Source organism: Kitasatospora sp. NPDC059160 (assembly GCF_042755465.1).
Taxonomy (GTDB): Bacteria; Actinomycetota; Actinomycetes; order Streptomycetales; family Streptomycetaceae; genus Kitasatospora.
Window position 1 is genome coordinate 1 of record NZ_JBHZCN010000054.1, and the last position, 55,227, is coordinate 55,227.

54 protein-coding genes and 1 pseudogene (1 of these 55 only partly in view) are annotated in these 55,227 nt (G+C 73.2%); 30 read left to right on the forward strand and 25 right to left on the reverse strand.

Annotation, left to right across the window (positions count from 1 at the left end; translation table 11 throughout):
- Nucleotides 1-527 precede the first annotated feature (527 nt).
- A complete protein-coding gene (locus tag ACFXOZ_RS23010; protein ID WP_380592354.1) occupies nt 528-2,720 on the forward strand; it encodes a BTAD domain-containing putative transcriptional regulator in 2,193 nt (730 codons plus the stop codon).
- A gap of 20 nt (nt 2,721-2,740) precedes the next feature.
- On the opposite strand, the gene ACFXOZ_RS23015 is transcribed toward ACFXOZ_RS23010, so the two are convergent.
- Together ACFXOZ_RS23015 and ACFXOZ_RS23020 are read right to left on the reverse strand one after the other, a co-directional pair.
- Nucleotides 2,741-3,193, reverse strand: a complete 453-nt coding sequence (locus ACFXOZ_RS23015; RefSeq protein ID WP_375884102.1) for a nuclear transport factor 2 family protein — start codon at nt 3,191-3,193, stop codon at nt 2,741-2,743.
- A 156-nt stretch (nt 3,194-3,349) separates the two neighbouring features.
- On the reverse strand, nt 3,350-3,832 hold the full coding sequence (locus ACFXOZ_RS23020) for a DUF6882 domain-containing protein (RefSeq protein WP_380592356.1): 483 nt from the start codon (nt 3,830-3,832) through the stop codon (nt 3,350-3,352).
- An 88-nt stretch (nt 3,833-3,920) separates the two neighbouring features.
- Here ACFXOZ_RS23020 and ACFXOZ_RS23025 point away from each other — a divergent pair, with 88 nt between their 5' ends.
- Complete coding sequence (locus ACFXOZ_RS23025; RefSeq protein WP_380592357.1) at nt 3,921-4,895, forward strand: hypothetical protein; 975 nt, start codon at nt 3,921-3,923, stop codon at nt 4,893-4,895.
- 36 nt (nt 4,896-4,931) lie between these two features.
- Here ACFXOZ_RS23025 and ACFXOZ_RS23030 read toward each other — a convergent pair whose 3' ends face one another.
- Nucleotides 4,932-5,924 carry an alpha/beta fold hydrolase gene (locus tag ACFXOZ_RS23030; RefSeq protein ID WP_380592359.1) on the reverse strand — a complete coding sequence of 331 codons (993 nt, stop codon included), beginning with the start codon at nt 5,922-5,924 and terminating at the stop codon, nt 4,932-4,934.
- Between the two features lie 142 nt (nt 5,925-6,066).
- Between ACFXOZ_RS23030 and ACFXOZ_RS23035 the strand changes: the two genes are divergently transcribed.
- The 3 genes from ACFXOZ_RS23035 to ACFXOZ_RS23045 all read left to right on the forward strand — a co-directional run bounded on the left by ACFXOZ_RS23035 (nt 6,067) and on the right by ACFXOZ_RS23045 (nt 8,229).
- Nucleotides 6,067-6,693 (forward strand): helix-turn-helix domain-containing protein, encoded by a 627-nt coding sequence (locus tag ACFXOZ_RS23035; RefSeq protein ID WP_380592361.1) that lies wholly within the window; start codon nt 6,067-6,069, stop codon nt 6,691-6,693.
- Nucleotides 6,694-6,847: 154 nt separating this feature from the next.
- Nucleotides 6,848-7,573, forward strand: coding sequence for a DUF2625 family protein (locus ACFXOZ_RS23040; protein ID WP_380592363.1), 726 nt, complete (start codon nt 6,848-6,850; stop codon nt 7,571-7,573).
- 86 nt (nt 7,574-7,659) lie between these two features.
- The gene (locus ACFXOZ_RS23045) at nt 7,660-8,229 is read left to right on the forward strand and encodes a maleylpyruvate isomerase N-terminal domain-containing protein (RefSeq protein WP_380592365.1); all 570 of its coding nucleotides are present in this window, start codon (nt 7,660-7,662) and stop codon (nt 8,227-8,229) included.
- Nucleotides 8,230-8,324: 95 nt separating this feature from the next.
- On the opposite strand, the gene ACFXOZ_RS23050 is transcribed toward ACFXOZ_RS23045, so the two are convergent.
- A complete protein-coding gene (locus ACFXOZ_RS23050; RefSeq protein ID WP_380592367.1) occupies nt 8,325-8,777 on the reverse strand; it encodes a MarR family winged helix-turn-helix transcriptional regulator in 453 nt (150 codons plus the stop codon).
- A 155-nt stretch (nt 8,778-8,932) separates the two neighbouring features.
- Between ACFXOZ_RS23050 and ACFXOZ_RS23055 the strand changes: the two genes are divergently transcribed.
- The 3 genes from ACFXOZ_RS23055 to ACFXOZ_RS23065 all read left to right on the forward strand — a co-directional run bounded on the left by ACFXOZ_RS23055 (nt 8,933) and on the right by ACFXOZ_RS23065 (nt 12,790).
- Nucleotides 8,933-9,271, forward strand: a complete 339-nt coding sequence (locus ACFXOZ_RS23055) for a YrdB family protein (protein ID WP_380592369.1) — start codon at nt 8,933-8,935, stop codon at nt 9,269-9,271.
- Between the two features lie 168 nt (nt 9,272-9,439).
- On the forward strand, nt 9,440-11,347 hold the full coding sequence (locus ACFXOZ_RS23060; protein ID WP_380592371.1) for a hypothetical protein: 1,908 nt from the start codon (nt 9,440-9,442) through the stop codon (nt 11,345-11,347).
- Between the two features lie 345 nt (nt 11,348-11,692).
- Nucleotides 11,693-12,790 (forward strand): peptidoglycan-binding protein, encoded by a 1,098-nt coding sequence (locus ACFXOZ_RS23065; RefSeq protein WP_380592373.1) that lies wholly within the window; start codon nt 11,693-11,695, stop codon nt 12,788-12,790.
- A 73-nt stretch (nt 12,791-12,863) separates the two neighbouring features.
- On the opposite strand, the gene ACFXOZ_RS23070 is transcribed toward ACFXOZ_RS23065, so the two are convergent.
- Together ACFXOZ_RS23070 and ACFXOZ_RS23075 are read right to left on the reverse strand one after the other, a co-directional pair.
- Nucleotides 12,864-13,952, reverse strand: coding sequence for a hypothetical protein (locus tag ACFXOZ_RS23070; RefSeq protein WP_380592375.1), 1,089 nt, complete (start codon nt 13,950-13,952; stop codon nt 12,864-12,866).
- Nucleotides 13,949-14,245 (reverse strand): hypothetical protein, encoded by a 297-nt coding sequence (locus ACFXOZ_RS23075; protein ID WP_380592377.1) that lies wholly within the window; start codon nt 14,243-14,245, stop codon nt 13,949-13,951. The genes ACFXOZ_RS23070 and ACFXOZ_RS23075 overlap by 4 nt, the downstream gene beginning before the upstream one ends.
- Before the next feature lie 206 nt (nt 14,246-14,451).
- Between ACFXOZ_RS23075 and ACFXOZ_RS23080 the strand changes: the two genes are divergently transcribed.
- Nucleotides 14,452-15,027 (forward strand): hypothetical protein, encoded by a 576-nt coding sequence (locus ACFXOZ_RS23080; RefSeq protein ID WP_380592378.1) that lies wholly within the window; start codon nt 14,452-14,454, stop codon nt 15,025-15,027.
- 11 nt (nt 15,028-15,038) lie between these two features.
- On the opposite strand, the gene ACFXOZ_RS23085 is transcribed toward ACFXOZ_RS23080, so the two are convergent.
- Entirely contained in the window at nt 15,039-17,792 is a 2,754-nt protein-coding gene (locus ACFXOZ_RS23085) for a BTAD domain-containing putative transcriptional regulator (RefSeq protein WP_380592380.1), read from the reverse strand.
- A 247-nt stretch (nt 17,793-18,039) separates the two neighbouring features.
- The gene (locus tag ACFXOZ_RS23090; protein ID WP_380592382.1) at nt 18,040-18,795 is read right to left on the reverse strand and encodes a DUF998 domain-containing protein; all 756 of its coding nucleotides are present in this window, start codon (nt 18,793-18,795) and stop codon (nt 18,040-18,042) included.
- Between the two features lie 245 nt (nt 18,796-19,040).
- Here ACFXOZ_RS23090 and ACFXOZ_RS23095 point away from each other — a divergent pair, with 245 nt between their 5' ends.
- Nucleotides 19,041-20,498 carry a carboxylesterase/lipase family protein gene (locus ACFXOZ_RS23095; RefSeq protein ID WP_380592384.1) on the forward strand — a complete coding sequence of 486 codons (1,458 nt, stop codon included), beginning with the start codon at nt 19,041-19,043 and terminating at the stop codon, nt 20,496-20,498.
- Nucleotides 20,499-20,678: 180 nt separating this feature from the next.
- Nucleotides 20,679-21,036: pseudogene (locus tag ACFXOZ_RS23100) on the forward strand (GNAT family N-acetyltransferase); the annotation flags it as partial.
- Nucleotides 21,037-21,379: 343 nt separating this feature from the next.
- Here ACFXOZ_RS23100 and ACFXOZ_RS23105 read toward each other — a convergent pair.
- The 3 genes from ACFXOZ_RS23105 to ACFXOZ_RS23115 form a co-directional block, all read right to left on the reverse strand.
- Complete coding sequence (locus ACFXOZ_RS23105) at nt 21,380-21,595, reverse strand: acetyltransferase (RefSeq protein ID WP_380521696.1); 216 nt, start codon at nt 21,593-21,595, stop codon at nt 21,380-21,382.
- 148 nt (nt 21,596-21,743) lie between these two features.
- Nucleotides 21,744-22,232, reverse strand: a complete 489-nt coding sequence (locus ACFXOZ_RS23110) for a TrmO family methyltransferase (RefSeq protein ID WP_380521699.1) — start codon at nt 22,230-22,232, stop codon at nt 21,744-21,746.
- Between the two features lie 42 nt (nt 22,233-22,274).
- Nucleotides 22,275-23,639: a tetratricopeptide repeat protein gene (locus ACFXOZ_RS23115; RefSeq protein ID WP_380521701.1), complete on the reverse strand. Its 1,365-nt coding sequence runs from the start codon at nt 23,637-23,639 to the stop codon at nt 22,275-22,277.
- 287 nt (nt 23,640-23,926) lie between these two features.
- On the opposite strand from ACFXOZ_RS23115, the gene ACFXOZ_RS23120 reads away from it, so the two are divergent.
- The 10 genes from ACFXOZ_RS23120 (at nt 23,927) to ACFXOZ_RS23165 (ending at nt 33,881) form a co-directional block, all read left to right on the forward strand.
- The gene (locus tag ACFXOZ_RS23120) at nt 23,927-24,472 is read left to right on the forward strand and encodes an ATP-binding protein (protein ID WP_380592386.1); all 546 of its coding nucleotides are present in this window, start codon (nt 23,927-23,929) and stop codon (nt 24,470-24,472) included.
- A 42-nt stretch (nt 24,473-24,514) separates the two neighbouring features.
- Entirely contained in the window at nt 24,515-25,462 is a 948-nt protein-coding gene (locus ACFXOZ_RS23125) for a hypothetical protein (RefSeq protein WP_380521705.1), read from the forward strand.
- 71 nt (nt 25,463-25,533) lie between these two features.
- Nucleotides 25,534-26,805: a hypothetical protein gene (locus ACFXOZ_RS23130; protein ID WP_380592388.1), complete on the forward strand. Its 1,272-nt coding sequence runs from the start codon at nt 25,534-25,536 to the stop codon at nt 26,803-26,805.
- Nucleotides 26,806-26,886: 81 nt separating this feature from the next.
- Nucleotides 26,887-27,744: a hypothetical protein gene (locus ACFXOZ_RS23135; protein WP_380592390.1), complete on the forward strand. Its 858-nt coding sequence runs from the start codon at nt 26,887-26,889 to the stop codon at nt 27,742-27,744.
- Entirely contained in the window at nt 27,698-29,206 is a 1,509-nt protein-coding gene (locus tag ACFXOZ_RS23140; protein WP_380521712.1) for a B12-binding domain-containing radical SAM protein, read from the forward strand. Before ACFXOZ_RS23135 ends, ACFXOZ_RS23140 begins: the two co-directional genes overlap by 47 nt.
- Complete coding sequence (locus ACFXOZ_RS23145; protein WP_380521714.1) at nt 29,203-29,829, forward strand: dTMP kinase; 627 nt, start codon at nt 29,203-29,205, stop codon at nt 29,827-29,829. The genes ACFXOZ_RS23140 and ACFXOZ_RS23145 overlap by 4 nt, the downstream gene beginning before the upstream one ends.
- A gap of 7 nt (nt 29,830-29,836) precedes the next feature.
- Complete coding sequence (locus ACFXOZ_RS23150; RefSeq protein WP_380521718.1) at nt 29,837-30,295, forward strand: NUDIX domain-containing protein; 459 nt, start codon at nt 29,837-29,839, stop codon at nt 30,293-30,295.
- A 203-nt stretch (nt 30,296-30,498) separates the two neighbouring features.
- Nucleotides 30,499-31,623 carry a hypothetical protein gene (locus ACFXOZ_RS23155; protein WP_380521720.1) on the forward strand — a complete coding sequence of 375 codons (1,125 nt, stop codon included), beginning with the start codon at nt 30,499-30,501 and terminating at the stop codon, nt 31,621-31,623.
- 153 nt (nt 31,624-31,776) lie between these two features.
- Nucleotides 31,777-32,166 (forward strand): hypothetical protein, encoded by a 390-nt coding sequence (locus ACFXOZ_RS23160; RefSeq protein ID WP_380521722.1) that lies wholly within the window; start codon nt 31,777-31,779, stop codon nt 32,164-32,166.
- Nucleotides 32,166-33,881 (forward strand): hypothetical protein, encoded by a 1,716-nt coding sequence (locus ACFXOZ_RS23165; protein ID WP_380592392.1) that lies wholly within the window; start codon nt 32,166-32,168, stop codon nt 33,879-33,881. Before ACFXOZ_RS23160 ends, ACFXOZ_RS23165 begins: the two co-directional genes overlap by 1 nt.
- Here the strand turns inward: ACFXOZ_RS23165 and ACFXOZ_RS23170 are convergent.
- From ACFXOZ_RS23170 to ACFXOZ_RS23205, 8 genes are all read right to left on the reverse strand, one after another.
- Nucleotides 33,819-34,370 (reverse strand): DUF4913 domain-containing protein, encoded by a 552-nt coding sequence (locus tag ACFXOZ_RS23170; RefSeq protein ID WP_380592394.1) that lies wholly within the window; start codon nt 34,368-34,370, stop codon nt 33,819-33,821. The genes ACFXOZ_RS23165 and ACFXOZ_RS23170 overlap by 63 nt on opposite strands.
- Nucleotides 34,371-34,410: 40 nt before the next feature.
- Nucleotides 34,411-36,147: a type IV secretory system conjugative DNA transfer family protein gene (locus ACFXOZ_RS23175; RefSeq protein WP_380592396.1), complete on the reverse strand. Its 1,737-nt coding sequence runs from the start codon at nt 36,145-36,147 to the stop codon at nt 34,411-34,413.
- Complete coding sequence (locus tag ACFXOZ_RS23180; RefSeq protein WP_380592398.1) at nt 36,144-37,517, reverse strand: ATP-binding protein; 1,374 nt, start codon at nt 37,515-37,517, stop codon at nt 36,144-36,146. Before ACFXOZ_RS23180 ends, ACFXOZ_RS23175 begins: the two co-directional genes overlap by 4 nt.
- Nucleotides 37,518-37,669: 152 nt before the next feature.
- Entirely contained in the window at nt 37,670-39,118 is a 1,449-nt protein-coding gene (locus ACFXOZ_RS23185) for an SCO6880 family protein (RefSeq protein WP_380592400.1), read from the reverse strand.
- Nucleotides 39,115-40,560 carry a hypothetical protein gene (locus ACFXOZ_RS23190; RefSeq protein WP_380521734.1) on the reverse strand — a complete coding sequence of 482 codons (1,446 nt, stop codon included), beginning with the start codon at nt 40,558-40,560 and terminating at the stop codon, nt 39,115-39,117. Before ACFXOZ_RS23190 ends, ACFXOZ_RS23185 begins: the two co-directional genes overlap by 4 nt.
- Nucleotides 40,557-41,168: a hypothetical protein gene (locus ACFXOZ_RS23195; protein ID WP_380521736.1), complete on the reverse strand. Its 612-nt coding sequence runs from the start codon at nt 41,166-41,168 to the stop codon at nt 40,557-40,559. The genes ACFXOZ_RS23190 and ACFXOZ_RS23195 overlap by 4 nt, the downstream gene beginning before the upstream one ends.
- Before the next feature lie 183 nt (nt 41,169-41,351).
- Entirely contained in the window at nt 41,352-41,621 is a 270-nt protein-coding gene (locus ACFXOZ_RS23200; protein ID WP_380521738.1) for a hypothetical protein, read from the reverse strand.
- Between the two features lie 3 nt (nt 41,622-41,624).
- Nucleotides 41,625-42,104: a hypothetical protein gene (locus ACFXOZ_RS23205; protein WP_380521740.1), complete on the reverse strand. Its 480-nt coding sequence runs from the start codon at nt 42,102-42,104 to the stop codon at nt 41,625-41,627.
- 160 nt (nt 42,105-42,264) lie between these two features.
- On the opposite strand from ACFXOZ_RS23205, the gene ACFXOZ_RS23210 reads away from it, so the two are divergent.
- Nucleotides 42,265-43,290 carry an NlpC/P60 family protein gene (locus tag ACFXOZ_RS23210; protein WP_380592402.1) on the forward strand — a complete coding sequence of 342 codons (1,026 nt, stop codon included), beginning with the start codon at nt 42,265-42,267 and terminating at the stop codon, nt 43,288-43,290.
- Between the two features lie 136 nt (nt 43,291-43,426).
- Here ACFXOZ_RS23210 and ACFXOZ_RS23215 read toward each other — a convergent pair whose 3' ends face one another.
- Nucleotides 43,427-44,398 (reverse strand): GlxA family transcriptional regulator, encoded by a 972-nt coding sequence (locus ACFXOZ_RS23215; protein ID WP_380521745.1) that lies wholly within the window; start codon nt 44,396-44,398, stop codon nt 43,427-43,429.
- A gap of 172 nt (nt 44,399-44,570) precedes the next feature.
- Between ACFXOZ_RS23215 and ACFXOZ_RS23220 the strand changes: the two genes are divergently transcribed.
- On the forward strand, nt 44,571-45,956 hold the full coding sequence (locus ACFXOZ_RS23220; RefSeq protein WP_380521746.1) for a heme-binding protein: 1,386 nt from the start codon (nt 44,571-44,573) through the stop codon (nt 45,954-45,956).
- 109 nt (nt 45,957-46,065) lie between these two features.
- Here ACFXOZ_RS23220 and ACFXOZ_RS23225 read toward each other — a convergent pair whose 3' ends face one another.
- From ACFXOZ_RS23225 to ACFXOZ_RS23235, 3 genes are all read right to left on the reverse strand, one after another.
- Nucleotides 46,066-47,202: a hypothetical protein gene (locus ACFXOZ_RS23225; protein WP_380592404.1), complete on the reverse strand. Its 1,137-nt coding sequence runs from the start codon at nt 47,200-47,202 to the stop codon at nt 46,066-46,068.
- A 16-nt stretch (nt 47,203-47,218) separates the two neighbouring features.
- Nucleotides 47,219-48,847, reverse strand: coding sequence for a relaxase/mobilization nuclease domain-containing protein (locus tag ACFXOZ_RS23230; RefSeq protein WP_380592406.1), 1,629 nt, complete (start codon nt 48,845-48,847; stop codon nt 47,219-47,221).
- 92 nt (nt 48,848-48,939) lie between these two features.
- Nucleotides 48,940-49,320, reverse strand: coding sequence for a hypothetical protein (locus tag ACFXOZ_RS23235; protein ID WP_380521750.1), 381 nt, complete (start codon nt 49,318-49,320; stop codon nt 48,940-48,942).
- A 208-nt stretch (nt 49,321-49,528) separates the two neighbouring features.
- Between ACFXOZ_RS23235 and ACFXOZ_RS23240 the strand changes: the two genes are divergently transcribed.
- The 5 genes from ACFXOZ_RS23240 to ACFXOZ_RS23260 all read left to right on the forward strand — a co-directional run bounded on the left by ACFXOZ_RS23240 (nt 49,529) and on the right by ACFXOZ_RS23260 (nt 52,984).
- Nucleotides 49,529-49,858, forward strand: coding sequence for a hypothetical protein (locus ACFXOZ_RS23240; RefSeq protein ID WP_380521752.1), 330 nt, complete (start codon nt 49,529-49,531; stop codon nt 49,856-49,858).
- Nucleotides 49,859-50,025: 167 nt separating this feature from the next.
- On the forward strand, nt 50,026-50,400 hold the full coding sequence (locus ACFXOZ_RS23245; RefSeq protein WP_380521754.1) for a hypothetical protein: 375 nt from the start codon (nt 50,026-50,028) through the stop codon (nt 50,398-50,400).
- A 262-nt stretch (nt 50,401-50,662) separates the two neighbouring features.
- Nucleotides 50,663-51,316, forward strand: coding sequence for an SDR family oxidoreductase (locus ACFXOZ_RS23250; protein ID WP_380521756.1), 654 nt, complete (start codon nt 50,663-50,665; stop codon nt 51,314-51,316).
- 271 nt (nt 51,317-51,587) lie between these two features.
- Nucleotides 51,588-52,748, forward strand: coding sequence for an anion permease (locus ACFXOZ_RS23255; RefSeq protein WP_380521758.1), 1,161 nt, complete (start codon nt 51,588-51,590; stop codon nt 52,746-52,748).
- Nucleotides 52,745-52,984 (forward strand): hypothetical protein, encoded by a 240-nt coding sequence (locus ACFXOZ_RS23260; protein WP_380521760.1) that lies wholly within the window; start codon nt 52,745-52,747, stop codon nt 52,982-52,984. Before ACFXOZ_RS23255 ends, ACFXOZ_RS23260 begins: the two co-directional genes overlap by 4 nt.
- Before the next feature lie 92 nt (nt 52,985-53,076).
- On the opposite strand, the gene ACFXOZ_RS23265 is transcribed toward ACFXOZ_RS23260, so the two are convergent.
- Together ACFXOZ_RS23265 and ACFXOZ_RS23270 are read right to left on the reverse strand one after the other, a co-directional pair.
- On the reverse strand, nt 53,077-53,403 hold the full coding sequence (locus ACFXOZ_RS23265; RefSeq protein ID WP_380521762.1) for a hypothetical protein: 327 nt from the start codon (nt 53,401-53,403) through the stop codon (nt 53,077-53,079).
- Between the two features lie 281 nt (nt 53,404-53,684).
- Nucleotides 53,685-53,843 (reverse strand): hypothetical protein, encoded by a 159-nt coding sequence (locus ACFXOZ_RS23270; RefSeq protein ID WP_380521764.1) that lies wholly within the window; start codon nt 53,841-53,843, stop codon nt 53,685-53,687.
- Between the two features lie 29 nt (nt 53,844-53,872).
- On the opposite strand from ACFXOZ_RS23270, the gene ACFXOZ_RS23275 reads away from it, so the two are divergent.
- Both ACFXOZ_RS23275 and istB read left to right on the forward strand, forming a co-directional pair.
- Complete coding sequence (locus ACFXOZ_RS23275; protein ID WP_380521766.1) at nt 53,873-54,463, forward strand: hypothetical protein; 591 nt, start codon at nt 53,873-53,875, stop codon at nt 54,461-54,463.
- A gap of 169 nt (nt 54,464-54,632) precedes the next feature.
- Nucleotides 54,633-55,227 carry the 5' portion of an IS21-like element helper ATPase IstB gene (istB, locus tag ACFXOZ_RS23280; protein WP_380592408.1) on the forward strand. 170 nt of this gene lie beyond the right edge of the window, so the window shows 595 of its 765 coding nt (coding positions 1-595); it begins with the start codon at nt 54,633-54,635; its stop codon lies beyond the right edge, outside the window.

Below are 55,227 nucleotides of genomic sequence, written 5' to 3' on the forward strand. Positions count from 1 at the left end.
GAACGAGCGCAGCCACGCCAGGAGTAGGGCGTATCCCTCGGCGTTGGCTTCGAACTGCTCGGATCCCAGCGGGCGTCCGGCCGAGTCGATGGCGGCGGCGGTGTGGGTGTCCTTGTGGGTGTCGACGCCGCCGGTGATCTCGCGGTCCTGGTGTGCGATGGTGGACATCGCCGTCCTCTCCATTGATCCGGGTGGGGCGGCAGCCGCCGGTCCGGCGGGCGGACAGGACAGTGAAGGGGCCTCTGGCCAGGCTCTTATGAAGTCACGCAAGCCGGGCCGGCGGATGCTCACGAGCGGCTCCCGGACGAGGCCGACAGATCCGGTTGAGGACCCGAGGTCAGTCAGAGGTTGAGTCAGACCTGCCCGGGAACCGCTCATGAACATCCTCACTGTCAGATGTGCTCGATTCCCAAAGCCCCCTTGGTAGTTGTGTTGCTTTACCAATCGGTTCGGGGGCTTGGACGAAGATCGCCCCGGTTCGTATCCTCAGCCCGTTCCGTCATGTCCTCGGCACTCAGGGAGTGGGTGTGCGCGTCCGGCTGTTGGGCCGAGTCGAGCTCCGTTGCGAGCAGGGGCGCCCCGTCGCCCTGGCGGGTGCGCGCCGCAGGGAGGTGCTCGCCCTGCTCGCGAGCGAACTCAACGACCACGTCACCGTCGAGCGGCTGCTCGACACGGTGTGGGAGGGCGCGCCGCCGCCCACCGCCCGCGCCGCCCTGCACGGGCACGTCTCCGCCGTCCGGCGCAGCCTCGGCGAGGGCCTCACCCTGCTCACCCGCGCCCAGGGCTACGTCCTCGTCGGGGACCCCGAACTGGTCGACGCCGAGCACTTCCAACGGCTGACGGCCGCCGCCGAGGAGACCGCCGACGCCGTACGGGCCGCCGCCCTCCTGCGTGAGGCCCTCGACCTCTGGGACGGTCCCGCCCTCACCGACTCCGGCTCGCTCACCCTGACCGCCACCACCGGCCGACGGCTCGACACCGCCCGTACCCACGCGGTCGAGCGGCTCGCCGATCGGCTGCTGAGCCTCGGCCGGGGCGCCGAGGCCCTCGACGACCTCCGGGCCGTCGTCACCGCCGACCCCCGGCGCGAGCCCGCCGCCGCCCTGCTGGCCCGCTGCCTCCGGCAGGCCGGGGACGGCCGTCCCGCCGCTCCCGTTTCCATTCCCGCCCCCGTGCCTGCCCCCGTGCCCGCCTCCGGCCCCGCCGCCGGCCCCGGCGACGCCCTGCCCAGGCCCGGCACCGCCCTGGTCGGGCGCGCCGACGACCTGCGCCGCCTGGACGACGCCGCCTGCCGCGCCGACGGCCGGCCCGTGCTCGTCACCGGAGTCGCCGGGGCCGGGAAGAGCAGCCTCGTCCTGCACTGGGCCCATGCCAGTGCCGACCGCTTCCCCGACGGCCGGATCCACCTCGACCTGCGCGGCTTCGGCGAGGAGGAACCCCTCACCCCGGCCGCCGCCCTCGCCCTCCTGCTCACCCGCCTCGGCGTCCCGCCCGCCGAGGTACCCGAGGACCGGGCCCGGGCGGGCGCCCTGCTCCGGCGGCTGACCGAGGGTCGGCTGCTGCTGATCGTCCTCGACGGCGCCCGCTCCGCCGAACAGGTCGAACCGCTGCTGCCCGGCGCCCCCGAACCCGTCGTCGTGGTCACCAGCCGCTCCCGGCTCACCGACCTCGTCGTCCGCGAAGCCGCCATCCCGCTGCCCGTCGGCGGCCTGCCCGAGGACGAGGCCGTCGACCTGTTCAGCCGGATCGCCGGCCCCGAGCGGGTCGCCGCCGACCCGGCCGCCGCCCGCCGGCTCGCCGCGCTCTGCGACGGGCTGCCCCTCGCCCTGCGGGTGGCCGGCGCCCGGCTCGCCTCCCGGCCCGCCTGGTCCCTCGACGACCTCGTCCACGAGATGTCCGACCGGACCACCGGACTCGCCGCCCTCGCCACCGGCGGCACCCTCGGCATCGCGGCCGCCCTCGGCCGGACCGTCCGCGCCTTGCCCGCCGAGGCCCGTCGGCTGTTCACCCTGTCCGGACTCCACCCCGGCGGGACCCTCGACAGCGCCGCCGCAGCCGCCCTCGCCGGTGTCCCCCGGGCCCGCGCGCGCGAACTCCTCGCCGAACTGGACGCGGCCCACCTCGTCCAGGAGGCCTCGCCCGGCCGCTTCCGCGGCGACCGCCTGGCGGGCCTCTACGCTGCCGAACTCGCCGCCGAACTCCCCGCCCACGACCGGGCCGAGGCGACCCGCCGCCTCCTCGACCACGCCGTGGACGCGGCCGCCGCGGCCCTCGAACGCCTCACCACCGCCGTCCCCACCCAGTGCCTCTCCGCGCGCGCCTTCGAAACCGCCGACCAGGCCCTGGAATTGGCCCGCGGCCTGGTCACCGGCCTGGCCCGGCAGCTGACCGAACGTCCGGGCCCGGACCGGGTGGCGGACGGCGGGCCGGAGCGCATCCTCGACCGGCTGAGCCGCACCCTCGCCGAAGCCTGCCGCGGACCGGCCACCGGGCCCGCCCCGACGGAGCCGCCCCACGGCCACACCCACACCGCCCCCGAGGGCGCTGAGGGCGCCGACCCCGGGGAGTGCGCCCTGATGGACCGCCTCCTCGCCGACCTCCTCCGCACCACCCCGGTGGTCCGACGCACCGAGCCCCCCGGTGCGGGCCCGGCCCCGGCCCCGGCCGTCCCGGCGGACGCGCGGGCACCGGGGCCGAGGCCGGGTCCGAGGCCGGGCTGAACCTCGGGTACGACGGCTCGCTACGGCCGTCCGCCCCGAGGCCACCCCTGGGCGTCGAAGACGGCGACCGGGTCGAGGTAGTCGCGCCAGTGCTTCACCTTGCGGTCCTCGACGGTCAGCACGGAGACGAAGTGGTTGTCGTAGGGCCGCCCCGTCGGAACCGACCTGCCGTGGACCGCGTACTCCAGCACCACCACCGAGGTCTCGCGGTCCCGGTGCACCCGGAGGCCGTCCGCGCCGTGCAGCTCCACGTAGTCGCCGTAGTCGCGGTACAGGTCGACGATCCCCTGGCGCCCCTCGACCCGCCGCGGGTACCCCGGGACGGTGATCACGAACTCGAAGACCACGTCCTCGGCCAGCAGGTCGTAGAAGTCCTCGCCGTCGACCAGGCCGTCCAGTCCCTCCTTGACGATCCGGAAGAACGGGCTGTTCGCCCCCACCAGGGGGGTGTCGTCACCGACGGTCCTGCTCATTTCGCCTCCGGGGGCCGGGTACGGGCGTGGTTCACGGCTCCATGCTCGCGGCTCGGGGGAGGTCTTCCCGGCGCGAATCGCCCGGTTTCCGGCGGGCGGCTCGCGCGGGCCCGCCGCGATCAGCGGCCTGGCCCGGCGCCCGCACGCCCGTGGCCGTCAACCGGTGGCGGGCGCCAGGTCGTGCACCAGGAAGTGGAGCTGCCCGTCGTCCGTGGACTCCGCCCACAGCCCGTCGGCGTCCAGCACGGACGCCGCGACCATCCGGGCCTCGGCGACCAGCTCGGGACGGTGGTCGAAGCCCGGCCACGGCAGGACGGGGAAGTCGTTCTCCTCGCCGTACCGCCGGACCCGCTCGATGTCGCCGAGGACCGCGCGCGGCAGCGAGTCGTTCGCCCAGGACCACAGCCAGGACTGCTGGGCGAGGCTGACGCTGCCGATCATCGTGAGACGGCCGGCGAGGAACACCTTCCCGGCGCGCGACCAGGTGATCCGCGCATCGTCCAACGACCAGTGGTACTGCACGTCACCCGACGGCCCGAAGCGGTCGACCATGAGGGCCTGCCGGGCGCGGGCACGTTCGCGGGCCGCGAGTACGACCTCCTCCCAGTCGGAGTGGTCATGCTTCGAGCGGTCGTTCACGGTGTCTCCTCGTACAGAACTTTCGGCGAGATCCTCTCATCCGGCGGGCGGGGGAGGAGGTGTCAGTGGTCTGCGGTTGACTGGTGCGATGGACGAACTCGCCGACCACCTCCACCGCGTCGACGCCCTGCTGGCCCGTCCGGCACCGGGCCTCGCCCGCCTGCCGGTGGCGACCGGTGGCGACCTGGACGCCGCCCTGCGCCGCCTGGTCGAGGCGCTGCGCCCCCGCTGGGGGTCCTCGCGCACCCTGGCCACCGGCGGCTTCGTCGACCCCACCCTCGACGAGGGCCGCGGGCTGCCGTTGGTGTCAGCGTTCCCCGGGGGCGTGGTCGACCTGTGCGGGTGGGCGGTGGGCGGGCGCTGGGTCGGCTGCGGGATCGTCCGGCCGGACGGCGGGAGCGGCGAACCGCAGCTCCTCGTGCTGACGGCTCCCCGGGCGGACCCGGCGGAACTCGCCCTTCCCGCCGACTACTTCGAGGAGGACGACCGGGCCGAAGGGTCGGGTGCCCGCTGGGTGCGACGGCTCGCCGCGGTGACCGGCCGGCCCCGGTCGCGGCAGTGGTCCGTCGACTGGCCGTCGGCCGAGGCCGGGCTCGGCACCGCCCTGCCAGCCGACTACCGGCACTTGGTGGAGCACTTCGGCCCCGGCACGTTCGCGGGTTTCCTCGACATCTTCCTGCCCGGTCCCCAGCCCGGCTCCGACGATCCCTCCTGCCTGGTGAGGAACGCCCGAACCCTCGCCGAACTCGCCGCCGCCCACCCCGACATCGCCGCGGTCTACCACCCCTACCGGCTCCACCCCGCCCCCGGCGGGCTCCTGCAGTGGGCCGGCTCCGTCCAGGCCGACCAGTTCTACTGGCTGACGGAGGGCCCGGACCCGGACCGGTGGCCGGTCCTCGCCCGCAACGAGGACGGCGACCACGAGGCCCGCTTCGACGGCTCCACCGCCGAGTTCGTCCACCGCCTCCTCGCCGACCACCGGCACCCCTTCTCCATCGCGGAACTCCTCGACCACCGCGACTTCGAGCCGTACGAACCCCACTCCTCCTGCGAGGACGAGTGACGGACGCAGGCCCGCCGCCCCGGCCCGGGCGTGCCGTCAGGCCGGGAGGGCGTCGAGCCATTCGGTCAGCAGGCGGTTGACCTCCGCGGGCCGCTCCTGCTGGATCCAGTGCCCGCAGCCGTCGAGGAGGTGGGCGGCCGCCAGGCCGGGCAGGGTGGTGGGGAAGGCGGCGATCGCGTCGGCCAGCCAGGTCGTGGAGGCGTCCAGCGTCCCGCCGATGAACAGGGACGGCTGCTCGATCGGCGCGCCGCGGTACGGGGCGAGGTCCGCCCAGTCGCGGTCCATGGCGCGGTAGCGGTTGAGCGCCCCGGTCATGCCGGTGCGCTCGAACTCGCCCGCGTACACGTCGAGGTCCTCCTCGGTCAGCCAGCCGGGGAGCGCGCCCCGGGGGAAGCGGTCGCGCAGGCGGCCGCCGGCGCGGGCCAGGAAGTGCGGGTCCGGCTCGTCCCGGCCCGGCATGGTGTCGGCGGACAGGGCCGCGTAGAAGCCCGCGAGCCAGCCCCGGAGGTCGGACTCCATCTCCGCCTCGGCCCGGCCGGGCTCCTGGAAGTACGAGACGTAGAACTCCTCCTCCTCGCCGCCCAGTTGGGCGAGTACCTCGCCGGGGCGGGGGCCGCCGGGCGGCGCGTAGGGGACGCTCAGCAGGGCGACGGCGCGGAAGGCCTCGGGGTGCAGCAGGGCGGAGGTGGCCGCGATCCCGGCACCCCAGTCGTGCCCGACGAGCACCGCCCGCTCCTCGCCGAGGGCGCGGACCACGGCGACGTTGTCCGCCGCCAGGTCCACCATCCGGTAGGCGTCCGGCCCGGCCGGCGTGCAGGACCGGCCGTAGCCGCGCACGTCGAGTGCCACGGCCCGGTACCCCGCCGCGGCGAGGGCCGGGAGCTGGTGGCGCCAGGAGTACCAGGACTCGGGGAAGCCGTGCAGGAGCAGCACCAGCGGTCCGCTGCCCTGCTCGACCAGGTGCAGGCGCCCGGCGGGCCCCTCGACGGTGCGGTGGTGCGGTTCGGCGGACGGCAAGGGGCGGTTCATCGCAACTCCTCGGTGAACGGGCGGGTGCGGCTGCCCACCGATCATGCGGCGCCGCGCCCGCCCGGTGCGAGGATCCTTGACATCCTGGCAAACTGGCAGGACAGGGCATGGGTGAGGGTACGACCGGAGGGGGCGGGCAGCGGTGACGGAGGACCGTACGGCCGACGTGCTGGCGAGCATCGGCCCCCGGCTGCGGGCCGCGCGCGAGCGGCGCGGGACCACCCTCACCGGCGTCAGCCGCGCGACCGGGATCGCCCTGAGCACGCTGTCGCGGATCGAGACCGGCCGGCGCCGACCGACCCTGGAGGTGCTGCTGCGACTCGCGCAGGAGTACGGTGCCTCACTCGACGAGCTGGCCGGCACCGCTCCCGCTCCCCCCGCCGGCACGACGACACGGCGGCGGCGCACCGACGCCACCGAGAAGTCCGTGCTGCCGCTGACCCGCTACGTGGGTGGCCTGCACGCCCACAAGCACGTCCTGCCCGCCGCCGCCACCACCGCCGACGCCGACGCGCCACCGGCCCGGCCCCGGCAGTCCTCCCACGACGGGTACGAGTGGCTCTGCGTCCTGTACGGGCGGCTCCGGCTGGCCCTCGGCGACCAGGACCTGATCCTGGTCGCCGGTGACGTCGCCGAGTTCGACACCCGCACCCCCCACGGCGTCGCGAACGCCGGGACCGACGCCCCGGTCGAGTACCTGGTCATGTTCGGCCCCCAGGGCGAGGTCCTCCGCCCCCGCACCCCGCCCCTCGGCCGCACCGCCCGCTAGCGGAGCGGCCTCCCGGCGGGCAGGTGCCGAGCGGGCAACGGCAGTTGCCGGCCCCGACCGGCAGGCGGGCAGGCGGGCAGGCGGGCAGGCGGGCAGGCGGGCAGGCGGGCGGGCGGATGCCGGGGCCGGGCGGGTTCGGTGCGATCATCCTCGGATGCGAGAGATCGACGAGTTGACCGAGGTGGACGATCCGGCGTGGCCCGAGCTGGCGGCGGCGATCTCGGCGGCGGCCGTGCCGGTGGAGGTGCTGCCGGTCGACCAGGAGGAGGGGCGCCGCTGCCTCCTGCAGTTGCAGGTGACGGCGCGGTCGGTGCTCGGCGCCCTGGTCCTGAACACGGGCGGGCTGCTGCTGGACGACGGGTGGGTGCGGGTGTTCGGCGGCGGCTCGGCCGCGGCCGGGGGCCTGCCGAGCCTGGGCCGGGTCAACGGGTTCCCGGCGGCCTTCGAGTCCGCCTGGCACCCCGCGGACGGTCTCGTCGTCGGCCACGACGCCGTGGGCGGGGTCTTCGCGCTGAACGGCCACGACCCCGCGGCGGCGGGCCGTCCGGGCGCGCCGGGGCAGATCACCTACTTCGCTCCCGACACCCTGGAATGGGAGGCCCTGGAGATCGGCCACTCGGCCTGGGTCTCCTGGCTGCTCTCGGGCGGTGCGGAGAGCTTCTACGACGGTGTGCGCTGGCCCGGTTGGCGGGCGGAGGCCGCGGCCCTGACCCCGTCCCAGGGGATCACGGTGTTCCCGTTCCTGTGGTCCGAGCAGGCCCAGGCGGACCTGGCGGCCACCAGCCGCCGGGCGGTGCCGATGCACGAGGTGCTCGGAGTGGCGGCCGACTTCGCCGGGCAGGCGGGGCTGACCGACCCGGGATTCCTCGGCGAGGTCTGAGGCGACGCGCCCACCTGCGCCGGCGGGCGTGAAGACGCCGCGGCCACATCCCCTTCGCACCGCACGAACCGCACGAGGAGCTGCACATGGACCACCGGGACGTCGACACGGCCCTGGCGGAGTCGCTGAAGGTCCTGGGACCGCATGCCGACGAGGACTGGACGGTGCCGGCCGGTCCGCTGGAGTGGAGCTGCTGGGAGACGGCGGCTCACATCGCGCACGACCTGCTGGCCTACGCGGGGCAGGTGGCAGCACGTCCCGCCGACTCCTACCTCCCGTTCGACCTGACCGTCCGCCCCACCGCCTCCCCGGCCGAGGTGCTCCGGACGGTCGCCGCCTGCGGCCGCCTCCTCAGCTCCGCACTGGCCGCGGCCGGTCCGACCTCGCGTGCCTGGCACTGGGGTCCCTGCGATCCCGAGGGCTTCGCGGCCATGGGCGTCGCTGAAATCCTGCTGCACACGCACGACATCACCCAGGGGCTGGCCGTGGACTGGCAGCCGCCCGCACCGCTGTGCGCGGCCGTCCTCGGTCGGCTGTTCCCCGACGCTCCTCCCGGAGACCCCGTCCAGGTGCTGCTCTGGTGCACCGGCCGCCAGGAACTGGACGGCCTTCCCCGCCGAACCTCATGGGTGTGGAAGGCGGCGCGCTCCGACTGACCGCACGGGCCGGTCGGTGGGGCGGCGGGCGGCGTCGGTGCGAGGGCACCGGCGCCGCCTTCGCGTTCCGGGGGCCCGGGGGCCGGACCCCGGGGTCATTCCGCGACCGGCAGCCCGGCCTCGCGGGCGAGCACACCCAGGGCCCGGCGGAGGGACTCGCGTTCGGCGGGGGAGAGGGCGGCGGCCAACTCGTCGTCGACGGCGTGCGCCAGGGCGGTGCACTCGTGGAGCAGGGAGCGGCCGTCCTCGGTGAGGGTCAGCGTCTGGCGGCGGCGGTCGGCGGGGTCGCGCTCGCGGGCCACCGCGCCCAGCGCCTGCAACTGGTCGGCCAGGCTGACCACCAGGCTCGGCGCCACTCCCATCACCTGGGCCAGCTCCAGTTGGGAGGCGGCGGCACCCGCGTCGAGGGTGGCGAGCAGCGCGACGTGCTTCGGCTTGAGGCCGCGGCTCTCGACGGCGGCGGTGAAGCGCGCGGTGGCGACGGTGCCCAGGGTGCCGAGGCGGAAGGCGAGCGAGGAGGTCAGCGAAGGGGGGTTGACGGCGTCCATGGCGGCGATAATATCTCCACAGAATCATTCAGAGCTCGAATCATTGGAGGCGTGCTTGATATGCGGGGGACGATGACCGACTCACCGCCGCTCGGGGCCGGCGCCCTGGCGCTGCCGCACCTGGCGACGGCGCGGCGGGCCACCGGAGGCGCACGATGACCGCGCTGCTGCGCACGGCCGACGACGCGCTCGCCTTCCTGCTCGAACTCGCCGTCTACGCCGCCGCCGTACGGTTCGCACTCACCCGGCGCACCACCCGGCCGGCCCGCTGGGCACTCGCCCTCGCCCTGCCCGCCGGGTACGTCGCGGTCTGGGCCCTGTTCGGCGCACCGGGCGCGCAGGTGCCGCTGCACGGGGCGGCCCGGGCGGTGCTGGACCTGGTCTGGTTCGGCAGCGCGGCCGTCCTGCTCCGGGCAACGGGGCTGCGCCGTACGGCGGTTGTCTTCGCGCTGGGCTACCTGCTGACCACGGCGGTGCACCTGGCGCTGAGCTGAGGCGGGCCGAGGTGGGCCGTGCCGTGCGGCGGGGCGACGGCCGACCGGGGGAGCGGTGAACCGGAGCGGGGCGGCGGGCCGTATCCCCCGGCGAGAAATCCCCGTGGGCGGCGGCGGACCCGGGACGGGCCGGGTGTCGGCCGGCCCTGACTCAGGAGAGCGACCGCCATGCCCAAACACCGGCTCAGCCGCCGTCGGCGGATCGCCGCCGCTGCCACCGCGATCGCGGCCGGCGGTGTCCTGATCGTCGCGCAGAACGACGCCCCGGCCGCCGCCACCGACCCGGTGGGCCTCAACGCCGCCTACGAGTACCTGGGTTGGGGCGATGCCCAGGACCCGGTCGCGGTGATGAAGGCGACCGGGCTCAAGCAGTTCACCCTCGCCTTCCTGCTCGCCGGCCAGGGCTGCGACCCGCGCTGGGACGGCAGCCGTCCGCTGACCGGCGGGGACGACGAGGCGAAGATCAAGGCGATCCGCGCGGCCGGCGGCGAGGTGGTGGCCTCCTTCGGCGGCTGGGACGGCGCCAAGCTCGGCGAGAAGTGCGCGGACTCCGCCCAACTCGCCGCCGCCTACCAGAAGGTGATCGACGCCTACCAGTTGAGGGCGATCGACATCGACATCGAGTCCACCGAGCTGACCAGCGCCGACGCCCGGCAGCGGGTGGTCGAGGCGCTCGGTGCGGTCAAGGCGAAGAACCCCGGCCTGCGGGTCTACGTCACCTTCAGCACCGAACTGAACGGCCCGGACGCCGACGGCGCGGACCTGATCGCCCGGGCCGCCAAGGCCCGCGTGGAGGTGGACGGTTGGGTGGTGATGCCGTTCGACTTCGACAGCCACCCCGGCACCATGGTCGACGCCACCGTCTCCGCCCTGACCGGCCTCCAGCAGGCCCTCGTCCACGCCTACGGCTACGACGCGGACACCGCCTGGCGGCACACCGGCCTGTCCTCCATCAACGGGCACTCCGACAGCAAGGACGAGCTGGTCGGCCCGGCGGACTTCCGCGCCATGCGGGACTTCGCGGCCGCCCACCACCTGGCCCGCTTCACCTACTGGGCCGTCAACCGGGACCGCCCGTGCAGCGGGGAGTTCACCGCGGAGAGCGCCTCGGTCTGCGGCGGGATCCAGCAGGACCCGTACGCCTTCACCAGGATCGTGGCCGGCTACCACGTCGACTCCACCCCCGGAGGACCTGTCGGCACCAGCTCCCACTGCCCGGACCCCGAGCCCGCCAATCCCGAGCCCGCCACCGGTGTGACCACCACCGCGAAGCCCGCGGCCGACGGCGGGCCACCCGCTCCGACGTCCACCCGCAAGCAGACCCGGCGCGCGGCGACCGAGGCCACCGCCGCCACCGGGATGCCGGCGGACGACCACCAGCCGCCGGAATCGGGCGCCTCACCGTCGCCGACGGCCACCCGGCAGCAGGAGCGGCGCGCGGCGAGCACCGCCACCGCCACGGCCGGGGAACCGGCCGGTCCGACGGACGACGGCTCCGACGGGCCCACGGCGAGCCCGAGCGCGAGCCGGACCAAGCACGGGACGCCCAGGGCCACCGCCTCCGCCGCGTCCCCCACCGAGTCCCGCGCCACGAGCACCCGTACGGCCCCCGCGACGCCGACGGCGGACTGCACCACGGTCTCGGCCCCCGCGCCCGGCCCGACCACCCCGACCGACGCGCCGACCGGTACCGGTGCCGGTACCAGTACCGGCACGGGCACGGCTCAGCCGAGCCGGACGCCGGCGCCCACCGCGACCGCGACCGCCCCCGCCTCCGACCCCGATCCGGAGCCGACCGACGAGCCCACCACGGCGCTCCCTGCCCCGACCCCGACCCAGTCCTCCGCCCCCACGACGTCCCCCAGTCCCGCCGCCCCCGCCCCGGCGCCCACCACCGAAGCGGCCTCCGGTACGGCCTCCGGCACGGGCTCCGGCACCGGCCAGGCCCTGGCCCACACCGGCGGCGGCGACGCCACCGGCATCCTGATGGAGGGCGCCGGCGCCCTGCTGCTGCTCGGCGGCGCCTTCGGCATGGTCGGCACCCGCCGCCGCCGCGAAGGCGAGCGCGCCCGGTAGCGGGCACCGCCCCGGGCCGAGCGGCCGACCGCCCGGCCCGGGGTGAGGAGCCATGAGGTGACCGAGCGCATGGCGGCCCGCGCGGTGGAGGACGCGCGGGACGGTTTCCCGGGATGCGGGCCGGGACGCTGCGGATCCCCCGGTGGCCGAGGGCTGCGGCGGACGCCGTCCTTCCGTCCGTCGGCCCAGCTCAACGGCTGCGCCCGTTGGGTGCCGCGCCCGGGTGGCGGCTCGTCCCATCGTCCGGGCGGGTGCCGTGAGACGCGGCCGTCCGGCGGATGGGACGGCGTACCCCTCCCGTACGGGTGGCCGGGTGAGGCAGAGTTCTGACGAATCATCATGGATTTGGAGACCCCTGTGAACACCGTCCTCCCCACCCGGCGCCGCTTGTCGCTGGGCCTGGCCCTGGCGTCCGTGCTGACGGGCGTCGGCGCCTTCACCGCCTCGGCGGCCTCCGCCGCGACCGTGCCGGCCCCGATACCGATCACCTCTCCGTCCTGCCCGGCCAACCTCCAGAAGGGCGAGGTCGACGGCTGCGTCACCCAGCTCCAGCTGGAGCTCAACCAGACCGGCGCCCACCTCACCGTGGACGGGCAGTTCGGCTCGGGTACGGACACGGCGGTGCGCGACTTCCAGACCGCGCACTCCCTGGACGTGGACGGCATCGTCGGCCGGGCCACCAAGGCGGCCATAGACGCGGCCGCGGCGGCCGCCTCCGGCACGGTCGACCTGCGCACCCAGTGCGGGGACCTGCAGAAGGGCGCCACCGGCGCGTGCGCCAAGACCCTGCAGTCCATGCTGAACACCTTCAACGCGGGCCGCCTCACCGTGGACGGGCAGTTCGGCCCCGCCACCGACACGGCGGTGCGCAACTTCCAGGCCGCGCACGCCCTGGCCATCGACGGCATCGTCGGCACGGCCGTCAAGAACGCCCTCTACGGCAGCAAGCCCGTCCCGCTGCCCAGCGGCCCGATCGACTCCACCAAGGTCCTGAACGCGGCCAAGTCCTACCTGGGCGTCCCGTACGTGTGGGGCGGCGGCCACTCGCTGCGCGGCGAGGGCCCCGGCCCGTCGCTGGGCACCTGCGACGGCTACACCGGTTCGATCCAGCCCTGCCCGGCCAACACCACCGTCGGCGTGGACTGCTCGGGCCTGGTCCGCGCGGCCTTCTGGTTCGGCGCCGGCATCGACCTCGCCAACGGCGGCGACACCACCGAGCAGACCCTGGACAAGCACCTCACCCCGATCACGGAGTCCCAGCGCCGCCCGGGCGACGTCGAGTACTTCGGCAACGGCCCGCACGACACCCACCACGTGGTGATCTACGCCGGCACCGACTCCGCCACCGGCGCGGACATGATGTACGAGGCCAAGGAGACGGGTACCAACGTGCACTACGCCGGTCTGCGCACCGGCGGGTACTGGTACCGCGTGACCGCCTGACGGTCCGACGGTCTGACAGCAGGCCCGGACGGGCGCTCGCGCGGGTGACGGTTGCCGTCACCCGCGCGTCGCGTCACCCCTGGCAGGTGACCCGGACCGCGGCGGCCGCGAGGTGGGCGTGGGTGGCCCGGCCGGAGCCGGTCCAGTCCTGGCCGCGGTTGTGGAGGCGGACGGTCAGTGGTCCGGCCTGGGCGCGGAAGGTGCCGGCGTCCACCCAGCTGCCGCGGTGGGAGACCTGGTCGACGGTGAAGGACCCGAGGTCGGCGCCGGAGACGGCGGCCACCGTGTAGGCGGGGGCACCGCCGACCTGTTGGACCGAGGAGGAGTCCGGGACGTAGACGGCGACGGCGCAGGAGGCCGGGCCGGGGCCGGTGTCGAAGGTCCACAGGGCGTAGGTGCTGTTGTCGTCCTTGGCGCGGTCGCCGGACATCGGGACCGCGTCGTACCGACCGTCGCAGGAATCGCCGCCGTAGCCGCCGCTGCTGACGGTGACCCAGCCGTCGGCCCCCTGGCGGAACGCCCCGACCTCCTGGAACCGGGCGCCGGGGCCGGAGCAGCCGAGTCCGGCGACGGCCCGGTAGCCGGGGGCGGGCTGTGGGGCGGGCGGGGCCTGCGGGGCGGCCGGGGCGGCCGAGGCGGGTGTCGCGGCTGGTACGGGGGTGGTGGCCGCCGGGGCGGCGGGCCGGGAGGCCTGGGCCGTGGGCGGGGCCTGGTGCGGGTCGTCGGTCGGGGACGGCGCGGCGGACGGGCTCCCGGTGGGCGTGCCGGTGGGGTCGGCGGAGCTGCCGGTCGGCGCGGTCGGCGCGGTCGGCTCGGTCGGCCCGGTGGGTGCGGGCGTCGGGGGGTGGGCCCGGCCGTGGGTGCCCAGGGGCGAGCGGCCGGTCGGCGCGGCGGCCGCGGCCGGGTCGCCGCTGCCGCCGTCCGGCTCGATGAACGGGGCGACGAGCAGCAGGACCGCGCCGGTGGCCATCGAGGCGGCCATCGCGATCCGCCGGGCGTCCCAGCGGGACCGGTCGCCCAGCCGGCCGAGGCCGGCGGACAGCCGGGCGGCGAGCGTGGCGGCGGTGGGGTGCGGCGGGTCCGGTTCGCCTTCCTCTTCCTCGGCGATCCAGGGCAGTTGGAGGCCGGGGCCCGGTGTCGTGCCGTGCGGGTCCTCGTTCAACGGGGGCCTCCGGCGGGGTCGGTGAGGTCGGCGGGGACGGTGAGGGCCTCGGCCGGGGCCCCGGCGGTGTCCGCCCCGTCCGGCAGCGGTGCCCGGACCCCGGTGCGGGTCGGGCCGGACGGTGGCCGGGCCGGGGTTCCGGCCGCTGCGGGCGCCGCCGCGCCGGCCGGGTGCGGCCGGGCGGGAGCGGGTGGGGGCGGGACGTGCACCGCGAGGAGTCCGGCCGTGACGAGGCCGGCGGCGGCCGCGCAGCAGATCACGGAGATCCGCCTCGGTGATTCGGTCCTGGTCACGTGTGCTCTCCCCGGGTGACGGTGCTCGCCGGGTTGCACGGCCGGCGGGCACCGACCGGTTCACGGCACCGACCGGTTCACGGCGCCGACCGGTTCACGGGTGCCGACCGGTTCACGCTGGTTCGAACCTCCCGGGCCCGCCGTCCGTGGTACCGGGTGGGGCCGGGCGACGAACCGGCGCGGACGGACGAGGGAGGACCGCAGCGATGGCCTGGTACCAGGGGCCGAGCCGGATCACGGTGACGGCGGTGGAGGGCGAGTGGCCGCAGCGGGCGGTGGTGACCGTCAGGGGCGCCGCCCCGGTGGAGATCCCGGCGACGGTCGGCGCGGTCCACCTGGTGGCGGCCGACAGCTGGCAGCTGGCGCTGGAGCACCGCTACGGCTCCGAGTGGTGCCCCAACATCCGTGCCGTGCAGGGGCGTTGGCAGGAGATCCGGGGCGTGCTGACGCAGTCCGTGCACAGCCGTAACCGCGACCGGGCGGGCGACCGCCGGGACCGCAACCTGGTGCTGCGGATCGAGCGGGTCGAGCCGGACGGCGGCACGCCCGCACCTGCGGCCGGGCCGGCGCCGTCGGCGGCACGCCGCACCACGGCCTCCGGCGCGGCGGCGCCCGCGGCCTCGGGCGTACGGACGACCGCAGGCGGCTCGGCCCGCCCCACCACCTCGACGGCCTCCACCTCGACGGCCTCCACCGCGGCGACCGCCCCCGCCGGCGTACCCGCCGTACCCGGCCTGCCCGGCCGTCAGCCCGCGCCGTACCGGCCGTCCCGGGGCGTCTGAGCGCGCGCCCGTCACGGCGGCCCGCACTGCGCCAGCCGTTCCTTCACCCGCTCCACCTGCCGGGTCATCCGCCCCTGCTCGGCGGCGAGTTCGAGGGCGTGCTCCCAGTGGGCGCGGGCCTCGGCGGTCCGGCCCCGGTCGTACAGCACCTGCCCCATGACGTCCGCGAAGTCGAACTCGGCATGGGCCTGGTTGCCCTGGGCGCGGCCGAGTTCCAGGGCGCGGTGGATCTGCTCGACCGCCTCCTCGGAGCGGCCGAGCGCGCTCAGCACCTGGGCGTGGGTCTTGGTCGAGATCACCAGGTACGGGTCGGACTCGCGGCCGGCCAGCAGGGCGAGCGATTCGGTGATCGGTGCGAGGCCCTCCGCGGCCCGGTCGGCCCGCAGCAGGGCGTCGGCGAGGTTGTTGAGTGCCTGGGAGAGCGTCCGGTCGTCGCCGCCGGCCCGGGCCTCGGTGACCGTCTCGACGATTCCGGGGAGGGCCTTCACCGGGTCGCCGTAGTCGTCCAGGAAGCTGTTGCGCATGCTCAGGTAGCGGTGCCGCAGGACGGGCCGGCTCTCCGGGTCGGCGACGGCGACGGCGCGCGCGGACTGCTCCAGCGCCTCGGCCCGTCGGCCCAGCCAGCCCAGTGACAGGCTGTGGTTGGAGTACAGGTGCGGCCAGTCGGCGGCGGTCCCCGCGGCCTCGGCGGCGCGCAGCGCCGTCCGGGCGGAGTCCTCCCAGGCGCGGAACAGGCCGGCGTCCAGGTAGAGGTACCCGGCGTTCTCGACCATCCGGCAGGCGTACTCGGGCCGCCCCCACCGGCCGGCCAGGGCGATCAGGCCGCGGACGGCGGGCTCCTCGCCCCGGAACCAGTCGAGCGCCTCCGCCGAGCTCGCGAACTCCGGCGCGCCGCCCGGGGGGTGTGCGGACGGGCGGTGGTGCCGGGCGTCCGGCCGGGCCAGCACGAGGCCGGCCGCCGTCGCGGCGAGGTAGTGGTCGAACAGCCGGGCCAGCGCCGCGTCCCGGGTGGCGGCCGGCAGCTCCTCGGCGGCCTGCCGGGCGTACAGCCGGACCAGGTCGTGGCGCTCGAACCGGCCGGGAACGGTCTCCGCCACCAGGTGCGCCCGGTGCAGCAGTTCCAGGGCGGCGGCCGCCGCCCGCAGGCCGGTGCCCGCGAGCGCGGCCGCGGCCCGGGTGTCGACCTGCTGGCCGGGGTGGATGCCGAGCAGCCGGAACAGACCGGCGGCCGGGCCGGGCAGGCTGCGGACCGTCAGTTCCAGGGCCGCCGCCACGCTCAACGCGCCCTGGGTGGCCAGCGCGGCCAGCCGGGAGCGCTCGTCGGCCAGTTCCCCGGCCAGGGTCGCCACCCGCCAGTGCGGGCGGGTGGCCAGCCGCGAACCGGCGATCCGCAGCGCCAGCGGCAGCCCCTCGCACAGCTCCACGACCCGCCGCGCCGCCTCCGGCTCGGCCGCCAGCCGGGGCCGTCCGGTGACCTCGGCGAGCACGTCGAAGGCGTCCCCGGCCGGGAGGGAGGCCAGCGGCAGCGCGCGGGCGTCCGCCTCGACGACCAGCTCGGTCAGCCGGTGCCGACTGGTCACCACGACCGCGCAGCCTGGCTCGACCGGCAGCAGCGGGCGGACCTGCCCGGCGTCGCGGGCGTTCTCCAGCACGATCAGCACCCGGCGCCCGGCCAGCAGTCTCCGGCAGGCGGCCGCGGCCTCCTCGGGGGTGGACGGCACGGCGCTCTCGTCGGCGCCGAGCGCCCGCAGCAGCTCGGCCAGGGCCTCCTCGGGGCGCAGCGGTTCGGTCTCGTCGAAGCCCCGCAGGTTGACGGCGACCCGCCCGTCCGGGAAGGCCGGTCCGAGCCGGTGCGACCAGCTCAGCACCAGGGCGGTCTTGCCGACCCCGGCCGGGCCGGTCACCAGCAGGACCGGGCCGTTGCCGCCGTACCCGGGCCGGTGCGTTCGCCGGAGGCTCGCGCACTGCTCGTCCAGCCAGGCCAGTTCGCCCGCCCGGCCGACGAAGCGGCGGGGAGCGCGCGGCAGTCGGGCGGGGGCGGGCGCGGGTCGTTCTTCCGTAGTAGCAGTAGCAGTAGCAGCAGCAGCAGCAGCAGCGGACCGGACCTGAGCCGCGGCCTCGCGCAGTGCCGGCCCCGGGTCGATTCCGGCCTCCTCGGCGAGCCTGCCGCGTGCCTCCTCGTACACGGCGAGGGCCTCGGCGCTCCGGCCCTCCTGGTGGAGGCAGAGCACGGTGAGGCGGACGAGTGATTCGCGCAGCGGGTGCTCGGGGAGCGCGGCGGTGAGCTGTGACGTCACCGACCGGCCCCGGCCGGTGCGCAGCTCGTGCCCGGCGAGTTGCTCCAGCGCCTCGACCCGCAGGGTCTCCAGCCGTCCGGCGGCGGCTTCGCGCAGCGCGGCCGAGCCGCAGTCCGCCAGGGTCGGCCCGCGCCAGAGCGCGAGCGCCTCGCGCAGCAGCGGGACCGCGGCCTCCTCCCCGTCCGCGGTGCCGACGCGGTCGAGCAGGTGCTCCAGTCGGTGGGTGTCGATCAGTTCCGGGTCGGCGTGCAGGACGTAGCCGGGTGCGCGGGTCTCCAGCCGGAGCCCGCCGTCCAGCAGGGTGCGCAGCCGGGCGATGTGGCCCTGGAGCGCGGCCCGGGCGGTGGACGGCGGGGCGTGCTCCCAGGTGAGGTCGACCAGCCGCTCGACCGGGACGACCCGGTTGGCCTCCAGCGCCAGCGCGGCCAGCACGGCCCGCCGCCGGGACCCCCCGACGTGCACGGGCACGCCCCGGTCGCTCCGCAGTTCCAACGGTCCCAGCAGGAGAATCCGCATGCCGCACCCGTGTTCCCAGTCCGTCCCCGGCCCCCGGCTGCACCTTAGCCGGATCGCCCCTCGTCCCCTCACCCCTCGCCCCACCCGACCGGGGCCGGGGACCGCCGGGCCGAGGTGGTGGGAGGCGACACCCCCTACCAACCGGCCGGCCCCGCTGATCGGTTGCCTCCCGCCCGCGGGAAGTTCGGCGGCCGGTCCGTCAGCCGGCGGTCCCGACGGGCAGGGGCGCTCCGGAGCCCGGCCCGTGCAGGCCGTGCAGTCCGCGCAGGCCGCGCAGGCCGCGCAGCGCGCGCAGGACCGTGGCCCCGGCGATCAGCTCGGCGGCCGTGATCGAGTAGACCGAGCCGCGCTCGAACACGGCCGCGTGGTACGGGACCGGATCCGTCGGCATCATCGTGAGCAGGACGACGGCGCACACCAGCCCGACCGCGCCGCACCCGAGGACCGCCCGGCCCGGCCACCGGGCGCGGCCGCTGCGGACCAGGTGCCCGCCCACCACCACCGCCAGCAGGTTGCCGCCGATGATCGCCATGCCCGCACCCAGGCCGTGCCAGGCCATCGACCCGTCCCGGTCCGCCTCCGGCGAACCGTGCACCAGGCCGACCAGGACGATCCCCACCCCGTGGACCACGGCCAGGACCAGGTACGCCCAGCGCAACCACCCCGGCAGCAGGTGCTGCAGGACCAGGGCCGCGGCGACGAACAGCAGACCCTGCGCGATGAACCCGGCGTTCATCACCGCGTTCAGCGGCGAGCAGATCGTCCGGCCCTGCAACACCCCGCCGCAGGAGGGCACACCCAGATCGCTGATGAAGTTGTGCGCGTAGTCGTAGACCGGGTCCCGCCAGGCGGAGGCCGCTATGGCCTCGGCGACCACGTACTGGACGGCCGCGACCACGAGCGCCACCGCACCCGACTTCCACGCGACCGCCCTGACCTCGTCGTCGATCGCCATCCTCAAGAGCCTTCCGTGTCGGGCCCGACGGAGTTCCAGGAGCCGGGACCACGATCCTGGCGCACGGAGCGGCAGTTGCCGGGCCGACACCACGCACCGGGTCCCCGACCTCCCTCACGTCCCGACTTTCCCGATTCTCGGTGGCGGCGCCTGCCGCGCGATTGACTGGGGGGACGGGCGAGACGCCGATCGGACGTGCGGCCGCCACGGAACCGCAGGGCGATGGTGAAGGAGAGGTGGCAGCGATGGCCGTGCAGGAACGCCCCGTCGTCGTGACCGGGTCGGGCAGCGTGCGGGGCGTCGTGGAGGGCGGCGTGGCCGCGTTCCGGGGCATCCCGTACGCGGCCTCCCCGGTGGGGGAGCGGCGCTTCGCCGTGCCCGGACCGCACCCGGGCTGGTCGGGCGTCCGCGACGCCGCCCGTCCGGGGCCGTCCGTGCCCCAGGGGCCGTCCCGGCTCGAAGCGGTGATGGGGCGGCGCGCCCCCGACTGGGACGAGGACGGCTGCCTCACCCTCAACGTGTGGTCGCCGGGCCCTCCTGGCGAGGGGTCCGCCCCGGGCGGCCGCCCGGTCCTGGTCTGGTTCCACGGCGGCGGGTTCAGCAGCGGATCCGGCGGCTGGGACTGGTACGACGGCCGGCACCTCGCCGCCGCCGGAGGCCTCGTCGTCGTCACCGCCAACTACCGCCTCGGACCGCTCGGTTACCTCCACCTCCCGGAGCTCGGCAGCGACAACCTCGGGGTGCGCGACCAGGCCGCCGCCCTCGCCTGGGTGCGGCACAACATCGCCGGCTTCGGCGGGGACCCGGAACTGCTCACCGTCGGCGGCCAGTCCGCCGGCGCCTACTCCGCCCTCCACCTCGCCCTCGCACCGCAGACCGGCCCGTGGATCGCACGGGTCGTCACCCAGAGCGGCCCGTTCGGCCTCCCCCCGCAGGACCCCGGCGAAGCCGCCGACCACGCCCGCCGCTTCCTCGGGATCCTCGGCCTGGACCGCCGCCCCGACCCGCTGGCCGCGCTGCGCGCCGTCCCGCCCGGGCAGCTGCTCACCGCCTACGGGCAACTCGCCCGGGACGTCGCCCGCCCGGGCAAGGTTGCTCCGCCGATGTACCCCGTCCTCGGCGGCTACGGCCTGCCGGTGACCTGGCAGCAGGCCCTGGCCGACGGCCGCCTGGACGGCAAGCAGCTGCTGACCGGCACCACCCGGGACGAGATGACGGCGTTCTACGCCTTCGACCCGGCCGTCCGCACCGCCACCGCCGAGCGGGCCCGCGCGATCGCGGCGACCCTGGCGGAGGACGGCGCCGAACGTTACGACCGCACGGCCGCCACCGTTCCACGGACGCCGGGCGACATCCTCACCGAGGTCGCCACCGGACTCCAGTTCCGTGACCGGACCCTCGCCATCGCCGACCACCACGCCGCGGCCGGCCACCCCACCTACGTCTACCGCTTCGACCGCACCCCGACCCCGGACCCGGCCCGCCTGGGCGCCACCCACTGCGCCGAACTCCCCTACCTCTTCACCACCTTCGACGCCTACCCCGACAGCTCCATGCTCGGCGACGCCACCCCCGCCGCCCGCACCCTCGGCCACGCCTTCTCCCACGCCGTGGCCACCTTCGCCGCCACCGGGCGTCCCCCCGCCGAGCACTGGCCCCCGTACGCCCCCGCCGACCCGACCACCGTCCGGCACTTCGGCTGATCCCGGGCCCCTCGAAGGCGCAGGCGAAGGGGGGCTTGAATCTCCCGTCGGGGGAGACGCCAGGCAAGGGGAATGGACGGCGACACGCCTCACTCGATCGGCGAGCCGGTTCGGCGGGCCAGTCTCACGGTCAAGGCCATTCGATTCCACTCCGATCGCGAAATCGTGACGCCGACGGCCCTCAAAGGCGTCGCCTCCGGCAAGCCCTCGGCCGAGGTGGGCTATTGGACCGCGGTGCATGCGTGCGGGCGGAGCGTGGCGCCCCGCGCCCTTGAGGCCCTCACCGGCGGGGCCTTCGCCACCTTCGGGAACGGCGGGCTGGCGCAGCTGGAACTCCTGCATCAGGTGGACAACTCCGTCTCGTGCCGGGTCGCACAGAAGAGCCGGTACGCATTCGACCGCATCCTGCTCGCGGCACCGCCCGCCTTCCCCCCTCGACGGCCATCTGCACATCCGGCGCAGGGACGGCTGTGACCCACCCGCTTTCCACGGATCGGCGCACCTCGCGTCCCTCCCGGAACCGATCCGCAGGCCTTGAGCATTACCGGCCGACAGGGCGTCACGAGGTCGAGAGCCCGCGCTCCTTCGGCGCACGGCCCTGGCCCCCGCCGCCACCGTGACGGCGCGCAGAGATGCCGGTTCCCGCATGCCGCTCGACAGCTGATGTCACAACAACCACTAACTCGCTGTCTCCATTCGTCAGCGACCACCCGGTCACGAGGGAGCGACAGGTGCGGTTCCGGGACGGCGGTGCATTCGATCCTCGCGGACGCTGAGGTCAGTGCTCGGGCGCCCGAACACCGAGTGGACCCAGAGCCGTCGAGCCGCCCGGAAAGGCAGCCGTTGGCGCGCAGGGCGAGCCTGGGGGCGGACCCGGGGGCTCAGCGGAGGGTGCGAATCATGACAGCGTAGAGCGGAGCGCCCTCGAACGGTCGGTGCTCGCCGACCTTCTCGTACGACCACCGCTCGTACATGTCCTGGACCCGGGGGTGGGCGACGTCGACGTAGAGCACAGCCAGCGCTTCGGCGCGTTGGGACGGCAGTGCCTCGTGGGCCTGCCCGGCGATGCCCACCGCCGGCCTGGTCGCGATAGGCATCGGCGTGGACGTCGATGAGCAGTTGGGCGTGGTCGGCGGAAGTCGGTCGGCCCCATAGCGGCGAAGCACTGTCGTCATGGGGATTCCCTGGGTCGTTTCCTCGCGCCACTACCCGTCGACGCGAGGAAACAGTCTCCGGAGGTTTCGATCAGGGCGTGGTGGGGCCAGGGGCGAAGTACTCGTGGAGCATCTCGGTGGTCCAGGAGGGCTGGTGGGTGTCGCCGCGGGGGCCGAACTCGTCGAACCAGGGCTTGACCTCGAGGATCGGCGTGCCGTCGACGGCGTCCAGGTCCTCCACGTGCAGGTCCAGGCCGTCGACCTTGAGGAGGCGGCAGCGGGAGGAGCCGAGCCAGTTGACGCGCCGCATGTTCCGGTGGCCGAAGACGCCGACCTCGGGCCACTGCGGGTTGTCGCGTGGGCGGCGGGCGCCGAAGTTCAGGTCGGTCGGGTCGGTGAGGTGGAAGCGGAAGATGACGTCGAGGTGGGAGAACGCCTCCAGCCCCTTCGTGGCCTCCGGTGGGAAGCGGTCGCCGTCGAGCCGGATGACGGCGCGGGTACCTCCCCAGTAGTCGTCGGTGGGCTCGGTGCGGCCCCCTACCACGTACCCGAGTGCCTCCACGGTGAAGACTTCGGTCACTGTGTTTCCCCTCCTGTGAACGGACCGCGCCAGGTCAGTGGATCAGGCTACAAGGGCCTGTCGGGCCCGTTCGGACAGAGCGGCAGCGCCGGGTACCCCGCGGGCCTGGTAGCGCCGCAAGGTGGTGCGCATGGCCTTGATGGAGTCGGTGTTGCGGGCGGAGGTGATGCCGTCCATCAGGTCGAGCGCGGCGCCCCAGGCGGATACGGCCTCGTCCATTCGGCCTTGTTTGTCGAGGGTGCCCGCCAGCTCATCCGTGGTGAGTGCGTGGATGCGCCGAAACTGGTCGGGGTCGCGGCCTGCGAGCGCATTGCGGCGGTGCTTCTCCGCGTTCTTGTGGTCGCCGAGCTCTGCGAGCGTTTTGCCGGTGTGGGAGCTGATGGTGGCGCCTGCCGGCCCGGCCGCCAGAGCGTAGTCGGCAACCGGGTCGTCGGTACGGGCCAGGGCGTCTTCGGCGGAGAGCAGGGCGGCTGCGGCCTTTTCGCCCTGGCGGGTGGCCCCGTAGGCGCGGGCGCTGGTGATGAGCAGCAGTGCCCGGGTCTGAGGGTCGATGCGGCCGGCCGACCGGCGGAGGGCCTCCTCGGCGAGGTCGACGCAGTGCTGAGGCTGTTTCAGGTTGAGTGCCTGGTGGGCGAGGGCTCGCATCATCCACGCGCCGTGACCGTGGAAGTCGGCCACGCACGCGAGCTGGTAGCCGAGGAGGTAGTAGCGCTGAGCGGCGCCCTCCTGGTTGAGGTCATGGTGCTTCCATGCGAGCAGGTAAGCCAGTTCGGCGACGGCGTTGAAGGCGTCGAGGCGTACGGCCGGGTCACTGTAGCGGCCGCTGAGCATGGGCGCGGCGGCGTCGGTGAGGTAGAAGGTGGCGGAAGACAGCCCGTGGCCACCTCCCAGCTGTTCGTCGGCGGCCCTGAATGCCTGGACGGTGTTCCGGACGGCTGCCACTTCGGCCTTTCCCACCCGGGCGCCGGGCTGGCGGGCACGCAGCGTACGGGCGACGGCTTCGTGGTCGTAGCTCAGCGGCAGAGCGACGGCTGAGGAGACGTAGACGGCCCGTTGAAGAAAGTCGCGGCGGCTGATGTCCATCATGGCCCTTCCCAAGTCAGCGGTAGCGGCGACCGGGTCGGTGGCCAGTGTCGGCAGCTCCTGCGGTTGAGCATCGCCGTACCCGATCTCGTCCAGTGTGACCAAACGCCCGACGATCTTGCTCAGTGCCTGTGCCAGGTATTCGGGGTTGCGCCCCCTCGGGCGCCGTTGGCCACCACACCACAGCGACACGGTCGCCTTGCTCGTGCGGGTATCAAGGTCACCGTTGAGCGCGGCTTGCTCGCGGTGGGCGCGGGCCACGACCTCCAGCTTCAATCCGTAGCTGCTGATGAAGTGCTGAAGAGCAGTGCTGGATGTCGTCATGAGTCACATCCCGGTCTTGGCTGTTAACCCTGTAAACCACTTTCCGTGGTGACGAGTGTACCGAGAGCCACTGCTTCGGTGTTGAACTGATTGTGCGCCTCGACGCAGCCGAACGTACCGTCAACCTGCGGAACTGGCAGGAGCCTTGGATGGTCGCGCTGCTGCGAATCCGATTCCGGTCGAGTCGAGGTGCCTTGGCAGAGGCAGCCGTACGGGCTGCCTCCACTATTGCCCTGGTCCTCTGGAAGTGAGGCGCCCCAATGAAGCCGACATCACGAACCACCACGGTGACGTTCCCCGCCGAACTGGCTCGGATCGGCGTCGTTCGCCGCTGGGTGGGGGCGCAGCTGCCGGAGCTCGGCCTGCGCCTGGACGATCCGTTGGTGGACGACGTCCAGTTGGTGATGTCCGAGATCGCGGCCAACGCCGTGGTGCACGGCTGCGACGGGGGCCGGTCGGACGTGGAGCTGACTGCCGCTCTGCGCCTCTCCCCGACCGGGGTGCTGCGGATGTCCGTCGCCGACCCCGGGCCCGGTAGGCCCGAGTCCCGGAAGGCGGGGGAGGGCGCCACCAGCGGCAGGGGTCTGCTGCTGGTGGCCGGGGTGGTCGACCGGTTCGGCGTCGATGAGGGGCCGGACGGCAAGGTGGTGTGGGCCGAACTCGACCTGCCCGAGGCGGCGCGGCCCGTCCCCGCATCGGTCGCGGGTAGGCAGGTCGAGTCGCAGGTCGTGGTGCTGTGCACCGGCGCCGCCGTGCGGGTTTGGCGGCCCCGGTCCGCCGTCGGTGTGCGGCCCGGTCAGCAGCCTGAGCTCGACCGGATACCGGCGGCGTAACCACCCCACCCGCCCATCGACTTCGTACCGGAGGACTGCGCCGTGAGCGTCGGACCGCGCACCAGAACGCTGACCAGGATCACCAGTGAGGGCCGCAGGCACGAGGTCGCGGCCGCCTACGCGGCCCTGACCCAGGTCTGCACCGACACCGGCGACAACCCCTCCCAGGCCGAGCTGGTCGGCGAACACCCGCACCACGCCTGGTGGTTGCCCGCCTCCAGGGCGCTCGCCCTCGTGCATGCCGACGCGGACGAGGCAGGGGCCCTGCTGCGCGGTGCCCGGCTGCTCCACGAGCACCGGGTGGCCGCCGTGGCCCCGGACTACGACCAGGTCCGGATCGCCCACGGACGCGCGGTCACCTTCTGGCGCAGCCCCGGGCACCCGCTGCGCGACGTCGCCGCGAGCGCGCGGCTCACCGCAGCCGTGCACCGGATCCGGCCCGGCGCGGCCCTGTGGCTGGAGGACCACGACCCGTTTGAGGGGCTGCTGGACGGCCTGGACGACGTCGCGCTGGACGACGCGAGCCAGTGGTTCCTGCGCGAACGCGCCGCCGAGCTGCGCGAGGAGTGGGAGCGCGCCGAATGGCCGACGCCGTCCACGGTCATCCTCGGCGCACGCGCCATCGCCCCCTGCTACGGCGACGGTTCGCACCCCCGGCTGTTCCCGCAGTACCCGTTGCGGTACGGACACCGGGAGTGGGACCTCGTCGCCGCCCGCTGGCACACCGAGTTGCTGCGCGGCCACCGCGACGACCTCCACGCGTACACCGCGGCCTACACCGCCTACAGTCGCGCAGCCCTTGCCCCGCCCTACGGCCAGATCGGGGCCTGGCCGGACTACCAGACCGTGCGGGACGTCGTCGTGCTCACCGCCGTGACGGACACCGTGCGGCGCGCCCACCTCGACACGCATCTGCGCAGGCAGGCCGCCCACCAGGTGGCCTGCCTGCGCGGCGCCCACCGGCCTCCCTGGACCTGGGGACGGCGATGACCTTCCAGCCCGAGCCGTCCCCGCAGCCCGCGGCTCCGCCGACCGGCCGCCACTGAACGAGAGAAGCAACCATGATCTTCACCCTGTCGGACGGCACCCGGGCCGAACTCCTCCTACCACCGGCCGCCGACCTGCTCACTCAGGACCCGGGCACCATCCCCGTCCCGGAACGGCTGATCACCGACGGCTGGCTCACCCCCGTGACCACCCAACTCCTCCACCTCCTCGACCACGCCGACCCCCACGCCCTCGCCACCGCCTCCCACACCGTCCCCGGCCACACCCAGCTGCTCCTCGCCCACGCCCACCAGGACCAGCCCGCCCTCCACCTGTGCCTGCCCGACGGCACCCCCACCCCGCCCCGGGCCGCAGACCACACCGCCCTCCTGTTCCCCCTCACGGGAACCCTGGACCTGGCCCTGTCCCGCCACCAGGACGACGCCGACCAGCGCCGACCCCAGTACCTGCGCAGCCTCAACCCCGGCCAGCTCTGCGCCATCCACACCGGTGCCACCACCGAACTGACCGCCCCCGCCCACAGCGTCCAGCTCGTCCTCACCCACCACCCCCTCGCCGCCCCCGACTCCCGACCGCTCACCCCCGCCGAGTACCAGGTCGCCGTGAAGGAGGCCCGCACCCGCCTCTCCCGCCCCGAGCCCCACGACTGCCGCAGGCCCGGCACCAGCCTCCAGGACATCCCCTACCTGCACCACGCCACCCTGGCGCAGCTCCACGCCCAGCAGGACGCCCTCCACCACCTCGCCGTCCACAAGAGCACCCTGTCCTACCTGACCACCACCGCCGTCCTCGACTACGAGCGCTTCGAGGCCAGCCGCACCACCCTGCTCCTGGACCGCGTCGTCCTGGCCCTGGACACCTGGCGCGGCTTCGAGATCCGCCTCAACACCAACCCCCGACCCGCCAACCAGCGCCTTCCGCACACCCACGGCTACGCCTTCGGGGCCCGCGTCCTCACCGGCGGCTACCTCCACACCGTCTCCACCCGCACCGACGGCCGCGACACCGGCCCCTTCACCGCCGACCAGCTGTGTCCGGCCGTCACCACCACCGAACTGCCGGGAAGCTCCTACACGCTGGGCACCGCCCTCGCGCACCAGGCCCTCATGCGCCCCGACACCACTACCCTGATGCTCCGCGGCCCCTACACGGCCACCGCCCACGCCGCCACCGACCTCATCCCACCCGTCGATTCGTGGCCCCGGCCTGCCGACGGCGCCCCGCCCGTGCACTCGCGCCCCATGACCGACGCCGAACACCACGCCCTGTACCAGGCCCTCGCGGCGGACGGAGTCATCGAGCCCCTGCCGCGCGGCAACCGGTGAGCAGCAGCCGTGCCCGACGGCGCCCTTCCCGGCTTGGCAAGCTGGGGCACCACGAACGCCACCCGAGGCGAGGAGCCACCCGTGCACGCCGTCCTGACGACCGATCACCCCGCCTGGCAGCGCAACACCACCACCGGCCACTGGCACCGCCCCCTGCGCACCGCCGGCGGCCGGTGGCTGGCCACGCTCACCCCGGCAGGCCTCGGCCTGGCCCGTGTGGACGGTGCGGAGGACCACGAGCCCGCCGTCGTGACCACCGACCCGGGCGACCTGCCCGACGCCGTGCCGACCGCCCTGCGCAGCGGGCTGCACGCCCTCGGGTCGAGCGTGCGCGTGGCCAACCCCTGGCTGTGGGACGCGATCACCACCGCGATCCTGCGCCAGGTCGTCCGCGCCGACCAGGCCCGCAAGCTCTACCGCACCTGGTGCGCCGTCCACGGCACCGAGCTGCCCGCCCACGGCTGCACCCACCACACAGCACCCGGGCCTGACGCAGTGCTCACCCTCACCGACGAGCAGTTCGCCGACGTCGGCACGACCTTCCACCGCACCGCGCTGCGCGCGGCCGCCACCGCCTACCTCGAACACCGCTCCCGCTGGGAGCAGTTGGACGCCGCAGCCCTGGTCGCCGCACTCGTGAGCGTGCCGAGGATCGGCCCCTGGACGGCGGCCGCGGCCGCCGCGGACTTCACCGGCGACTTCTCGGTCTACCCGCACGCCGACCTCGCGGTCCGCACCTGGGTCGCCCGCATCGCCCCCGACCACCCCTGGCCCGCCGCCGACAAGCCGAAGAAGACCGAGGCCCTGTTCGGCGCGCACTGGCACCACCTGGCCGGCCACGACCCGCGCCACCTCCACACCCTGACCCTGTCGACACTCACCTGGGGGGCCCATGCCCGCACCGACCAGCTCGAAGGATCGGACCGGCACCACCCGTGACCCGGTCGCCGGTGCCGACCCGCACCGGATCCTCGACTGCCTGTTCGTCAACGCCCCGCTGCGCGACTACGACCTGCGCCCGCGCGTCAACGACTACACCCTGCCCGTCCTCGGCATGGGCTACCTCGCCACCCACGCCGCCCAGCACGGCTTCAACGTCGGCATCCTGGACGCCGAGGCCCACGGACTCGGCGTCCAGGACACCACCGACCTCATCAACGAACTGAGGCCGCGCTGGGTGGGCTTCAACCTCCTCGCCCCGACCTACGACCTCACGGCGAGGATCGCGGCCGGGCTCGACCCGGTGATCTCCCTGATGGCCGGCGGCCACCACGCCAAGGCCGACCCGCAACGTGTGCTCGCCGATCCGCGGTTCGCGCGGCTGGATGCCCTGCTGGTCGGCGAGGGCGAGACCCGGGTCACCGCGCTCCTCGGCGACGTCCACCGCCGCCGGGAGCTGCCGAAGGTGATGTGGCGCGACCGCCTCCTCGGCACCACCGCCACCGGCATCCCACGGAACGGTGACACCGCCCGCTGGCTCGCCCCCGACATCAACTCGCTCCTCCTCGACCGCCGCTACCTCACCCAGGACCCGTTCCAGGCCGACGACGGTCGCTGGGAGGCCAACCTCGTCTGCTCGCGCGGCTGCCCCTACGAGTGCGGCTTCTGCGGCGCGGCCGCTTCCATGAACCCCGAGGTCAGCATCCGTACCCGTACCCCCGAGAACATCATCGCCGAGATGCACCAGCTCCACGACCTGTACGGCTGCACCGCGTTCAGGGCCGTCGACGACCTGTTCCTCGGCGCGCGCCGCATCATCCACCCCGCCCTGGAGGCCTTCGCCGCCGAACGCATCGGTGAGAAGTACGTCTGGGACGCCACCGGGCGGATCAACGTCCTCGACCGCGAGGACGACACCGTCCTGGAACAGCTGCGCGCCAACGGACTGCGCGAGGTCGCGCTCGGCATCGAGTCCGGCTCCCCGCGGATCCTGCGGGCGATGGACAAGCGGATCACGCCCGAGATGACCCTCGACATCACCCGTCGACTCCTGGAACGCGGCGTCGGCGTCAAGGGCTACTTCATCCTCGGCTACCCCGGCGAGACCCGGGACGACGCGCTCGCCACCCTCGCCCACATCCGCGAACTCTGGGCCCTCTCGGACCGCTCGGAGGGCACCTTCCGGGCCTCCGCCTTCACCTTCCGTCCCTACCCCGGCAGCCCCGTCTTCCAGCGCCTCGTCCAGCAGGGCCACGACCCCGAGGCCCTGCAGACCTACCAGGACATCGACCTCACCGACCATGGCGCCGACGAGGCGATGCGCGGCCGTGACGAGTTCAACTTCGGCACCGGCCAGCAGTTCGGCGACGTCCCCCTCGCCCAGCTCCACGGCTGGCTCGCCGACATCTCCCGCGAACAGCACCACCGCACCACCAGCACCCGTCAGGAGGTCAGGACATGAGCGGCCTGCTGATCAGCGTCGACGGGCCCAGCGGACTGGGCAAGTCCACCGCCGTCGCCGCCACCGCCCGCGCTCTCGCCGCGTCCGGACACACCGTCCACACCGCCACCGGCCCCTCGACCACCCCCTACGGCACCGCAGTACGCCAGGCCGCCGCGACGATGCGCGGCCGCGCCCTCGCCCTGGCCGTCGCCGCCGACCGCCTCCACCAACTCGACACCGACATCCGCCCCCACCGCGCCGCCGGCACCACCGTACTGATGGACCGCTGGATGGCCTCCACCCTCGTCCTCCAGCGTGCCGACGGCGTCGACGTCGACTTCCTCCTCACCATCAACCAGGGCGCCGACGTCCCCGACCTCGCGGTCATCCTCACCGCCGACCCGGACACCGTGCAGCGCCGCCTGGCCGTCAGAGGCACCCGGCACCGCTTCGAGCTCGACTCCGCCGCCACCGCCCGCGAACTCCGGCTCTACACCGAGGCCGTCCCGATCCTGAACCGCCTCGGCTACCGGCTCCACACCATCGACACCACCCACCTCACCGCCGAGCAGACCGCACAGGCCATCCTGGGAGCAGTCCCGGACCGAGCGATCAACACCAAAACTCCGCAGGGAAGTTAGAGAGAGCATGAGTAGCAGCACAACCACCCCGCCGCCGGTGGTCGACGTCCACGTGATCGCCCGCACCCCCGACGGCAAGATCCTGCTGTCCCAACGAGGCGGCCCCTACGGCTACGGCCAGTGGCACGCCCCCAGTGGCAAGCTCGACCCCGGCGAGAAGCCGGCCCACGGCGCCGCCCGCGAACTCGACGAGGAGACCGGCCTCCTGGTCGACCCGGACCACCTCCGCCTCGCCTACACCGTCCTGCACCACCAGGACCCCACCACGCTGCGCCTCGGCCTGTTCTTCGTCGCCACCGAGTGGGAGGGCGAGCCCGTCAACCGCGAACCCGAGAAGTGCCTCGATCTGCGCTTCTTCGCCGAGGACGCCCTGCCCGAGGAACTGATCCCCTACCCGGCCGCCGGTATCCACGGAGCCCTCACCGACCCCGGCGGCCTGGCGCACCACAACTGGCCTGCCGCGTAGAGGCGGGGGAGGCCTGGTGCATCCCGGCCTCCCCCGGAGGACCCCGATGTGACGTGGTGCCGGACAGGGGGCGCACTGGTCGACGACTGCGATCGGCGGGACGCGTCGATCGCGGGGCACCGGATCACGCCGTGCTAGACCAGGGGTGGTAGTCGCTGCTGCGAGTGCATCGGCGCGTGCCTGGAGCGTGAGGGAGACGGCGAATGCGCTCACCACGGCCGGCGGAACAGGAGGACATCATCCTCGGCGTTCCTCCGACGAGTGGTCAGAGGACCTGGGACCGGCTCGCTGAGGAGGATGCCGCAGCGGCCGGTCTCGCAGGCAACTGGCTGGCGGGCGCCAGGGCTGATGGCGAGGCCGCAGTGCAACAAGAAGCCTCGATGGCCAACTTTGCCCCACAGCCGGACGAGTTGCCGCTGTGGGACCAGTACAGCATCAGTTCCTCGGAACCGGTCAAGACGACGGACCAGGCCGGACTGCCTGACCTCAAGGCGCAGCTCCGAGAGGTGGTCGAAGCCTGGACGGAGATCGTGCCCGAGGGCAGCCGTTCGGTCGACGATCTGAGGGCGGCCCTGGAAGCCGATGTCGAGGCACTTCAAGTCCGATGGCGGCACATCACCACGACTCCGGCCGCACCCGAAGCGGCGGTGGCGACGGGCGTAACAGGCTCCTCCACCGCTGGGCGTAGCGCCGAGGCCGTCAACGCGGCACTCCGCGCTGCCGATCGAAGCCACCCGGCCCTTCAAGGTCTGCGGGAATGGCGAGAGATCCGAATCGTGCGGGAAGCGGTCGCTCGACTGTGGCGGAACATCGCGACGAAGGCAGGCGAGTGGGCCCACCGGCTCCTCGCCGACCACCGTGTTTCCGAGTTCCTGCGCAACGCATCGATCCACGCCTGCGAGCGAATCGCCCAACTGGCCCATCAGGGAGCTGACCTGCTGCGCCGGAGGCAGGGGGCACTACCCACCGCCGCGACCCTGCTCGTCCTCGGCGAGACGGCGAGTGCCTACAGCACCTCTGCGCGGAGTCGGACCAGCCTTCCCACGGCCGTGGCACTGCTCTCCTCGGGCACCGCTCTGCAGTCCGCTCCCCGGAGCAGGTCGTCCTCCGGCACCATCGACGTTCCCGACCTTCGCAGGATGGGTGAAGCGTTGGAGCGCCCGAGCCCGATGACTGTGCAGGGTCGGCGCGTCTCGGCGGACGCGGCGAAGGCCAGGTCGGGCCGTCAGGCACAACGGCGGTCGGCTGCCGGCGTCGGGGAGCAGCCCGCACACCTGCGACCCGATGGAGTGGCCGTCCAGCAGGGGCGTCGTCCGAAGCAGAGGTGAGTCACGTCAGAGGTGCGCCCACTGTGTTCACCCGATCCGGTGAGTTTCACCACCCGACAGCCCGCGTCGATCCACAGGGCAGGGTGACCGCGTCCATCGAGCCGCCGCCCGTGGTTGCCTGACGTCGTACAGCGACCCGAGGAGGACCGAACTATGAACCCGAACTCCGCTACGGCGGAACGCGTCGAGCTGGCAGCCGCTGCCGTTCTGAGGAACACCGCCGTTGCCGCGCACGCGCTCGCCGACCTGGCCGTGCGTGACGACCGCTACGACCAACTGGCCGCCCTGGCCGCGGCCTCCTACGCCACCGAAGCAACGATCTACCTACCGTTGCCCGACAGCGTCCCCGGCGACCTCGGCCGAGCGGCGGACCACGACCTGGTCGGCCGGCTCACCGCCCTTGCCGACGCCCTGGACTCGCTCGCCCGAACCTCGGACGACGTCCAGCAGCTGCGGGACCGCCACACGGCCGCCCTCCACACCCGCGACGCGGCCACAGCGCTGCGCAACGCCCTGCCGGTCGACCAGGGGCCCGTCGGCTGATGGACGTCACCTGGGGCGACTTCATCACGCTCGCGGCATCCAGGCTCGAGTACGCCCTGGCGGCGCTCACCCTCGCCGACGCCGAGAGCCGCAGCACCCCGGGCCAGCACGCCGCCCGCAGCGGCGCGCTGGCGGACGTCTTCCAACTGCTCCACCGCAACACCGATCGCTTCGGCCCGCACGCCCCCGACCCGCTCGGTATCGCGGAGGGCGACGTCTCCCGACTGCACAGCAACATGGACATCCTCGGGCGCTTGCTGCGGGACGAGTCCCTCTACGCCTGGTCCGAGCCCGACCCCGCGGCCTCGCACCTGACCGACGCCGTACGTTTCCTCCGACTCGCGGGTGACCTGCTCGCCAGCCATCACGGTCCGGACGGCGAAGCCCGCAGCCCGTACGCCGCCTACCTGGACAGCGGTGGGGTTGCGCGGCACGTCATCGCGGAGACCGCCGAACTCGCCAGTGTTGCTGGGCGGGTGGCGGTACGGATCGGCCAGCTGTGCCCGCCCGATCGTCGGGTGGTCCGCAGCCACACCGTGGCCTACCGGCTCAGGGAACGCGCGGTGCTGATCGAGCAGGCGACCATCGGCATCCACCGCCAGCTCAGCTCGCCCCGCCCGTCCGTGCCGGCTCCCGGCCTTCTCCACCTTCCGGCTGCCGCGACCGTCCCGCCGTCCCCGGTCCGGCCGGGAGAACCGCAGGGGGAAGCGCTCCGGGCCGCCGGTGCGGGTCTGGAGTGGCTCGCCGCCCACGCGGCGCAGCAGGCGTCACGGAACCTACCGGACGCCACCGCCGCCGAGCTGTCGATCGCCTCCGACCACTCCGCAGTCGCGCACCTGCTCACCGCCCGTCTGATCGCTCACACCCGAGATCTGCTGAGCGCCGATCCCGTGGCCCGCGGTCTCCTCGACACGGCCGGAGGCGCCCTGCGCACAGCGGCTCAGGCCTGGCAACAGGCCGCGGCCGGCTGGAAGTCCGGCCTCGGGAGCGCACCGGCGACGGTGAACCCTCGCTTCGTACGGGAGGCCGAGTTCGCCGTGGTCCGGCTCGGCCGCACTCTCTTCTCCTCCGGCTGGACCCCGCGTGACGGCGGTCGGCGTACCCCCAGGGCCGCGGACGAGATCATCCGGGCCCCGGCCGACACGTCGCACCTGCTGGCCGTCGTCCACGCTGTTCCCGCTGCGGGCCAGGTCCTCGCCGAGCACGTCCCCCGCATCGCGGAGGCGCTGGTTCGGCGCGGAGCCCTGCTCAGCTCCGACCCCGCCCACAACCCGAGAGGCAGCGCGCCCTCGGACCAGATCAAGGACGGCTGGACCAGGTGGTACCCGGCGTCGCCCGAGCAGATCCGCGAGGTCACCGAGGCGTACAACCGCGCCCGCCAGGCGTCTGCGGCCGCGCAGACCGCGACCGCCCGTGCGGCCGAGGCGGTCGGCCACCCGCTCGGACGGGGCCGTTCTCGACGCCGATCGCCGGAACACGCTCGGCTTCACCGGCGACCCCTCCTACGACACCCGGCGTGTGCAGGCCGCCGCGGCGCGCGCCCGGAGCACGAGGGTGCCGGCGCGACCGTTGGAGCCGGCTCGGATGCCCGCGAACCGGGCGGCCGAGCTGGCGCGGGAGGTGGCCAGCGTGCAAGCGCACCGGAGGACCCGTTAGCCGTCGGGTCGGTTGTCGTCCTGAGTTGTGCACCAGGCGCTCGGTACGGTTCCGGGTAGCCGGTGCTCGATTCGGTGCTCGCCCTTGGTACAGCCCGAGAACGGGCCACCTGGTCCGCGCAGCGCCGCCATGCAGGGGCGGTAGTGGTCGCGGTACCAGGTGCTCGGACCGGTGTAACCGCAGACGGCGGGGTCGGTGAGTTCCTGCCAGGCCAGCCACAGCGCGTGCAGGGCGCCCACCGCGTCCCAGTGTTCGGTCCAGAGATGGCACCAGCGGGCCTCGGCCGAGGGCTCGCCGAGGCAGCCGGGGACCAGGACTCCCTCCACCCACTCGGCGAGCAGGCGCAGCTCCGCGTAGAGTTCCTCGCCTTCGAGGAGGAAGATGAACGGCGGGTAGCGCGGGTCGTTGTGCTCTTCCGGTGCTGTTTCTGGTTCCGCGCTGCCGGTGGCGAGTCGGCCCGTTGCCTCCGCCGTGCTGCGCGCGACGGCTTCCACCTTGACGCGCATCGCGGCCAGTTCCGCCTTGAGGTCCTCGACGTCCTCGGACATCGGGACCATGGTGGGGGCGTGCGTGCCCGAACTCGGGTGCTCAGCCACGGCGTTGTGCCTTCCGCTCCTCCCAGGCGAGATTGGCTCTCTTGGCGATGGCAGCCTCCTCGGTCTTCATGGCGGGGCCGAGGTGTGCCATGGCCTGCTCCTCGTACCAGGGCCGCAGGGCGATCTGGGCGACGGGCATGCCGGTGGCCAGCAGCAGGGCGGTGCCGCGCTTCATGGCGCGGATCTGGGCGGGTTCGAGGATCTGCTCGCGCTGTTCGCTGATCGAGGTGGAACCGCCGTCGCGGCTCCTGGTGTAGGAGCCGCGCGTCACTTCGTGGTTGCCGACCAGGGTGGCGATGTCGTTGACGAACCGGGGGTCGTCGAGGCCCACCCCGATGATCTTCTTCGTGCTGGCTCCCCAGAGGGCGTTCATGCCGGCCTCACCCCAGGCCCGCACGCCCTGGGCGTAGCTCTGGAAGATGCTGAGCGCGGTGATGCCGCGCGAGCCGAGGTGGCTGTAGAGGTCCGGAAGGTCGGCGATGGGACAGATGTTGGCGACCTCGTCGAGGACCGCGCGCATCGGCTCGGGCAGACGTCCGCCGTGGCGCTCGCCGGCCTCGGACGCCGTGGTGAACACGGCGTCGGTCAGGGCGGCGACGATGGCGGCGGCGGCCCCGGACTTCTTGCTGAGCAGGTACAGGGAGTCCCGGCTGAGCGCGAACTCCTCGGGTCGGAACCGCGGACGGTGCCGGTCCGGGAGCATCCAGGCGAGCACCTTCTCGTCGCGCAGCGCCGAGACCGCGGTACGGGCGTTCTGGTAGATGCCGGACTGCGTCTCCTCGGCGATGTTGATGGAACTGTCGACCTGCTCGGCCAGGACCTCCTCGTACCGGTAGAGGATCCGCAGGGGTGCCCGCTCCTTGGGGTCGGCCAGCCAACGGAGCACGTCCCGCACGGTGGCGCCGTCCCACCAGGCGGCGCGGAACATGCCGACCAGCAGGTCGCTGGCTCCCTGGGCCCAGAACGGGTCGGCGGTGTCGCTCTTGACCTGGGCGATGAAGTGCGAGGCGAGGCGCTCGGCGCGGTCGAGGGTCTCGGCCTCGGCGATGATGTCCCACCACCAGGCGCGTTCGACCTGGGCGATGCCCTGGGTGTCGAAGGTCCAGGCGTTGCCCGCCCGTCGGCGGGCGGCGAGCGTGGCGGCATAGACGTCGGGTTTGTTGCTGGTCACCAACAAGGAGGCCGGCGCCCCTTCGGCGACGGGGATCGCCAGCGTGCTCGACTTGCCCGCGCGAGGGGCCATCAGGGCGAGGTAGGTGTCCTCGTCGGAGCCCCGCAGTTCGACGCCGGTGGGGAGGTGGTCCCCCAGGAGCACGCCGCGATCGCGCGGGGCGACGTCGCGTGCTCTGACGTCCCGGAGGGAAGCGCGCAGCCGGGTGGCGGTACGGGCGGCCCGCCTGGGGGCGAGATCGCGCACCTGGTGCAGGGTGGCGAGGTGGGAGGCGTTGTGGAACCAGCGCAGGGCGGCCCACAGACCCCAGACGACCCCGGCGACGACGGCCAGGTCGAAGAACGCGGCGCCGATCCCGCTGGCCGTCGCGGAGTGCGGCCAGACGGAGTGCCAGTCGCGCGTCATCTCGAAGACCGTGTACGGGCTGAGCGGAGGGGCGTCGGCCTCTGCGAGAACAGCCCCGACCGCGGCTCCCGCCCAGGTGGACGCGGACAACAGCATCGAGCCGCCGACGAGGACTCCGCCTGCGAGCCACATCCGGTCGTTCTCCGTCATCATGGGCGGGCACTCCCAGGCTCGTTCTCCACCGAATCGGTGTGGTACAGCCGGCGCTCGGTCGCGGTGAGCTCCATGGCGGCCGCGATGCCGGGCCGCGTGCCCAACTTGATCAGGTACTTTCCGCGGCCCGGGTGGATCTGGTCGGAGGTGTCGAGACCGCTGCTGGTGGCCGAGGCCCAGGACTCGATCATCATGCGTTCCTGTTCGGTGAGGGCCCGTCGCCCCGAGACCCGGCCGAGTTCCTCGCCGGTGGAGCCGCCGATCACCCAGGTGTCGCACCTGTCCATCAGTCCCCTTGCCTTCGCCCGGTCCTCCTCGGTCGGGAGGGACTCGGAGTCGAGGGTCGAGTGCGTCGCGTAGATGCTGACGTCCTCCGTGGTCCGGTTCAGGCGGCTGATGGCGTCCATCGCGTCGACCAGGCCGGGGCCCGCGCGCAGCGCCCGCCACATCTCGTCCATGGGGAGGACGAGTTTGCGGCGCAGCAGACCGAGACTCCGCGCGCTGTCGACGGAGGAGTAGGCGTAGGCCCAGCTGGCGATCATCCCGGCGGAGACGACGTCGTTGCCCCGGGCCCTGAGGGCACTGATGTCGACGGAGACGGCCGGTGCGTTCAGATCGATCGGCGACGTGGTGGGTCCGTCGAACATCCCCTTGAGCGGACCGCCGACCAGGTTGTCCAGGCCGGCCACGATCGAGCGGGTCAGATCGAGGTACGTGTCGCCCTCGGCGGCGAGCTTGGCCCGTAGCACCTCCGGGGCCTGCCGGAGGACGGCGGTGACGTCCGGAACCACTGGATCGGCGCCCGGGACGGCGTCCGCGGCGAGTTGGACGGCGGTGGTCAGCGCCGAACGCTCGATCTCGTTCGCCTGGCGGCCGAGCCCCACCCGGGTTGCCAGCAGGGCCCCAAGGGTTTCCAGACGGCGGCCGGTGAGGACGTCGAGCAGGGCTTCGCGTTCGGCAGCGGGCAGACCGGGCAAGCGGTGCTTGAGCGGCCCGGAGTCCAAGGGGTTGATCCGTTCGGTACCGGTGCCGATCCGCAGGACACTGCCGCCGAGTTCGCGGACCAGTACGGCGTACTCGCCCTTGACGTCGGCCGGAACGCACATCATGTGGCCGTACGCGACGTACACCAGGCAGATCCGTTTGATCAGGGCGGACTTGCCGACACCGGGCTGCGCCATCACCCAGACACCCGGGTTGGTGGTGAGCCTGCCGGTCCAGCCGGACGGGTCGATGCACACCAGCTCGCCGGTGAGGACGTCGCGGCCGACCGGGACTCCCCGTGCCGGCAGGCCCGCGCCCAGCAGGAACGGGTCGATCAGCGCGATCTGACTGGTGGGGCCGGTGTAGACGGCACCGGTGTCCTCCACCGCGACGCGGCCTGCGAACGGGCCGCCCCAGCCAAGCCGCGGCGCGTGGATCCGGCGTGCGTGTCCCAGGAACCGCGCCCGGCCCGGGGGAGTCTCTTCGTGGGCCCACCGAGGAGTGCGGAGCTGCGCCTTGTCCGGCATCGAGAGCTCCTCTACTTCACCAGGGGGTTGTAACCGATGGGCAGTCCGGCTGCGAAGACGGCGGCCTGAGCACCGAACGCCGGTCGCATGCGGATCCCCCGGGTGCCGGCGACCGCGAGCTTGAGTTCCTGTTGGGCGGCGGGAAGCTCGGAGGGCTTGTCGGCGGTGACGGTGACCCACAGGGTCCAGTCGACGACCTGGGCCCCGCCGGCGACCTGACGGGCGGCCTGCTCGGCACGCTGGTAGTCCGCCTTCTGACTCCACCTGGCGCGGCCCTTCACTTCGGCGGTGGCCTGCGCCCGGTGCTCGGCGGCGGAGATCTCCCGCTCCAACAGTGCCTCGCCCTCGTGCGGATCCAGGACCCGGTAGCCCAGGGTGATCCGTCGGCGGAAGCGGCCCGGGGCCAGCAGCGGCAGCAGAGTGCTGTAGGGAATCGGGCGGCGGGGCATCTCCTGGAGCACCCAGCTGGCGGACACCGCGCCGTCGTGTGCATAGGACTCCACCCAGTCGTCGGCCGCGATCGGACCGCAATCGCCCCACTGCAGTTCGTCGAACTGCTCGTCCCGGGCGAGGGCCACGCCGGGGTCGTACGCGGAGCGGACGATCCGGCGCAGGTCGGTCGGGGTGGTCCGGCGGACGATGTCGGTGCCGGTCCCGCTCAGGTCCAGGGTGTCGACCACCCGAAGCGTCTCGCCGACCTGTTCGGCGAGGTCGGTCGGGGGGTTGGCGGTGGCACACGGATCGACGGTGACGCTGAGCCAGGAGGCGATCTGGGCGGTGGCACGCGGAGTGGTGCGCACCAGCTCGTCGATGACGTCCAGCGCCAGGCGGGGGGCGTCGGGTCGCCGTCGGTGCTGGACGTCGTCGGCCAGGGCCTCGCCGGCTCCGGGGGTGATCTGGATGGTGACCGAGGCGCCCTTGATCTGCTCGGCCGTCGACATGGTGTTGAGGACTTCGCCCCACGTTCGCAGCCCGGAGCGGACGGCACTGGTGGGGGCCATGAGGCTTCCCCTGGGCGCGAGCAGGGTTGAGACCGTCATCCGACCCGTGGTGCGGTCGTGGACGACGCCGACCTTGCGGCCGCTGGTCGGGTCGTGGGCGGCGATCAGTGACGAGCTCGCCCCTACCCCGGGCAGGTCGAGCACGTAGGGCTGGGGGAGGAGGACACGCCGGTAGGAGGTGGTCCCCGTGCGGTATCCGCGCTGCCACGCCAACTTGGCCCGGTAGTAGGCCAGCGCGGACATCCCGTGCCGGCGGACGGCGGCCAGGCCGACGACCGCCCCGGTCAGCGGAAGGGTGACGAGCAGGCTGGCCGGGTGGCGGACGCCGATGAGACCGTCTGCGGTCAGGACCGCTGCCGCACCGATCGTCGCTTCCTTCGACAGGTTCCCCATCCCGAAGGAGCGACGGGTGCGCAGGCCGCTCACCATCAACCCGTCGGGTACCTCGTGGGCACTCACAGCTGTCCCTCCGATCCGTTCCCGATCTCACCCGCGCCGCGCTGTACAGCGCTGTTCAGTCCGTCCAGGACCTGGATGGCGAGCGCTGCGCCACCCGCTGCGGCTGCGCCTGTCGCAACGCCTGAGCCGCACGAACCCGGCACGCCTTCGGCACCGGGCATGCCGTCAGGGCTCCCGGCTGGTGCGGGAATCCGGGCAGCCCCGTTGCGGGCCGCCTGGGCGAGCGCGTCGCCGCCGGTCGACGACTGCTCCTCGGCCCCCGCGCTCGTGGACATCGACCGCTCGACACGGCGGGCATGTTCGACCGCACTGGTCGCCCCGTCCCCGCCTTCGGCGGCCGGGCCTGCGGAGTCGGCGCCCTCGCTGCGCCCCCTACGGGCGGCATAACCCGCCGCAGCCGACATGGCGGCGACCGCTCCGCCCGAGCCCATGGCAGTGCCGACTTCGTCGGCGACCGGTCCGAAGATCCGCACCAACGCGGCCGGAGCGAGTGCCCCGAGCAGCAGCGTGGTCAGCCCGCGCAGCCATTCGACCACCGAGTCGGCATGGCCGAACTCGGCGAAGCCGGTGCAGATGATGACCGCGACCATCGGCTTGTACACGATGCCGATGAGGATCGACCTGATCAGCAGCGGAGCCCACTTGCGGGTGGTCTCGCCTCCCACCCGGCCGGCTCCGGCGATCGGCAGGAGCAGGCACTGGATCGGAATCGCCGAGTTCCGAAGGAAGATCAGCACGAGCTGGACGAAGCCGACCGGCACCAGGACCAGCAGGCCGCAGATCACGATGAAGGGGTTGACCACATGGGGAACCAGGACGTCGACGATGTGGCCGGTGGCGGTCCCCGTGTCGCCGAAGGTGCTGTCGACCAGCCCGTCGGTCAGCGTGTCCCCAGCCCTGAGCAGCAGTGCGACGCCCGCGACACCGCCCACGCACAACAGGCAGTTCTGCAGCCACCCGCTCAGGGCCTGCCCGAGGTGACGCATCTGCCCGGTGACGGCCATCCGCCCGATCTGCCACATCAGGCCGACCGCTGAGATGATCAGCCCGAGCCACACCAGCATGCCGGCCAAGGTCGCATGCTCACCGAACAGCCCGGTGTCCTCCAGCCGCAGCGACGGCCCCTGGAGGGCGACCGTCAGTGTGAACTTCACCAGGGCCTTGACGAAGGCGATCCCGGCTTTGAGCAGTTCCCCGATGGTGGAGCTCCAGACGTCGTTCCACTCGGCGTCGATCGTCCGATCGACGGTCTCACCGATGTGCTCGCAGTGGTGGCCGTTGGTGAGGTAGTCGTAGGCGCCGACCACCCCGTAGTCACAACCTGCCTGGGCGAGCGAACCGATGATTCCGGGCTTGTCGTCAGCGATCGCGGGCGGGGCGAGCGCGACGAGGCCGCACAGGGTGACGACAGCCAGCAGCACGGCGACCAGACGGTTCCTCACGAGGCCTGCCTGATCGCGGTCCAACCCTGCGCGTTGAAGGCGGGGTCGCCGGGGGCCGCGATCTCCGGCACCGAGTCCGGAGCCGGGGACGTACCGCCGGTGGGGTCGAGCTTCCAGTCTCCGTCCCGCCACACCACCCCGATGGTGCCCACCGCGTACGACACGGCCTCGGGCCTGGTCTCACCGGCCTTCTGGGCGGTGCGCAGCAGCAAGTGGGCGGTGACGGAGTCGGGTTGGGCCTGGACGAGCTTGAAGCCGACCAGGTGGGTTCGAACCCAGGCGCCGGCCGGCAACGGGCCCGATTCCGGCAGGCCCATCGTGGAGCGGGCGCGTGCGTCCGCCTTCGCTGCGCCCTGACGGATCCGCTGCTCCCTGGTCGGGGTCCGATCGGAGGCGGCCGTGTAGGTCCTGTAGAAGGTGAGCTGCTCGTCCACCAGGGTCGTGGAGCCCTCGACGTCGAAGCCGGAGGAGGCGACCAGCATGCCGATCGCGCCGTCGGTGCTGTGGGGGAAGCCGACCTCCCGACTGCCGACGGTACGGGTGCCCCGGGGCGCGGCGAGCCATCGCTGCGGTTCGGTCCACGTGGTCGGCAGGCTGTACGTCGACACCGGTAGCGGGGGCGCTGCGACCGTGGTGGCCGGGGGTTCGCTGGGCTGAGCCTTCGACGGCTGAGCATCGCCACCGGACAGGGCCGTGTAACCGGTCAGGCCGACGACGATGGCGAGCAGCGCCCCCGCGCTCCACAGGGCAGAACGTGAGAGGACTCCGTCCCTCCTTCGGGTCCGCACTGGTCAGCCCACGATGCCGTTGAGGATGCTGATCAGCGAGCCGGACAACAGGATCGCCGCGACTCCGGCCCCCATCCACTTGAACGGTTCGCTGCCGCCGCCGTGGCGGCTCTTCTCGGCCGTGGCGAGCTTGAACACACCGAACCCGGTGGCGAAGACGCCGGCGAGGACGAGGAGCCACAAGCCGTAGCCGAACAGGGTCGAGACCATGCCGTCCATGCCGGGGATCTTGGTCGGCTTGGCGGCAGGGATCAGGTCTTCCGCAACGAACATCTGTCACTTCCCTTCGAGCTGGGCGCGCAGCCGGGCAGCCGCGCGCGCCACGACGGCATCGGCCAGGGCGTCCTCCGCTCGCTCGACCGAGCGGAGTACCGGCAGGTACGGCAGGTAGGTGGTTCCGGCGAGGCGTCCGCCGAGCGCGCGGAGACGGTAGCGGGCGGCCGGCGCGGGACGGGCAGGAGCGTCGGCGACCACGACCAGCCAGGGCCTCGGCACCGCGCCCGTCGGCCAGCCCTGGACGATCACCTCGACCGAGGCGATGCCGTAGACGGTGCTCGGGGCGACGAGGACGGGCTGGACGCCGTACGGCACCGCTTCCCCCGGCCCGAGGCCACAGGCTCGTGTGCCCCGGCCGCCCTCGTCGTCGAGCATCCGGAGCACGACGGCGGAGGCGATGTCGTATCCGTGGACCGGCAGTACTCCGTACAGCGGGACGACGCGCGTGCGCTGAACGGGTACCACCGGATCGGCTGTCATGTCGCAACCTTCCCTGGCTGCTTGCGTTGGCAGATCGAACTCCTTCGGCCACAGAGGGTAGCGTAGTCATTCGACTGCATGGCGTAACGGAATCGGCCGTTCGGAAGGCACGCGCAGCCGCCCGTTCGGACCCATCCGTGCACGACTCAAGGGGATTCCGGTGAAGAAGGTGCTGCTCGGATTCGGTGGGCTGCTCGTCCTCTTCCTCGGCGTGATCGGTGCGGCGCTTGCCCTGGTGGCGACGGCGGGGGCTGTCGAAGCGGATCGTGTGGCGGTGGACGGCGTGCCCGAGGCGTATCGCCCCTGGGTGTTCCGGGCCGCCCGCCAGTGCCACGATCCGGGGCTGACCCCGGCCCTGCTCGCGGCCCAGTTGTTCGAGGAGAGCGGCTTCCGGGTCGACGCCCGCAGTCCGGCCGGCGCCGAGGGTCCGGCGCAGTTCATGCCGGGTACCTGGGCGACCTGGGGGCGCGACGACGACCAGAGCGGTTCCGCGTCGCCGTACGACATCGGGGACGCGGTGATGGCACAGGGCCGCCTGATGTGCAGCTTGCTCGTGCAAGCGCGGGCATCGGGCATCGCCGACGACCCCCGGCGCCTGGCGCTCGCCGGCTACAACGCGGGCTGGGCTGCGGTCCAGGGCAGCCGTGGTGTTCCGCCCTACGGCGAGACGCAACGCTATGTAGCCGAAATCATGGGGAACTTGGGCCGCTTCGGCGGAGCCGGCCTGATGTCGGAGATCTCCGGCAGTGGTGTCGGCCCGGCCGCCGCGAGGAAGGCCGCCTCCCAGCTCGGTGTTCCCTACAGCTACGGTGGCGGCAGCCCCGCCGGCCCGAGCCACGGCCACTGCGACGGCGAGGACGGCTTCCGCGGCGGCCAGTGCCTGGCCGACTCCACGCTCGGCTGGGACTGCTCAGCGCTGGTCCAGTACGCCTACTGGCCTGCCCGCCAGCTCCCCCGCACCGCCGCCGAGCAGTACGCCGCCACGGCCGACCACCCCGTCGCCCAGGCCGAACTCCGAACCGGCGACCTGCTCTTCTGGCGCCACGGCAACGGTCACGTCTACCACGTGGCCCTCTACCTCGGCGACGGGGTGATGATCTCCGCGCCGAAGACCGGGGACGTCGTCAAGAGGGCTCCCGTCACCGACATGCCCGCCTCCGACTTCGCGGGTGCCACCAGGCCGTAGAGGGTGTACGACGATTTCCCGCTGGCCGACGTACGCAGCTCCCTGGGGGTGGGAGGCTTTGGTCGAGAGCCGACGGATTCCCGCTGCCCGAGGATGAGCGCAGGGAAGAGACTGCTCCGTACAGCTTGGAAAGCGGTCAATGGCTCTTTGCAGCGGTGGAGTTGAAGGTCTCGCGGTAGGTGCGTGGCGGCACCCCGACGTGTGCCTTGAACAGGGTGCGGAAGTTGGCCGGGGTGCCCAGGCCACAGCGTCGGGCGATGGCTTCGACCGTCAGGTCGGTGGATTCCAGGAGGTCCCGGGCGAGGCCGAGTCTTGCGTCGAGCAGCCAACTCATGGGCGGTCGGCCGGTGTCGGTGTGGAAGCGGCGGATGAGTGTGCGGCGGGACATGCCGGCCTGGCGCGCCAACTGGTCGACGGTGAGCGGTTGGTGGAGGTGGCACAGGGCCCACTCGTACACCGGCATTGTGGTGCCGGAGGGGTCCGCGGTCACCGGCAGGTCGGCGAACTGGGCCTGACCGCCGGTGCGGTGCGGGGCGGTTACCAGGAGGCGGGCCCGCTGGTTCGCCAGACGGGCGCCGTGGTCGCGGCGGATGAGGTGCAGGGACAGGTCGAGGCCCGCGGCGACGCCGCCCGAGGTCAGCACCTGGCCTTCGTCGATGTACAGCGCGTGCGGCTGCACCGTCACCTGCGGGTACTGGCCGGCGAGTGCCGCGGCGTAGCGCCAGTGCGTGGTGGCCCGGCGGCCGTCGAGCAGGCCGGCGGCGGCCAGGGCGAACGCCCCCGAGCAGATGGACACCATCCGGCTGCCGCGGGCCGCCGCCTGTGCGAGGGCGGCGGTGACCGCGGCGGAGGGCGGGTCGGGCTCCAGGTACCCCGGGACGATCACGGTGTCCGCGGTCTCAAGGGCGTCCAGCCCGTCGATGACGGACAGCGCCGGGCCGCCGTGCATCGGCACCAGGCCCGGCCGTTCCGTGCACACCGTCATCGAGTACGGCCCGTCCGGCCAGCTTCCGAAAACCTGCAACGGGATGCCGATGTCGAGGGCGAGGACGTTCTCGAGCGCCACCACGACCACGTGGTGCTTGCCGTCGGAGGTGTGGGCTCCCATGGCACGATCCTATCCCTGGATGGCACTCGTGCCACTGACTGCCTCGCTCCGTCTGCGCCTACGGTCGGTTCATGACCACGGGAAACGCTCTCCTGCCGTCACCACCGGGTGCGGTGGTTGTGCACGGCCTCGACGGGGACGCCTCCGCGGTGAGCCGACAGGGGTGAGCACCATGAGGATCAAGCTGGATGGGGCCCAGGCCGCGATCGAAAGAGCCCGCGCCCACGCCGTGGCGATCGGCGTCCCGATGAACATCGCCGTCGTCGACGGCGGCGGACACCTGGTCGCGTTCGCCCGAATGGACGGGGCGATCCTCGGTTCGATCGAGATCGCGCTGGCCAAGGCGAAGACGTCGGTGCTGTTCGACGCCCCGAGCGAGAAGCTGTGGGAGTTCTGCGGGCCCGGCGGCCCGGCGCCCGCGACCGAGCACACCAACGGCGGGCTGATCCCCTACGCGGGCGGCCTGCCCCTGTACGACGGCGACGCCACCCTGATCGGAAAGAGAGCTGCCGTGACCACCGACGCACCCCTGCCCGTCTTCGAACGGCTCGGCCTCCCGGACACGGACCTGTCCCGGGACGCCTACGCCTGTGCGCAGCGGGCCACACCCGACTTCGTCCTCTTCCACAGCGTCCGCAGCTACGTCTTCGCCCGCGCCCACGCCCGGCAGCAGGGCCTGCGCGCAGGAACCGACTACGACGACGAACTGCTGTTCCTCAGCTGCGTCTTGCACGACATCGGGCTGAGCGAGGAGGGCAACGGCGACCAGCGCTTCGAGGTCGACGGTGCCGACACCGCGGCGGCGTTCCTCCGCGAACGCGGCGTCGAGGAACGGCGCATCGCCATCGCCTGGGACGCCATCGCCCTGCACACCTCGGAGGGCATCGCCGGGCGCAAGGGCCCAGAGGTGCGGCTGGCGCAGGAGGGCATCGGCACCGACATCCTCGGAGTCCGACGCGAGAGCCTTCCGGCCGGCCTCGCCGACGAGGTGCACGCCGTGCTCCCGCGCATGGACCTGGCCTACGCGCTGAGCGACGCGATCGTCGCCCAGGCCACCGCCAAGCCGCAGAAGGCGACTCCGCTGACCTTCCCGGGAGCAGTGCTGCGCCACCATCTGCCGTACGGCGCTCAGCCCACCTGGTACGACCTGATCGCCATGGCGGGTTGGGGCGACCGTCCCGTCGGCGCCGTCGCCCGGCGCCGTGCCCGGACGCCCGAGCAAGTCGGGGCCATGTTCACGGAGTACCTGGCGGCGGGTGACATCGAGGGCCTGCTCTCGCTGTACGAGCCGCACGCCCACTTCGTCCCCACCCCCGGAACCCACCTGGTGGGCACCGAGGCCATCCGGAAGGCCCTGCGACAACTGATCGACAGCGGCGCCCGACTCGAGCTCGAACTGCGCGAGATCCGGCAGGTGGACGGCATCGCCCTGGTGTCGAACACCGCCACGCTCACGGGCGCCGGCCCCGAACCGGTGATCTCCACGACCACGGAGATCCTCCGGCGCCAGCCGGACGGCGGCTGGGTCCACATCGTGGACGACCCGTTCTTCACCTGACCGCCTACGCCCCGCACCAGCCGCCCGCCGGTGGTCCAGGCCTCCTGACCGTCGGGCAGAGAAGCGCGTCGACCGGAACGGCTTCCAGCTGGGCATGCAGGGCCTGGGCTCACCTGGACCGTCCGGTACCAGGGCGAGGGACGGGAGCGCGGTGCGGAGCGGTGCCGGGGCCGGTGAGTGCTGTGCCACGCGTTCGTGAGGGAGGAGGTCCGGCGGCCGCTGACGAGGCCCTTGCCGCGCTGGTCACGACTGGGCCCGACGCGAGGTCGTCGTGCGTCGGGCGGTGCAAGGCCGCGACGGTGGCGTGGATCAGGCGGGCAGTGAGCTGGGAGACGGGGCCAGCCTCCCAGCCGCGGTCGCGCATCAGCCGGACGAGGTGGTCCGGGACGGACCGGCCGTCGTCCTGCATACGTGCCATCCGGGCGGCCAGCAGGGGCCACTGACGGGAGCCCACCAGCAGCCCCGCCTCGCGTTCACGGCCGGGCATCGCCTCGTGGACCCAGCGGACGAAGCGGCCGTTCTCCGCCTGGCTCACCCCCAGCTGCGCCAGCGCCCGACGGCGATTTCCGAGGTCGAGGTCCTTCGGCAGGTCCAGGCCCACCGTCAGCGGACCGTAGGAGAGCACGGCGTCCCGGCTCGGAGCAGCGGCCGATCGCTGAGGGGCGTTGAGCGTCCGGCCGACCGCTCGGTCGACTCCCAGCCCCTCGGCGTAGGCCGCGGCCAGGACCCGTCGGACGTCGATGCCGTGGTCGTGGAGTTCCTTCATGGTCGCGGCGATCTCCGGCCAGATGGGGGAGGAGAGGATGGCCTCGCGCACCGGGCCCGCCGGAACGGTCGCACGCAGCACCCGCGCCCACTCCTGTGTCCGCCCCGCTGCGACCCGCGCCGAGTCGGCGGCGACCGCGTCCCGGACCGCGACGGCGATGCCCCCGACCTGCGGGAGGAAGTGATCGAGGTCGACACCGGCCTGCCGCAACGCGACCAACTGCTGCGCCATGGCGGGCCAGTCCGGACCGGACATCAGGGCCCACGCGACGTCCGGGACGAGCCTGGCCTTCACGTCCCCGGCCGCCTCGGGGAGGGCCTGGTCCACCGGCGGTAGTTGGCGTTCCCCGCCCGTCCTTCGCTGCGCCGCACGGCGGACCGCGTCCGCGACGGCGAGCACCAGCCGTACCGCCATCGTGGATGCCTGCACCGCTTCGCCGACGGCCTCGGCGAAGGGCTCGCCCGGGTAGGGCATGGTCATCGGGGTCTCCTGTCTGTCAGCGGCTCCGGGTGGGGCCGTCGGCTCCACGGCCGGGGGAGTGTCCTGCTCCGACGGTCGAACCTGGGATCGCCCGCGGAGGGTGCGCTGGTGCGGCGCCGGCCTGCGGAGCAGCAGCTGCTGGTCCTGCGTCCAACGGAACGCTGTGAGCGGCGGCCCAGCCGTCCAGCCTCCAGACGAGGACCTGGGCGACGGACTCGGCTGACCTGAGCTCACGTCGGGCGGCCACCGCGGCGAGGACCGAGACGGGGCTGACGCCGTGCCGCCCCAACGCGGACAGCCGCTCGCGCAGGGCGGGCCAGGCTGGGTCCAGGAGTACGGCCGACGCATGAGCGGGAACGGCCCGAGCCACGACCTCGGCCAGTGGCGACGGTCCCGCCCCACTCGTACGCGGCCGGGTTCCCGCACCGACCGACGATGCCCCGGTGACGAGTTCCACCGCCTCCCGTAGCGGTCGGCCCGTCCGGGCCGCGGCTCCGGCCTGGAGGCGGTAGCCCTGCTCCTCGTGCCACAGCTGCGCCGCCTTGACGGCTGTGGCCAGGGCGAGGAGGAAGCCCAGGAAGGCGACGGTGTCGTTACGGCCTGACGACTCTGCAGCGGACACGAGGATCCGGACCGAGGAACGCAGCAGCAGCCGCGCCTCCCCGTCGAGGTCGCGGTGGCCCGGTGCCCGTGCAGCCCGTTCGAACTCGGCTGCGGAAGCGCGCAGAGCCGGCCCGGTGAGGGACGGCGCGTTCTCGGCCACCACGACGAGGAGGTCGCCGAGGGCGGCGACGTCACCGGCACCCTGCCGTGGCCCGTCGGCGCCGAGTCGCCCGGAGACCACGTCGAGGTTGAGTTCGAGCGTCTGCCAGAGCATGTCGGGCGGGATTTCGGGCGCCGGGATCGGGACCTGCCAGCGTTCCCGGACACGGGGGAGCGACAGGTCGTAGGCCAGGCTCGAGCCCGCGAACCACACCGCGCGATCGCCCCGGTCCCGGTCGCCCGGGAGCGCGACCGCGTAGCCGGTGAACGCGTTGTTCTGCGCGCCGACGCGCTGGGTCACCCGCAGTCCGGAAGAGCGGAGGCGGGCGAAGAAGTCGTCCTCGCCTGCTGCGGAGGCCGCTGCCGTACGGACGGTTCGTTCGAGTTGGTCGCGTGCGCTCTCCGGCAGGTGGCGGCGGGAGGCTTTTCGCGTCTCGCCCGTCGTGGGCCAGCGTTTCGCGGTTCGGTCCCCCGACGTCAGCGGACGTAGGTTCCATCGGGTCTCGAGCTGTCGGGCGAGCCGCTGCATCCGGACGATGTCCTGCCGCAGATTCGGTTGGATCCCGTCCTGCCGGGCCTTCGTCGCGACGATGTGGATGTGGTCGTCCGCGTGGCGGACCGCGACCCAGCGGCAACCCCACGGGTCACCGTGCGGGGCGATGCCGGCGGCGTTCATCATCGTCGCCGCGGCCTCGGCCCACTGCCCGTCCGTCAGGAGCGGATCCTCGGGAGCCGTGCGCACGGCGACGTGGTAGACGTGCTCGGCGGGGACGTTGCCCGGGAGGGCGTGCACCGGGGCGTCCAGCAGAAGTCCCAGGTCCCCCACCGTCGTGTTCGCCGACCGCGCGGGGTCGGGCACCCACGGTGCCCACGCGGCGACCATCCGAGGGTCCTCGTGCTCGTCCCGCTTTCCGGGACCGTAGAGGTAGAACAGAAGCCCCGCGGTGTCGTTCCCACCCTTCGCCCTTTTCGGAATCACCAGCGCGACGCTCGCTCCCGCATCACCTGGAGCGTCGCGCGATCTACCCGACGAACGGCCTCCTCGACGAGGTGCACGATCGGCTGGACACCGCCGTCTCCGCTCGGCCCGATCGACGCGCAGAGCCGCACCAACTCACCACGCGACCGGATCAGCTCGGCCAGCACATCCCGGGCGTCCGCCGACACCGGCACGAGCTGATCCTTGGCGACTGCCAGCGCCTTGCGGGCCGCCCACGCGGACACGGCCATGCCGTCGCGGTTCGCGGCCTCCCGCACGATGGTCAGCTCGACATCGTCGTAGGCGAGATTCACCCGGTTCGACCGGGGTGACCGGGTCTGCCGCTCCCGGCGCCGTCCACCCTGCGTGGCACTCACCCTCGCTGCTCCTCGGCTCTGTGAGGACGTTTTTCTCACGGATCCGGAGCGACCCCGTCCCTCGCCGGACTCCCGCTTCGCCACTCTGGTTCGTTGTCGAATTACCTGCTCGTAGATACGCCGGGGTGATGGTCGCGAATCACCGATACGGGTGACACCTGCGAGCGGGTTCGAGACCGTCGGGGACGGCGGTTCTACGATCCCCGGCATGACGAGAGATGACGAATTCCTTCGGCGGATGCGTGAGATCCAGGAGGGGCGCGAGAAGGCGATCGTGCCGCTCGCCGGCCTCATGGCGCAGCGCAAGCGCTTGCGCGACCAGCTGGCCGAGACCGAGGTGCCGTACGGCCAGGCGTTCGCGGCCGCGGAGGCTGCGGGCTGGAGTGCGGAGGAGCTTTCGCGGCTGGGCGCGGAGGCGCCCGTGCGCCGCCCGAAGGGGAGGCCTCGGAAAAGCGGTGCAGGTATCAAGACCGCCATCCCGGGACCGTTGTCCGGCAGCGCGGACGACGCGGCCACGACGGACGTTCCTGCCAGCTGAGGCTGCACCCGCCTGGCAGGCGGGTGCAGCGAGTTAGTGTTCGTTGTTCCATTGGCGGAGAGCCGATCGGATCGGGGCTTACTGATGGTTTCGGGGCGAGTTGAACTGCGCTCCTGTTGCGTCGCCGTTCGCCAGGTCAGTAGCGGAACCGTGGCTCAGAGCCGTCGATGCGCAAGATGCAGTTCCTGGCCCAAGAGGAGAACGTGGACCAGCCCTGGCCAACGGGCTTCCGGTTCGCCGACCGGACCCGGGCCCGTCACGCCGAGGTGCACACCCTGCTTGCCGCGGGCCACGGCAGACGCGCCGTCCAACGGCAGCTCGGCATGACCTACCGCATGGTCAAGGCCCTGGCCGACGCCGCGAACCCGGAGGAGTTCTTCCAGGGTCAGTGGCAGAACCGCCCATCCGTCCTCGACGACTACAAGCCCTACCTCGACGACCGCTGGAACGACGGCTGCACCAATTCCTGGAAGCTCTGGGAGGAGATCGTCCCGCTCGGCTGCAAGGGCAGCTACCAGCGCGTCAGTGCCTGTCTGCGGTAGAAGCGGACCTCGCCACGGCCGGTGCCGCCCAGCCGCCGTCGCCCCGTACCGTCGCCGGCTGGATCCTCCGGCAGCCCACGGCGCTCTCCGAGTCCGAGCAGCTCCAGCTCAAGACGGTCCTGGCCGGCTGCCCCGAGCTGGACGCCCTGACCCGGCACGCCCGCACCTTCGCCGTCATGCTGACGGAACGCCAGGGCGAACGGCTCCTGGAATGGCTCGCCGCGGTCCGCCAGGACGACCTGCCCAGCCTCTACACCCTCGCGTGTCCGAGACAGCAACCGGCGGCGTGGGCGCCGCCGACGACAGGCCCGGTTCGGGAGCACCGCGGGTGGCCCTGGTCACCGGCGCGGGGCGCGGCCTCGGCGCGGCGATCGCCACCCGACTGCACGCGATCGGGCTGCGGGTCGCCTTGCTCGACCGCGACGGAGACGCCGTGGCCGAAGTCGCCCGAGGGCTCGACCCCGGGCTGGGCAGCGCGCTGGCGCTGACCGTCGACGTGGACGACACCGCGGCGGTGGAAGCGGCGCTGGGGGAGGTCGCGGGAAGGTGGCACGCGCCCGACATCCTGGTCAACAACGCCGCCCGCACTGTGCCGGGATCGGTCTGGGACATCGCACTGGACGAGTGGGACGCCGTCATGACGACCAACCTCCGCAGCGTCCTCGTGCTGACCCGGCTCTGCGCGGCGCCGATGCGGGAACGCGGCTGGGGTCGCGTCATCAACCTGTCCTCCCTGGCGGGCCAGCAGGGCGGGACGCTCGCCGGCGCGCACTACTCCGCGGCCAAGGCCGGCGTCCTGGCGCTCACCAAGGTCTTCGCCCGGGAGCTGGCCCCGTACGGGGTCACCGTCAACGTAGACGCCGGGTACGTCACCGGCGCCACCTTCGACATCAACGGCGGGACACACATGCGCTGATGACCTGAGGGGCGTGGCTGGGTATTGGGGTGGAACACCCCCGTGGCAGACCGGGACGGCCACCGGACGGCGAGCCGGTCGGTGGCCTCCCGGGGCGAGACGGCAACGGGGGAGGGCTCACCGGCTCCGATCCGGGAGCAGGGCCCGTACGGCAGGTGAGGCGGTATGGCCGTGCGATGTTGGCCCGACCGGATGGCGGCTGTTCGCCGTTCGGCGTGCCGGGTCGTCGGCGGACCGGGCGGGTCCCGGTGCGCGGGTTAGGTTCGGGCCCGTGACCGGCAACGACGCGGTCCTGGCGCTGATGGTGGTCACGGCGCTGGGCTTCGACTTCACCAACGGCTTCCACGACACCGGCAACGCGATGGCGACCTCGATCGTCACCGGCGCGCTCCCGCCGCGCGTCGCGGTCGCGGTGTCGGCGGTGCTGAACCTGGTCGGCGCGTTCCTGTCGACCGCTGTGGCGGCGACCATCGCCAACGGCCTGGTCGCCAGCGGGCAGGTGACCCTGACCGTGGTGTGCGCCGGTCTGACCGGCAGCATCCTGTGGAACCTGGCCACCTGGTTCCTCGGGATCCCCTCCAGTTCCTCGCACGCGCTGATCGGCGGGGTGGTCGGGGCGACGGTGGCGGCGGCCGGGGTCTCGGCGGTCAAATGGCAGGGGCTGGTCTCCAAGGTGGTCGTGCCCGCCGCGCTGTCGCCGTTCATCGCCGGCGGGGTGGCCGTGGCCGGCACCCTTCTGGTCTACCGCCTCACCCGCGGCGTGCCCGAGGGCCCGCGCGGGCGCGGGTTCCGGCTGGGCCAGATCGGCTCGGCCTCGATGGTCTCGCTCGCCCACGGCACCAACGACGCGCAGAAGACCATGGGCGCCATCACCCTGGCCCTGATCGCCAACGGCACCCTGCCGACCGGAGCGCGGGCACCGGACTGGGTGGTCGTCTCCTGCGCGGTGGCGATCGCCCTGGGCACCTACGTCGGCGGTTGGCGGGTGATCCGCGCGCTGGGCAAGGGGCTGGTGGAGATCGAACCGCCGCAGGGGATGGCCGCCGAGTCGGCCTCGGCCGCCGTGATCCTCTGCTCCACCGACTTCGGCTACTCGCTGTCCACCACGCACGTGGCCACCGGGTCGATCCTGGGCTCGGGGATCGGCCGGAGGGGCGCGGCGGTTCGTTGGCAGCTGGCCCACCGGATGGCCACGGCCTGGCTGCTCACCCTCCCGGCCGCCGCAGCGGCCGGCGCGGTGGCCTACTGGGTCGCGAACGGGATCGGCGGAACGGCCGGGGTGGTGGTGATCCTCGTCGTGCTGGTACTGGCGTCGACCGCCTTCTTCGCCGCCTCCCGCTACCCGCCGGTGACGCCGGAGAACGTCAATGCCGCATGGACCGGTTCGGTGGCCCCGGAGCCGGTCAAGGCCAAGGACGAGGTGGGCCCGTGAACTCCTGGGTCAACCTGGACGCGCTGTGGCGGATCGTCGTGGTGGGGCTGCTCACCGGCGCCGGCCTGCCCGCGCTGTTCGCCCTCGGCCTGCGCCTGCTCAATCCGACCGGTGCTGAGGGTTCGGCCGACCGGCCCACCGCCGGGCCGGTCGGCTACGCCCTGGCCGGACTGGTCTTCGCGGTGGTGCTTGCGGCGATCGGCTGGGGCATCTCCGTCATCGTCAACCACCGCTGACCGCCCGACGCCGAGGCCGTCGCCGGGCAGTTCGGTGTAGCGGGTGTTCCGGCCGTCGTCCGGGCGGATGCGGGCGACGCGAAGCGTGTTCATCAGGCTCCGTGAGACGTAGAACTCCTGTTCGGCCTCCCAGTCGGGCCGGAAGTGAGGTACAGGGGGCCGGGGACCCTGCTCCAGCCGGACCACCGGTTGGAGTTCCGGTCCAAGAGGAGGTTGTAGTAGGCGTGGCCGTCGTCGCCGACGCGGAACATGACCAGGCGCTGGGCGCGGGCGTCCACGTCGCCGACCGCCAGCGTGGGCGGGAGGCGGGTGCGGGCGTTGCCCGGCATCTGCCGCCGGGCGCCGTGCCGCCACCAGATCCGGTCGTCCTCGCCGCGGGTGGCCTCGTAGGTCCCGTTGTCGTGCCAGATAGCCGTCATGGCCGACGGGGACCGCGCGGGGCCGCCCTCGTTGATCCAGCCGCCTTCGGTCGCGGCTACGGCGGGTGAGGCCGAGAGTCCAACCGCCAGGCCGAGTCCGGCCAACACCACTCCCGCCACGCGGGGTGCGCGAGCGACTGCGGCGCGGAGGACGGGCATGCGTTGTGATCCCGCACGCTGGCGCCGCCGGAGGCGTGCGGCGGTGCCGTGAGCGCACGGAGGCCTGCCTGCGGATGCACACGACCGACCGGTCGGCCCGCCGGTCGGCTCCCGGGGTGTGGCTACCCGGCCGCGGCCAGGTGGGTGCCGAAGAAGTCGGCCAGTTTCGCGATGGCGGGGGCGACGTACCGCTCCTTGTCGTAGAGGTCGACGTGTGCGGCGCCGTCGATCCAGTGCAGTCCCTTGGGGCCGGTCGAGCGCTGGATCGCCCGTACGCTCATCCAGGCGTGTGAACGGTCAGCGATTTCAGATGCAGGCCGAGGCCCTGACGTGGTCGACCGGCACCGCCGGCCGCAGGCAGTGCCGACCGCTGGGCGGCGCGAGTCCGCTGTCGGTGTTCGAAGCGGTGGAGTCCAAGGCCCTGCTGCCGTTGCCGGACAAGCCGTTCGTGCTGGCCCGCTGGTCCACAGCCGCAGTGGGCCCTGACATCCACATCAAGGTCGGCCGCACCCTCTACTCGGTGCCATGGAAGCTGATCGGCCGCAAGGTCGACGTCCGCTCCACCGCCACTATGGTCCAGGTCTTCCATGAGGGCGAGCTGGTCAAGACCCACGCCGCACTCGACCAGGGCAAGCGCACGGACAAGAACGGCTACCCGCCGGAGAAGATCGCCTTCCAGATGAAGACGCCGATCTGGTGCCGAAGCCAGTCCTCCGAGGTCGGCGACGCCTGCCGGGAGGTGAGCGACCAGCTGCTGGAGGTCAACGCGCTCTACCGGCTCCGCGCTGCCCAGGGGATCCTCGGGCTGCGGAAGAGTACGGCGACCAGCGGCTGGAGGCGGCCTGCACCAAGGCCATCGCGGTCGGTGACCCGTCCTACCGCACCATCAAGGGCATCCTGATCGCGGGCACCGAGACCGACCCCGAGCCGGAGACCGGCGACGCCGGGGCCGCGGCCTTCCTCCACGGCCCCGAGGGACTGTTCGCCACGAGCATCCCCACCCAGACCTCCGGCGAGCCTGAGGGCACCCCGGGCCACGCTGACGCCGACGACGCCGAGGAGGCCGCTCGATGAGCGTGATGGACACCGCCCTGCGTGAGTCGCTCAAGGCCCTTCGGCTGTCGGGAATGCTGGAGACCCTGGATGCGCGGCTGATCCAGGCCCAGGGTGGTGAACTCGGCCACTTGGACTTCCTTCAGGTCCTCTGCCAGGACGAGATCACCCGTCGCGAGACGGTCGCTTTCCAACGGCGCTTGCAGAAGGCGAAGTTTGAGCAGCAGGTCACTCTGGAGGAGTTCGACTTCGCCGCTTCCCCGAAGCTGCCCGCGGCCCAGATCCGCGACTTGGCCGCTCTGCGCTGGCTCCATGTAGGCGAGTCGGTGATCCTCTTCGGCCCGGTGGGCGTCGGTAAGACACACGTCGCCCAGGCCCTCGGTCACCTCGCTGTCCGACAGGGCGCGAACGTCCGCTTCACGAAGATCAGCCGGGTCCTGGCCGAGCTCGCCGGCGGCCACGCGGACCGCACCTGGGACAAGCGCATGCGAGAGCTGATCCGACCCGACGTCCTCATCCTGGACGACTTCGCCATGCGGCAGCTGAGCGCGGCCCAGGCCGACGACCTCTACGAGCTGGTCTCCGAGCGGCAGGGGCGCTCGCTGATCATCA

What these genes read in the sequence shown, in the direction of transcription:
- ACFXOZ_RS23015 (WP_375884102.1), bottom strand. Translation starts at nt 3,193, where the DNA reads ATGAGCAGGACCGTCGGTGACGACACCCCCCTGGTGGGGGCGAACAGC.
- ACFXOZ_RS23025 (WP_380592357.1), top strand. Translation starts at nt 3,921, where the DNA reads ATGGACGAACTCGCCGACCACCTCCACCGCGTCGACGCCCTGCTGGCC.
- ACFXOZ_RS23030 (WP_380592359.1), bottom strand. Translation starts at nt 5,924, where the DNA reads ATGAACCGCCCCTTGCCGTCCGCCGAACCGCACCACCGCACCGTCGAG.
- ACFXOZ_RS23040 (WP_380592363.1), top strand. Translation starts at nt 6,848, where the DNA reads ATGCGAGAGATCGACGAGTTGACCGAGGTGGACGATCCGGCGTGGCCC.
- ACFXOZ_RS23045 (WP_380592365.1), top strand. Translation starts at nt 7,660, where the DNA reads ATGGACCACCGGGACGTCGACACGGCCCTGGCGGAGTCGCTGAAGGTC.
- ACFXOZ_RS23050 (WP_380592367.1), bottom strand. Translation starts at nt 8,777, where the DNA reads ATGGACGCCGTCAACCCCCCTTCGCTGACCTCCTCGCTCGCCTTCCGC.
- ACFXOZ_RS23055 (WP_380592369.1), top strand. Translation starts at nt 8,933, where the DNA reads ATGACCGCGCTGCTGCGCACGGCCGACGACGCGCTCGCCTTCCTGCTC.
- ACFXOZ_RS23060 (WP_380592371.1), top strand. Translation starts at nt 9,440, where the DNA reads ATGCCCAAACACCGGCTCAGCCGCCGTCGGCGGATCGCCGCCGCTGCC.
- ACFXOZ_RS23080 (WP_380592378.1), top strand. Translation starts at nt 14,452, where the DNA reads ATGGCCTGGTACCAGGGGCCGAGCCGGATCACGGTGACGGCGGTGGAG.
- ACFXOZ_RS23090 (WP_380592382.1), bottom strand. Translation starts at nt 18,795, where the DNA reads ATGGCGATCGACGACGAGGTCAGGGCGGTCGCGTGGAAGTCGGGTGCG.
- ACFXOZ_RS23095 (WP_380592384.1), top strand. Translation starts at nt 19,041, where the DNA reads ATGGCCGTGCAGGAACGCCCCGTCGTCGTGACCGGGTCGGGCAGCGTG.
- ACFXOZ_RS23105 (WP_380521696.1), bottom strand. Translation starts at nt 21,595, where the DNA reads ATGCCTATCGCGACCAGGCCGGCGGTGGGCATCGCCGGGCAGGCCCAC.
- ACFXOZ_RS23115 (WP_380521701.1), bottom strand. Translation starts at nt 23,639, where the DNA reads ATGACGACATCCAGCACTGCTCTTCAGCACTTCATCAGCAGCTACGGA.
- ACFXOZ_RS23130 (WP_380592388.1), top strand. Translation starts at nt 25,534, where the DNA reads ATGATCTTCACCCTGTCGGACGGCACCCGGGCCGAACTCCTCCTACCA.
- ACFXOZ_RS23140 (WP_380521712.1), top strand. Translation starts at nt 27,698, where the DNA reads ATGCCCGCACCGACCAGCTCGAAGGATCGGACCGGCACCACCCGTGAC.
- ACFXOZ_RS23145 (WP_380521714.1), top strand. Translation starts at nt 29,203, where the DNA reads ATGAGCGGCCTGCTGATCAGCGTCGACGGGCCCAGCGGACTGGGCAAG.
- ACFXOZ_RS23150 (WP_380521718.1), top strand. Translation starts at nt 29,837, where the DNA reads ATGAGTAGCAGCACAACCACCCCGCCGCCGGTGGTCGACGTCCACGTG.
- ACFXOZ_RS23155 (WP_380521720.1), top strand. Translation starts at nt 30,499, where the DNA reads ATGCGCTCACCACGGCCGGCGGAACAGGAGGACATCATCCTCGGCGTT.
- ACFXOZ_RS23160 (WP_380521722.1), top strand. Translation starts at nt 31,777, where the DNA reads ATGAACCCGAACTCCGCTACGGCGGAACGCGTCGAGCTGGCAGCCGCT.
- ACFXOZ_RS23165 (WP_380592392.1), top strand. Translation starts at nt 32,166, where the DNA reads ATGGACGTCACCTGGGGCGACTTCATCACGCTCGCGGCATCCAGGCTC.
- ACFXOZ_RS23170 (WP_380592394.1), bottom strand. Translation starts at nt 34,370, where the DNA reads ATGTCCGAGGACGTCGAGGACCTCAAGGCGGAACTGGCCGCGATGCGC.
- ACFXOZ_RS23175 (WP_380592396.1), bottom strand. Translation starts at nt 36,147, where the DNA reads ATGATGACGGAGAACGACCGGATGTGGCTCGCAGGCGGAGTCCTCGTC.
- ACFXOZ_RS23200 (WP_380521738.1), bottom strand. Translation starts at nt 41,621, where the DNA reads ATGTTCGTTGCGGAAGACCTGATCCCTGCCGCCAAGCCGACCAAGATC.
- ACFXOZ_RS23205 (WP_380521740.1), bottom strand. Translation starts at nt 42,104, where the DNA reads ATGACAGCCGATCCGGTGGTACCCGTTCAGCGCACGCGCGTCGTCCCG.
- ACFXOZ_RS23215 (WP_380521745.1), bottom strand. Translation starts at nt 44,398, where the DNA reads ATGGGAGCCCACACCTCCGACGGCAAGCACCACGTGGTCGTGGTGGCG.
- ACFXOZ_RS23220 (WP_380521746.1), top strand. Translation starts at nt 44,571, where the DNA reads ATGAGGATCAAGCTGGATGGGGCCCAGGCCGCGATCGAAAGAGCCCGC.
- ACFXOZ_RS23225 (WP_380592404.1), bottom strand. Translation starts at nt 47,202, where the DNA reads ATGACCATGCCCTACCCGGGCGAGCCCTTCGCCGAGGCCGTCGGCGAA.
- ACFXOZ_RS23230 (WP_380592406.1), bottom strand. Translation starts at nt 48,847, where the DNA reads ATGGTCGCCGCGTGGGCACCGTGGGTGCCCGACCCCGCGCGGTCGGCG.
- ACFXOZ_RS23240 (WP_380521752.1), top strand. Translation starts at nt 49,529, where the DNA reads ATGACGAGAGATGACGAATTCCTTCGGCGGATGCGTGAGATCCAGGAG.
- ACFXOZ_RS23245 (WP_380521754.1), top strand. Translation starts at nt 50,026, where the DNA reads ATGCGCAAGATGCAGTTCCTGGCCCAAGAGGAGAACGTGGACCAGCCC.
- ACFXOZ_RS23265 (WP_380521762.1), bottom strand. Translation starts at nt 53,403, where the DNA reads ATGACGGCTATCTGGCACGACAACGGGACCTACGAGGCCACCCGCGGC.
- ACFXOZ_RS23270 (WP_380521764.1), bottom strand. Translation starts at nt 53,843, where the DNA reads ATGAGCGTACGGGCGATCCAGCGCTCGACCGGCCCCAAGGGACTGCAC.
- ACFXOZ_RS23275 (WP_380521766.1), top strand. Translation starts at nt 53,873, where the DNA reads ATGCAGGCCGAGGCCCTGACGTGGTCGACCGGCACCGCCGGCCGCAGG.